This window comes from Salipiger sp., assembly GCF_048261495.1.
GTDB lineage: Bacteria > Pseudomonadota > Alphaproteobacteria > Rhodobacterales > Rhodobacteraceae > Salipiger.
This window is the reverse complement of the sequence record NZ_JBLXFX010000008.1, coordinates 222,571-263,261: the sequence shown is the minus strand read 5'-3', so window position 1 is coordinate 263,261 and position 40,691 is coordinate 222,571. Positions and strand designations below refer to the sequence as shown.

The window sequence follows — 40,691 nt, the reverse complement described above, 5'->3', positions numbered from 1 at the left end:
TCTCCTTCTCGTCGAAGATCAGCAGACTGCAAATCGTAGCTTATGTCAGTGTCCGAATTTCGGGGGGTAGCTCAACCTACGCGAAGCCGCCTGATCCTTAGACATGCCTGTGGCGCTCCGCGGTGCCACAGGCTCATTAGTTTCTGAAGCAATATGTGAGCGCCTTGCGGGGCTCGCGGGCTCCCCGCTTAGCGACATGGTGGACCCATCAACACTGATAAGGAGACCAGCCATGACCAAGACCACCTACGTCGCCACCGCCCCCGACGGCTCAGAGCACACCCGCAAGACGGAGCGGACCTACACCCACGCCGTCCTGCTAGAAGGCGAGGGGGGATGGGGAGTGGTCGGCTTCTGCGGCCGTCTTGACCTGGCCGAGAAGAAGCGCGGAGAGCACCCGGGATCGATCGTAGTCGAGTGCTGCGTCCTCGGTGACCGTTCGGCTGACATGCCCGAGGCAGAAGCCGCCGAGAAAACAGAACCGCCGGCACTGGAAGCCAACGGCAAGCGCGAGCGTGAGCAGACTGTGGACGATAAGATCGCAGCGGCCACGGTCCACGGCCCCGAGCCGAAGCAGACCATCGGATCGTTGGTGCAAGAGCTGCTGATGGACACCGACCTCGGCTACCTTGCCATCGTGGGTCGAGTCATGACTGAGTTCCCCGACGCCAAGACCTCCGTCCGCTCGGTTGCATCAGTCGCTGCGGTGCAGCGCAAAAAGGGCGTGGACGTCCCCATGCGGCGAAAGGCAAAGGCTCAGTAGCGACGATCCTCGCCTGAAACGCGGCTACCCGCTGCTGGTGCCGAAAGTGCCAAGCCAAAGCCATATATCCCTTGGTTGTGGCGTTGCTTACTAGCTTCGCCCACCATATATTGTGACCTCACCCCAAGTTCTGCACAGTCTGCGCCGCAGTGCATAGGAATTGAGTTCACGCATGACCCTGTCCAATCGTTCACTGCCGAAGCCGGAGACGTGGCAAGAATTTGAGCACCACGCTTGGCTGCTTTTCAAGTCTGAGCTTAACGACCCGGCAACAGAGAAGAATGGAAGGCAGGGCCAGGCCCAGCACGGCGTGGATGTCTACGGCAGACGGGACAGCAAGCATTGGGTGGGAGTCCAGTGCAAGCAAAAGATGGATGAGGCTGTCTCAGAGGCCGAATTGCGAGAAGAGGTCGAGAAGGCCAAATCATTCTCACCTAAAATCAGAGAGTACATTCTGGTCACGACTGCTCGTCGTGATGCAGGCATTCAAAAAGCGGCTCGGGAGATTACGGGCGAGCTCACAGGAACAGAGCACGAATTCTCGGTGTCTGTTTGGGGATGGGATCAGTTCCAAGAGCACGCTTCCATGCATTCCGATGTTTGGGAGAAGATTGATCCAACATGGGACCCGTACACAAAGCGCGGACTCGACCAAATCAGGGTAAGCATAGGTGAGCTAAAGGACACCGTTTCTGCGGCGTTGCCAGACGCCCGCAATGAACTTCGAACACCAAGCTTCGACGCTCAGAGCGAGAATGAGAGCTCTGCCCTGCACACAAAGATAACCGTCTATGTAGAGATGGTCGAGAACGGTAACGTAGAAACTGGCCGTCAACATCTTAGAGACTTGAAAGAGAAAGATTGGGATTCAGCCTCACCATCTGAAAAATACAGAATTCTGATTGGCCTTGCGTCATCCGCGCTGAAACTGGGGGACGATGGAGAAGCGCACTCACTCATTGAGCGTGCATGCGATATCTGTCCAGATCATAAGTCTGCAAAGAGAAATCTCGCGACGTCCAAACTTTTGCAGGGCGAGTACGAGCAAGCTCGGGCGTTGGCCGGAGAAGCTGTACAGGTTCGCCCAGATGACGAAATTGCCGCTGCTGTGCTGGTTCAAGCTCGAAGTTTCTTTCCGGATGATGATCTGCTCGACGGTCTTTCAGAAAGCGTTCGAGACAAGTCGGCTGTCAAAGCGGCCTTGTGCCAGGCTGCTCGAAATCGCGAGGACCCGGCTTGGCTTTCGATGGCTGTCGAAGCCTATCAATCCGACCAGTCCGACGATCAGATTCGGTTAAACTGGGCTGAAGCTGTTCTGGAACTCGAAATCCAGAACAACGCAAGGAGCGCCCAAGGTGGAAGCAGCGAGTTTCCTCGCTTTGAAGACCTGCAATCCGCCGCAGACGAGCTTTACCAAGCGTGTGTTTCTAGGCGATCCCGCTTCTCGTTGGCTACAATCCATAACGCAGGTTTGGCCCTTCGCCTCGTTGGTCGAAATGACGACGCTAAACAAGTGTTGGAGATGGGGTTCGCCCTTCAGACTCGGGAGCCCTCAATATCGCTTCAACTAGCCATAATCGCGCATGAGAATCGGGATTTCGCTAGGATTCTGGAGCTTCTTGAGGATGGGAGCGACCACCCCGAAATCATTTCGCTAAGAGCGGAAGCGATAGCTCATGTCAAGAGCCCGTCAGATGCGCTGGTTCTGTTGGAAGGAGTCGATTCATCAAGCTGGTCGCAAGAACACCGGCTGATGTTGCTCTCTTCCGAGTTGACTGCCCTGTCAAAGGAAGGGGATTGGGCTACGGCAACCGCAAAATGCCAGCGAGCCATTGAGGAGAACCCCGGTTCGCTTCGCTTCAAGATATTGCTTGCAAGGGTCCTACGGATTAGAGGAGACACCGACGCGGCAGCGTCTCAGCTTGACCAGATTGCAGAAGACTTTCCATCAGACTCGATGATGGCTGAGCGGGTCGAGATTGCCACAGAATACCGGCAACTTGGCGTGTACGACCCCATTGTCACCCTTCTGGAAGATCAAGTTTCAACACAGCACGACAGCGAAGCGCTTCGTTTGTTGTTCAGCGCCCTGGTTTCGGGCCAGAAGCACCGTGCTGCTCTCGCGCTGTTTGAGGCGTTGCCGCCGGAACTAATCAGTCATGAATGGTATCTCCGGGCACGATCGATCCTGGCGATCAACTCTGGCGCCGCTGATATAGAAAATCACCTCAACGCCTATTTGCGTGTCGAACCCAACGATCTTGAGATGCAAATATCGAGGCTAGGGCTTTGGCAATTACAGGGGCGTGAAAACGAGATAAGGCGCAAGCTTCGGAGCTTCGAGAGCAGCATTCCTGATGGCAGCCCGATAGAACGCATGCGTCTCTGTCACCTTGCGGTTCAATACGGCAACAAAAAGTGGGGAGTGGACACAGCGTACCAAGAGTTGATCGCAAATTGGGATGATCCAGCCATTCATCTGGCTTATCAGGGTCTAATTTTGATGTACGACGACTTGGGGGACGCAATCCCCAAGTCCACGACTATACAAGAAAACTGCGTCTTCGAGACACAATCGAAGGATGGCGTGAGACGCGCCCGCATCGAAGCGACCGCGGCTCACAACTTCGAAGCAGAGCGACACTCACCGTCGAGTGAGTTTGCAAAGGCCTGCCTTGGTAAAGCTGTTGGTGAGAAGTTCACGATCAGCACTCAATTTCAGAGCATGGAATTTGAAGTCTTGTGGATTAAGCCACGAGCACTTGACCTGCTCCACAAGTCAATGGAGGAGTTCAACAAGAGGTTCCCGATGAATTCGGGAATGCAACGCATGACGTTTGACTTCGAGGCTGAGAACCCTCTCGAAGACATGGGGCGCGTGACGAAAGCCGCGCACGAACGCGACCAGGCCGTCTTGGACAAGTACGCTGCGAATGCCTTGCCTTTTTGCTTTGTTGCCAACGCGCTAGGCAAGGACGTGATCGACGGTTGGGCTGGTCTTCCGGGAGTGAGCATCCAGCCCCGAGTATGTATCGGTAGCCGCGACGAGCGCGACAATGCAATCAAAGAAATCCAAGATAGAACCAAGAATGGTTGCGTGCTCGACCCGATTACCGCTGCTTTGATCTCGGACTTTCACCTGTGGGATACGATCTCTAGGGTTTGCGGCCAAGTGCACGTCACCCAGTCGACGCTGGAGGTTTTCGCAAAGCGCGAAATCGAGGCGAAGAATAACATAGACCGGCAAACCGGGATGACCTCATGGCGGGACGGGCGCCTCACATTCATTGAGATTTCGCCGGAGCAGAACAAGGCCGCGTACGAAGAAAAGAAACGTCAGCGAGAAGACGTGCTCGCTCACTGCAAGATAGCCACAGCAGTTCCGCAGACTGATCTGTCTGGCCAGAACCTCAAAATCGCTGAGATGCTAGGCACGGCTGCAAGAGACAGCGTTCTTGCCGCCGAAGGGAATGAATTGCTCTTGCTATCAGAAGATCAAGGGTTGAGGCAGTGGGCCGTCGGCGCACTTGAAATTGGGACGAGTTGGCTGCAACCGGTCTTGTTGTTGGCGAAGGACAGAGGCCTGATCTCGATTGAGGACTACACCAAGTTCATCGCTGATTGCCTGAACCGCGATTTCACCTACGTATCGATGGACTCGCAAACCTTGCTAACACAGGCAAAAACCGAAGGGTTTAACGGGCGTGGTACGGTCAAGCGGATGCTGGAGGTGGTTGGCGGGAAGAACGCTGATTTGGAAACCAACCTAGGCGTCGCTGCAACGTTCCTTGACCTTGTGTTCCACGAGACCAAGCAGGAGCATCTGCGAGACCGCTACGCAAGTATGGTCTTGGAGGCATTCTGTGCTCCGCGCCAGGACAAGGCTATCGAAGTGATAAAGGCACTTACTGCGCAGGTTTCCCTTCGCGTATTCAATTTGATTGAGCACGCATTCTGGTGGCTTGTCGGTCGAACCGTGGGAACGCCGAACTTCCGACAACAAGTTGAAGAAGCAAAGAAATCTCAACTTATCCGTCCGGTTGCTGTTCCTCCTGCCTTACGCTTTCGAGCAACAGAACGGGTAAGGCTCCTAGGCTCATGCTTCCCGAACTGAGGTGTAGGATTACGCAGCTGACCTGTTCGAACCCCGGAAGCGTTGATCCACGCAGTGTATGCTGTACTTATTCTGTGCTCAAAAAGAAAAGGACTTAGCGGATGAGCGCTAAGTCCCTGAAATCTTTGGCTCCGGCGGTAGGGATCGAACCTACGACCAATTGATTAACAGTCAACTGCTCTACCGCTGAGCTACGCCGGAACACGGGGGCCGTATAGCAACCTCGACTCGTGGCGTCCAGAGGCTTTTGTCATATTGATGTCGCTTTATGCATATTGCCGTTACGTCATTGAAAAGACGGCCGTTTCCGAAAGACGTGGGGTCGGGGTGACCTGGTCACGGGTGGTGAGGTCGATGAGGTGGGCGAGCACGTTGCGGGTTGCGGCGCCGAGCAGTGCGGGCGGGGTGTCGGTGTAGATTCGATGCGCGAGGCTGCGCGCGTCCGAGGGGCCGTCGGCGAGGGCGGCGAGGATGGCGGTTTCGCGGGCCTTCCGGTGGGCCAGCAGGTCCGCCACGCGCCGGCCCGGATCGGCGACGGGCGCGCCGTGCCCGGGGTGGAAGCACTGCCAGTCACGCCCGGAGAGACGGTCGAGCGAGGCCATGAAGGCGGTGAGGTCTCCGTCCGGGGGCGAAACCAGCGAACTCGCCCAGCCCATCACCAGGTCGCCGGAAAACAGCGTGTCGCCCCGCGCAAAGCACAGGTGGTTGCAGAAATGGCCGGGGGTGTGGAGGGCTTCGACGCTCCAGCCCCGGGCCTCGATCCGGTCGCCGTCGGCCAGGATCACGTCCGGGGCAAACCCGGCATCCACGCCTTCGCCGCCCCCCGCGAGGCCGGAGTCGGCCAGGGCCTGCATCACGGCGCTGCGCCCGGCGCGGGCGTCGCCGAAGGCGTGGACGGGCGCTCCGGTCGCCTCGGACAGCGGGCGGGCGAGGGGGGAATGGTCGAGATGGGCGTGGGTGACGAGGATATGCGTGATGCGCTGGCCGGGCGCCACGGCGCGCAGGATCGCGCCGAGATGGTCGGGCAGGGCGGGGCCGGGGTCGATCACGGCCAGTTCGGTGGTGCCGAGCAGGTAGGTGTTGGTGCCCCGGAAGGTCATCGGCGAGGGGTTGGGCGCGACGAGGCGGCGCAGATCGGGACCGAGGGATTCGGCCACGCCGGGCTCGGGGCGGAATTCGGGTTGCGGGTCCTGCATTCTGGGCCTTTCCTGTGCCGGGGCGCTTTCTGCGCCGTGGCAAGGGGTAGCGCATGTTCTTCCAGTGGCTCAAACGATATATGCCGCGCGGGCTTTACGGGCGGGCGGCGCTGATCCTGGTCCTGCCCGTGGTGACGCTGCAACTCGTGATCTCGGTGGTGTTTATCCAGCGCCATTTCGAGGATGTCAGCCAGCAGATGAGCCGCGAGGTCGCGCGCGAGGTGACGCTGGCGGTCCGCGACCCCTCGATCGCCGTGCCGCTGGGCTTTTCGCTGCGCCGGGTCGGGGAGGCGGAGCTTCCCGAGCGGGATGCGCGGCGCTGGTACGATTTCTCGGGGCTCGTGGTGATGGCGACGCTGACGCGCAACATCGCCGGGCTCGAGCGCATCCTGCTGCCCGACGACAGCCATGTGGTGCTTTACGTGCGCGGCGAGGATGCGCTGGCGGAGGTCGCGTTTTCCCGGCGTCGGGTGTCGGCGTCCAACCCGCACCAGCTTCTGGTGAACATGGTGTTCTTCGGGGCGCTTATGACGCTGATCTCGTTTCTCTACCTGCGCAACCAGCTGCGCCCGATCACGCGGCTCGCGGCGGCGGCGGAGGCCTTCGGGCGCGGGCGGCACGAGGCCTATTCGCCCTCGGGTGCGATCGAGGTGCGGGCGGCCGGTCATGCCTTTCTCGACATGCGCAACCGGATCGAACGCCAGATCGAACAGCGCACGATGATGCTGTCCGGGGTGAGCCATGATCTGCGCACGCCGCTGACCCGCCTGCGCCTCGGGCTGTCGATGCTCGAGGACGAGGACCGCGAGCCGCTCGAACGGGACGTGGAGGACATGCAGCGGCTGATCGACGCCTTTCTCGATTTCGCGCGCGGCAACAGCCAGGACGGGCAGGCCGAGCCGACCGACCCCGTCGCGCTGGTCGAGGCGGTGGTGGCGGATGCGCAGCGCGGCGGCAAGCCGGTGACGGTGGCCGAGCTTGACGGGGAGGGCGCGGTGACGCTGCGGCCGCGGGCGCTGCGCCGGGCGCTGGAGAACCTCGTCGGCAATGCCGTGCGCTACGGGACGCGCTGCGAGGTCTCGGTCGCGCTGACCGAGCGCAGCCTGCGCATCCGGGTGGAGGATGACGGGCCGGGGATACCGCCCGACCGGCGGGAAGAGGCGATGCGCCCCTTCGTGCGCCTCGATCCCGCGCGCAACCAGGATCGCGGGTCCGGCGTCGGGCTGGGGCTGGCGATCGCGGCGGATATCGCGCGGGCGCATGGTGGCGTGCTGCGTCTGGGAGAGAGCGCGCGGCTCGGCGGTCTGCGGGCGGACATCGTCATCGCGCGCTAGGCGGCGGGTGCCGCGACTTTGGATCAAATGCATCCGGAAGGTCGCGGTTTCGCCACGATCCGGCCCGGGTTCGGCACCGCCCGAAGGCCGAGACTGCGTGCATGGAGGCTGCTCCCGAACCCTCCCGTGCTCACGACACTGCGATACACCGGGGCTCAGGGTCCGGACCGTTTCTTCGCTGGCGACATCCCGCGCCGCGATGGTGACGGTCCGGACCTCTTGCCGTGCCTCTGCGGTTCCAGCGGCGTGCCCGCGCCGGTGCCGATGCCCTGTCACGGGCGGAATCGCCGCCCCCCTCGTCGGGAGGGCGGCCGCGCCCGTCAGCCTTCGAGCAGGATCTGCCCGCGCGCCTCGGTCAGCAATTCGGCGCGCCGCGCGCGGATCGACGCCTCGTCCGCCTTGCCCGCCAGATCGGCGGCGACCTTGCGGATCACGTCGTCATGGCCGGCTTCCTCGAAATCGGCCTTGACGACCTCGCGCGCGTAGGCCCCGGCATCTTCGCCGGTCTTGCCGAGAATCTCTGCCGCCCAGAGCCCGAGAAGCTTGTTGCAACGGGCCTCCGCGCGGAAGGCCATCTCCTCGTCATGGGCGAACTTGTTCTCGAAGGCGCTCTCGCGGTCGTCGAATGTGGTCATAGGTCGGATCCTCCCCGGATTCATGCTCTCGTCTTCAAGATATGGCGGCGGTGTCGCGACCTCGCAAGGCTTTGTGCGCCGGTGCCGCAACCCCGCGCGGCACCGCGCGCGCGGGCCGGTCCGCCGCGGTGCTTGCGGGCGCGCGGGGCTTTGGGTATGAGGGCGCAGGACGCGGAGGGATCTCTGCGGGCCATTGCGAAAGGATTCCCATGGCACGGCGCAAGAAGATCTATGAAGGCAAGGCCAAGATACTGTACGAAGGCCCGGAACCGGGGACCATCGTGCAATATTTCAAGGACGATGCCACCGCCTTCAATGCGCAGAAGAAGGACGTGATCGACGGCAAGGGGGTGCTGAACAACCGCCTGTCCGAGTTCTTCATGACCGGCCTCAACAACATCGGCGTGCCGACCCACTTCCTCAAGCGCCTGAACATGCGCGAGCAGCTGGTCCGCGCCTGCGAGATCATCCCGCTCGAGGTGATCGTGCGCAATTTCGCCGCCGGGTCGCTGTCCAAGCGCCTCGGGATCGAGGAGGGCACCGCCCTGCCGCGCCCGATCGTGGAATATTGCTACAAGGACGACAAGCTGGGCGATCCGCTGGTCACCGAGGAGCATATCGCCGCCTTCGGCTGGGCCAGCCAGCAGGACATGGACGATATTCTCAGCCTCGCGCTGCGGGTCAACGACTACCTGTCGGGGCTGATGTACGGCGTCGGAATCAAGCTGGTCGATTTCAAGATCGAGATCGGGCGCGTCTATGACGGCGATTACCAGCGCCTGATCGTCGCGGACGAGATTTCCCCCGATTCCATGCGGTTGTGGGATATCGAAACCGGCCAGAAGCTGGACAAGGACGTGTTCCGCCGCGATCTCGGCTCGCTCACCGATGCCTATACCGAAGTGGCACGTCGTCTCGGGGTCATGCCCAAGCAGGCGACGCACGTGTCCAAGCCGAAGCTGATCAACTGAGTCCGCCGCGCCCGTGGCGGGCGGGGTCATGCGTATTTTGAACAAGAAGAAGGACCGGGCGCCGGCCCGGGACGGAGGCGACGATGAAGGCACGGGTGCATGTGATGCTCAAGGACGGCGTTCTCGACCCCCAGGGCGAGGCGGTGCGCCACGCCCTGCACGGGCTCGGGTTCGACGGTGTCGGCGGGGTGCGGCAGGGCAAGGTCATCGAACTGGATCTTGCCGAGGGCACCGGCGAGGAGACCGTGCGCGACATGTGCGAGAAACTGCTCGCGAACACGGTCATCGAAAGCTACCGGATCGAACTGATCTGACGGCCGCGCGCCGGGCCCCGGAGGTGAGTCCGGGGCCGCGCGTCTGCGGCGATCCCGCCGCGATGCGGGGACTCCTTCAGCAATGATTCACTTCTTGCTCCTACAAGCGCGGTAATCCCGCTGCCACGGAGCCAGATGTGACATTCTTCAAGACTTCGCTCAAAGCCAGGCTTGCCCTCGGCATGTCCGTGCTGATCGTTCTCGTCGCCGCGGCGCTTGCCGCCGTCTTCGATTTCGAAAGCAAGCACAATTTCCAGGCGGCGGCGCTGGCACGACAGGACACCTCCCTGCGGATCCTGGTCGACAGGTTTTCCGATCGATTCCCCGAGATCCGGGTCGAGGGGGCCGAGGGAACCGACCCCGGCACCGTGACCTGGCCGGAGATTCCGGCGCTCGACGGTCACGAGCTGATCGATTCGGTGGGCCATCTCTCCGGCGAAACCGCGACGCTGTTCGGATGGGACGCGGCAGAGGGCGATTTCATGCGTCTCTCGACCAATATCGTGAAGGATGACGGCACCCGCGCCGTGGGGACCTGGCTCGGCAAGCAGAACCCGGTGCATGCGGCGATGATGCGGCTTGAGACCTTTCACGGCGAGGCCGTCATTCTCGGCAAGCCCTATTACACCGTCTACAAGCCGATTCTCGATGCCGACGGCGCGCCGGTGGGGATCTTCTACGTCGGCGTGGACCGGTCCGTCGTCGATGCGCAGGTGATGACACAGCGGATGATCCTCGCCGCGGTGGCCGCCATCGCGATCGCGGCGAGCATCGCGGTCCTTCTGCTTCTGCTGTCGCGCTGGCTGCGCCCGCTGTCCGACGTCACGGAGCGGCTTGAGACCATGGCGGAGGGCGAACTTGCGGGTCCCGTCCCCCATGCGGAGCGCAGGGACGAACTGGGCAAGACCGCGCGTATCGTCGATCAGTTCCGCGACCGCCTCAGCCAGGCCCGGAGCCAGGAGGAGGAGCTCGAAACCCGTCGCCGCCAGCAGGAGCGCGTGGTCGCGGCGCTGCGGGACGGGCTGGAACGGCTCGCGCGGCGGGATCTCGCGGCGCGCATCAACAACACCGACGTGGAGTTTCCGCCGGAATACGAAGAGCTGCGGCAGGACTTCAATGCCGGTGTCGAAAGTCTCTCCCGCGCCATGTCGGAGGTGGGTGAGGTGACGCTTGCGGTGCGCAACGCCGCGTCGGAGATCGGCACCACCTCGGACGACCTCGCGCGCCGGGTGGAGGAGCAGGCGGCGACGCTGGAGAAATCCGCCTCATCGCTCGGTACGCTCGCCACCACCGGCGCGGAGATCGCCGCGAATGCCGAAAAGGCCGACGACCTGGCGGGCACCAGTCGCAAGCTGTCGGCAGAGAGCGAGCAGGTCCTGCGCGAGGCGATCGAGGCCATCGCCCGGATCGAGGAGGCCTCCGGCAAGATCAACCAGATCATCTCGGCCATCGACGATATCGCCTTCCAGACAAACCTTCTGGCGCTGAACGCGGGGGTCGAGGCGGCGCGCGCGGGCGAGGCGGGCAAGGGGTTTGCCGTGGTCGCCTCCGAAGTGCGGACGCTGGCGCAGACCGCTGCCGAGGCGGCGCAGGAGATCAAGACCCTCATCCAGTCGAGCAACGACGAAGTGCGCGCGGGGTCCAACCTTGTTCAGCAGACCGGCTCGTCGCTGGGCGAACTTCTGGCACATGTGGAACGTCTGGGGACGCTGATTTCCGAAATCGCCGGGTCGGTGAGAAGCCAGACAAACGGTCTGAGCGAACTCAACGGGGGGATGCAGCGGCTCGAGGGGATGACCCAGCACAATGCCGCCGTGGTCGAGGAACTCAACGCGGCGGGGCAGAGCCTGAACGCCGAGGCGCACCGGCTTTCCGACACCGTCGCGGTCTTCGAGGGGATGGAGGACAAGCCGGCCTCGATCAAACCCCGGCAGGCGCCCGATGCCGCCAGTTGGGAGGTCGCACCGGCCGCCCCCGCTCCGAAGCCTGCCGCCACCGGCACCACGGACGATGTCGGCTGGGCGGATTTCTGACCTTCGGGACGGGGCGGACGGCCGGGGTTGATTTCCGCGCCGCTCTGACGTCCTCTCTGCGGCAGGACAGGGAGGCCACCACATGCGCGCTGCGATACTCAGGACATACAACGAAGATCTGTCGATCGAGGATGTGGCGATGCCCGCCTGCCCGGATGACGGGGTGGTTCTCAGGGTGCTGGCCTGCGGCGTCTGCCGGTCGGACTGGCACGGCTGGACCGGAGAGCATCCGCGCGTCAAGCCGGGACAGATTCAGGGCCACGAATATTGCGGCGAAGTCGTCGAGGCGGGGCCGAATTCGAAATGGAAGGTCGGCGACCTTCTGGTCGCGCCGTTCATCCTGGCCTGCGGAAGCTGCCCGGCCTGTCGGGAAGGCAACCAGACGATCTGCGTCGATCAGCGTCTCCCCGGCTTCATCGAACCGGGAGCCTTTGCCGAATACGTCGCGGTGCCGCGCGATTTCAACCTCGCCCGCCTGCCCGAAGGCATGTCGCCGACCCTGGCCGCCGGGCTGGGCTGCCGGGTGACCACGGCCTGGCACGCGCTGACCGGGCGCGCGCAACTGGCCGGCGGCGAATGGCTGGCGGTGCACGGCACCGGCGGCGTGGGCCTGTCGGCGGCGATCCTCGGGCGGGCGCTCGGGGCGCATGTGGTGGTGGTGGACGTGGTTCAGGAAAAGCTCGACCACGCACTGTCGCTCGGCATGGATGCCGCGGTCAATGCCTCCGAAGGCGACACCGCCGCCCGCATCAAGGAGATCACCGGCGGCGGCGCCCATGTCAGCGTCGAGGCGCTCGGCATTCCGGTGACGGTCAATGCCTCGATCCACTGCCTGCGACCGCTCGGCCGTCACGTTCAGGTCGGCATGCCCGTCGGCCACACCGCGAAACAGGAGATCGACCTCAACGCCGTCTACATGAGCAACCTCGCCATGTTCGGCACCCGCGGCATGCCCCCGCACCGCTATCCCTCGCTGCTCGGATTGATCACGCGCGGAAAGGTGGATATGTCCCCGCTCATCGCCCGCGAGATTCCCCTCAGCCAGGCCGGCGCGGAGCTTGCGGCGTTCAACGGCCCGACACCGCCCGGAGTCGCGGTCATCACCGATTTCACCCGCTAGGGAGTGCCGCCCATGAAAGCCGCCGTCATCGTCTTCCCGGGGTCGAACTGCGACCGCGACCTCAAGACCGCGTTCGAGGCCGCCGGCATCGATGTGACGATGGTCTGGCACAAGGACACCGCGCTGCCCTCGGGGATCGACCTCGTGGGCATCCCCGGCGGCTTCAGCTTCGGCGACTACCTGCGGTGCGGCGCCATCGCGGCCAATTCCCCGATCTGCCGCGAGATCGTCAGCCATGCGGAGCGCGGCGGGTTCGTGCTCGGGATCTGCAACGGCTTCCAGGTGCTGACCGAAACCGGCCTGCTGCCCGGTGCGCTGCTGCGCAACGCCGGGCTGAAATTCGTGTGCAGATCCGCGGGCCTTTCCGTGGTCGAAAGCCAGAGCGCCTTCACCCGCGGATATGACGCGGGCCAGGTGATCTCGATCCCGATCGCGCATCACGACGGCAATTACTTTGCCGACGAGGCGACGCTCGACACGCTCGAGGGCGAGGGCAGGGTGGCCTTCCGCTACACCGACAATCCCAACGGTGCCGCGCGCGACATCGCCGGGTTGTTGTCGGAAAACCGGCGGGTGCTGGGGATGATGCCGCACCCGGAGCGTGCCTGCGATCCCGCCCACGGCAACTCCGACGGTGCGCGTCTTTTCGCCCATCTGGCCGGTGCGCTGACCGACGCCTGACTTGAGCGCACCGGCCGCGCGGCGTACCCTGTGCGCCACATGATGGCCAAGGCTCCCTTCTCCCGAAAGCGCAAACGGCGCTCGGGCCCGCTCTCGTGGCGGGTGCGCCTGGCGCTCGGCCTGCTGATCCTGCTTGCGGTCAGCACGGTCTGGGTCACCAACGTGCTGCTGTCGGATCGCTTCACGCAGACCACGCGCAACCGGGCCGAACTGCGCCTGGCGCTCTATTCCGGCAACATCCTTTCCGAACTGCGCCGCAACGCCATCGTGCCACAGCTTCTGGCGCGGGACCCGGCGCTGATCGGGGCGCTCAACTCCGCCGACTTCAGCCAATCCTCGCAGCGGCTGATTTCCTACGTGGACGAGATCGGCGCCGCCTCGCTGGTGCTGCTGGACCGGGACGGGCGCACGGTCGCGGCCACGGATCGCAACCGCCTGGGGCAGAATCACCGCAACGAACCCTATTTCGTCGATGCGCTGCGCTCGAACACCACGGTGTTCACCAGCCAGGCGCGCGAGGTGGGTGGTTACAGTTTTACCTATTCCCGGCGGGTGGAAAGCCAGAATTCCGTCATGGGCGTGATCGTCGTCGAGGTCGACCTCGCCAAGTTCGAGCGGGCCTGGGCGGGAATCAGCGATGCGGTCGCGGTGCTGAACTCCGAAGGGACGATCGTTCTGGCAACGGAGCCGCGCTGGCGCGGGCAGACCATGGCCGAGGCCCTGACCCGCCAGACCGCCGAAAGCGCGATCGAACGCGCGATCAAGGCGACGGCGGACTGGACCGCCCTGCCGCCGGACGCCTACCTGCGCGGCGAGGCGGTGATGCGTATCGACGGGCGCATTCCGTTCCGCGGCTGGACCATGGCGACCTTCACCACCTACGCCAGCGTGCGGGAAAAGGTGAACGCGGTTCTGGCCCTGGAAATCATGGGATTCGCCATCCTCGCGGCGCTGGCCTTCTACGCGCTCAGCCGCAAGACCGCCGTCCGCATGGCGCTGTTCCAGCGCGAATCGGCGGAGTTGCGGGCGCTCAACATCCGCCTCCAGCGCGAGATCGCGGAACGGGAGAAGGTGCAGAAGGACCTCGCCAGCGCCGAGCAGACCTTGGAGCAAAGCTCGAAGCTCGCCGCGCTCGGGGAAATGTCGGCGGCGGTCAGCCACGAGTTGAACCAGCCGCTTGCGGCGATGAAGACCTACCTGGCCGGCGCGCGGCTGTTGTTGCGGCGCAATCGTCCGGAGGAGGCGATGACCGCCTTCCACCGGATCGACGACCTGATCGAACGCATGGGCGCGATCACGCGGCAGCTCAAGAGCTATGCCCGCAAGGGGCAGCAGGCGCTCAGCCCCGTCGACATGGGCGAGGCGCTGGCCTCGTCCCTGTCGATGATGGAACCGCAGCTCAAGGCCCGCCGGGTCCGCATCGCCAAGATCCTGCCGGATGCGCCGGTGCGGGTGATGGGCGACCGCATGCGGATCGAACAGGTGCTGGTGAACCTGCTGCGCAATGCGCTCGACGCGACCAAATCGGTGCCCGACCCGGAAATCGAGATCATTCTCGCGTCGGGCGAGACCGCGACCCTCACGGTGCGGGACAACGGCATGGGGATCGAGGATCTGGATGCCCTGTTCGAACCCTTCTACACGACGAAGCAACCGGGCGACGGCACCGGCCTCGGGCTGGCGATCTCGTCGGGGATTGTCACCGATCTCGGCGGGCGGCTGACGGCACGGAACGGAACCGAGGGGGGGGCTGTTTTCGAGATGCAGCTCCCTATCTTGAACGAGAGCACACAGGCGGCGGAATGAGCCGCGAACGACAGGACGGAAGAAAAGGCGGCAAGATATGACCAAGGCAATGAAGATCGCCATCGTCGACGACGAAAAGGACATGCGGCAATCGATCAGCCAGTGGCTGGCCTTGTCGGGCTACGACACCGAGACGTTTTCCAGCGCCGAAGAGGCGCTCGGATCGCTCGGGGTGGATTATCCGGGGATCGTGATTTCGGACATCCGGATGCCGGGGATGGACGGAATCCAGTTCCTGCGCAAGCTCATGGGCAATGATTCCGCCCTGCCGGTGATCATGATCACCGGGCATGGCGATGTGCCGATGGCGGTCGAGGCGATGCGCATCGGGGCCTTCGATTTCCTTGAAAAACCCTTCAATCCGGACCGGATGTCGGATCTTGCGAAGAAGGCGACGAATGCGCGGCGGCTGACGCTCGACAACCGGGCGTTGCGCCGTGAACTGTCGGACGGCGGCCAGCTCATGCGCAAGCTGATCGGGGCTTCGCCCGCGATGGAGCGGCTGCGCGAGGACGTGCTCGACCTGGGTCAGGCGGACGGTCACGTGCTGATCGACGGCGAGACCGGCACCGGCAAGACGCTGATCGCCCATGCGCTGCACGCGGTCGGTTCGCGCGCGGGCAAGCGTTTCGTGCTGATTTCCTGCGCGGCGATGGACGAGGACGCGCTGATGCGCCGTCTCTTCGGGCCGATGCAACCGGACGAATCGCGCCTGCCGGCAATCGAGGAGGCCCGCGGCGGGACGCTGGTGCTCGAGGATGTCGAATCGCTCTCCGATTCGGCGCAGGCGCGGCTGTTGTCGATCATCAACGACCAGGGCACGCCGCCGGAGACGCGGATCGTGGCCATCTGCAACCTCCAGGACGAGGGGCGCACCTGCGAAACCGCGCTGCGTCCGGATCTTTATTACCGTCTGGCCGCGCTCAAGATCACGGTGCCGCCGCTGCGCCAGCGCGGAGAGGATATCCTGACCCTGTTCACCCGGTTTTCCGAAGGGTTCTCGGACGAATACGGTTGCGAGACGCCGCAGGTCTCGGCTCAGGAGGCGGCACAGCTTCTGCAGGCACCCTGGCCGGGCAACGTCCGCCAGCTCATCAACCTCGCGGAGCGCGCGGTGCTGCAGTCGCGCCGGGGCACGGGGACGATCTCGTCCCTGCTGATGAACGACCACGAGGACATGCAATCGGTCATGACCACCGAGGGCAAGCCGCTCAAGGAATATGTCGAGGCGTTCGAGCGCATGCTGATCGACAACACGATGCGGCGCCACAAGGGGTCGATTTCGGCGGTGATGGACGAGCTTTGCCTGCCGCGCCGGACGCTGAACGAGAAAATGGCCAAATACGGCCTGCAACGCGCCGATTATCTCTGAAAACGGTGCGCGCGGACGCGCGCGCATGACTGTCTCCGCCGGCCTTTGGCCGGCGGCTCCACGCCCGTGTCGCGGTGACGACGGGACGTGAATGCGGCGCTCGTGGCGGGCGTCGTGCTGCGGTCAGTATCCGCGCCAGATCCAGCCACCGCCGAAGATCCGGCTGCTGTCGGGATCGTAGAAGACGCAGGCCTGTCCGGGCGAGACGCCTTCTTCGGGAGTCAGCAGTTCGACCTCCGCGCTGGTGTCGGAAATCGGGCGCAGGATCGCCTCGCGCGGGGGGCGGGTCGAGCGGACCTTGACGGAGACCTGCCATTCCGGCCGCGACATGAGCGGTGCATCCCCCAGCCAGTTGATCTCGCGCACGGGGATCTTGCGGGTGGCGAGCATGTCCTTCGGACCGACGACGACGCGGCTGTTGTCGACGTCGAGCTTCACCACGTAGAGCGGATCTTCGAGACCGCCGATCCCGAGACCGCGGCGCTGGCCGATGGTGTAGTGGATCACGCCCCTGTGGGTGCCGAGGACGCGGCCGTCGGCATGCACGATCTCGCCGGGTTCGGCGGCGCCGGGGCGCAGCTTTTCGATCACCGCGGCATAGTTGCCGTCGGGCACGAAACAGATGTCCTGGCTGTCCGGTTTGTCTGCGACGGAAAGCCCGTATTTTGCAGCCAATGCGCGGGTTTCCGCCTTGCTCTTCAAGTGACCGAGGGGAAAGCGCAGGTAGGCGAGCTGTTCCGGCGTGGTGGAGAAGAGAAAGTAGCTCTGATCGCGGTTCGCATCGGCGGCTGAGTGCAGTTCCGGCCCGACGGCGCCGGATTTGCGCCGGATGTAATGGCCGGTCGCCATGCAATCCGCGTCGAGGTCGCGCGCCGTCTGGAGGAGGTCCTTGAACTTCACCCGTTCGTTGCAGCGGATGCAGGGCACGGGGGTGGCGCCGCCGAGGTAGCTTTCGGCGAATTCCTCGATGACCGCATCCTTGAAGATGTTTTCGTAATCAAGAACATAGTGAGGGAAGTTCATCTGCTCCGCGACGCGGCGCGCATCGTGGATATCGACCCCGGCGCAGCACGCGCCCTTCTTGGCGAGCGCGGCTCCGTGATCGTAGAGCTGCAGCGTCACGCCGACCACGTCGTAGCCTTCCTCGGCCAGCATGGCGGCGACGACCGAGGAGTCGACACCGCCCGACATGGCGACGACCACCCGCGTTTCGGCAGGCGGTTTCGGAAAACCGAGCGAATTCATCTGAGGGACGTCGAGAGGCATGTGGAACTCCTGAGGGAATCCTGCGGGAATATAGGAAAATGCGAGGCACTCTCAAGACCCGGCTTTAGACGCCGTTAAAAGCCGGGCGGTCAAATGTCCTGCAATCGGAATGAACGGGACACGGGACATGTATCTCAAGAAAGTCGACGGGCCGCGTGCCGTGACGCTTCCGGACGGCAGCGTCATGACCCGCGCTGATCTGCCGCCGGTGGAAACGCGCCGATGGGTCGCCTCGCGCAAGGCCGCAGTGGTCAAGGCGGTGCGCTTCGGCCTGCTGAACGAGGCGCAGGCGATGGACCGGTACGGTCTCAGCGAAGAGGAATTGAACGAATGGATGCACGCCCTCGTCGCCCATGGCGAGGAAGGTCTCAAGGCGACCCTGGTGCAGCGTTTCCGGACCGACGGGATTTGAGAAGGGGTCGCAACCTCAAGTTGAAATTCGTTCCGCTTTGTCTACAGTAAAGAAGCGTTAACCTATTTCCGACAGGGTCAGGGTCAACGGGATAGAACAAGCGGAGAACGGCCAATGCGTATCCTTCTGGTGGAAGATGACCCGACCACGTCGAAGAGTATCGAACTGATGCTGACCCATGCCAACCTGAACGTCTATGCGACGGACCTCGGAGAGGAAGGCATCGATCTGGCCAAGCTTTACGACTACGACCTGATCCTGCTCGACCTCAACCTGCCGGACATGAACGGTCACGAGGTGCTGCGGCAATTGCGCATGGCGCGGATCAACACGCCGATCCTGATCCTGTCCGGGGCCGACGACACCGAGAACAAGATCAAGGGGTTCGGCTTCGGCGCGGACGATTACCTGACCAAACCGTTTCATCGCGACGAGCTGGTGGCGCGGATCCACGCGATCATCCGGCGCTCCAAGGGGCATTCCCAATCGGTCATCCGCACCGGCAAGATCTCGGTCAATCTCGACGCCAAGACGGTGGAGGTGACGGGAAAGCCCGTTCATCTGACCGGCAAGGAATATCAGATGCTGGAACTTCTGAGCCTGCGCAAGGGCACGACGCTGACCAAGGAGATGTTCCTCAACCACCTTTACGGCGGCATGGACGAGCCGGAACTGAAGATCATCGACGTCTTCATCTGCAAGCTGCGCAAGAAGCTGAGCGAGGCGACCGGGGACGAGAACTACATCGAAACGGTCTGGGGCCGCGGCTACGTGCTGCGCGATCCAGAACCGCGGACCGGTGCCATCCCGGCCATCGCCGCCACCGGCTGAGGCTGAGGCTGCGGTCTGGACGCCGCGGCGCCCGGGCCCTATCACTCTGTTTCAACGGCGGGAGCAGGGGGTGCGGCCATGGCGCACGGGAATTCGGACAGTCCGGTCGAGGATCTGACAGAGGAGGGCGCGCGCGGGGAACTGGCGCGCCTTGCCGGTCTTCTGGCCGAGGCGAACCGCGCCTACCACACGGAGGACGCTCCCGAACTCAGCGATGCGGCGTATGACGCGCTCAAGCGGCGCAACGCGGCGATCGAAGCCCGGTTTCCGGAGCTGAAGCGCGACGACAGCCCCAGCGAGCAGGTCGGCGCCGAACTCGCCGAAGGCTTTGCCAAGGTCGCCCACAGCCAGCGCATGCTGTCGCTGTCCAACGCCTTCGACGGCGACGAGGTGCGGGATTTCGACCGAAGCATACGCCGCTATCTCGGGCTGTCCGACGGGGCCCCGCTGGCTTTTACCGCGGAGCCCAAGATCGACGGTCTGTCGCTGTCGCTGCGCTACGAGGACGGCGCGCTTGTCCAGGCGGCGACGCGCGGCGACGGGGCGGTGGGCGAGAATGTCACGGCCAATGCCCGGACGGTCGACGACATTCCCGCCCGGATCGAGGGCGCGCCGGCGTTGCTCGAAATCCGCGGCGAGGTCTACATGAGCCACGCCGATTTCGCCGCGCTCAACGAACGGCAGATCGCCAAGGGGGCCAAGCCCTTTGCCAATCCGCGCAACGCCGCCGCCGGATCCCTGCGACAGCTCGATGCGGCGATCACGCGGGACCGGCCGCTGAAATTCTTCGCCTATGCCTGGGGTGCGTTGTCCGAACCGCTGGCCGACACCCAGAAGGGCGCCATCGACCGGATGGCCGCGCTGGGGTTCGCGACCAATCCGCTGACCGCCCTCTGCGACGGTCCGGACGAGATGCTGGCCCATTACGCCCGGATCGAGGAGGCGCGCGCCACGCTCGGCTATGACATCGACGGCGTGGTCTACAAGGTCGACGACCTCGCCCTTCAGGAGCGGCTGGGCTTCCGTTCCACCACGCCCCGCTGGGCCATCGCGCACAAGTTTCCCGCCGAACTGGCGTGGACGCGGCTTGAAAAGATCGACATCCAGGTGGGCCGCACCGGGGCGCTGTCGCCGGTGGCGCGGCTGACCCCGGTCACGGTGGGCGGCGTCGTGGTGTCGAACGCGACGCTGCACAACGAGGATTACATCGCGGGCCGCGATTCCTCGGGGGGCGAGATCCGGGGCGGCAAGGACATCCGCGAAGGCGATTGGGTGCAGGTCTACCGCGCGGGGGACGTGATTCCCAAGGTCGCGGACGTGGACCTTGCGAAACGTCCCGAGGATGCGCCGCGCTACGTCTTTCCCGTGGCCTGCCCGGAATGCGGCTCCGAAGCGATCCGCGAGGAAGGGGACGCGGTGCGCCGGTGCACGGGCGGGCTGATCTGCCCGGCGCAGGCCGTCGAGAAATTGAAACATTTCGTCTCCCGCGCCGCCTTCGACATCGAGGGGCTGGGCGCGAAGCAGGTCGAACAGTTCTACCGGGACGGATGGATCCGCGAACCGGCGGAGATCTTCAGCCTGCAGGAGCGCTACGGCAGCGGGCTCCAGCAGCTCAAAAACCGCGAAGGCTGGGGCGAAAAGAGCGCGAACAACCTCTTTGAAGCGATTGAGGAAAAAAGGAAAATCGGACTCGGTCGCCTGATCTTCGCGCTGGGTCTGCGGCATGTGGGAGAGGTGGTCTCGAACGATCTGGCGCGCCACTACCTGACCTGGGATGCGCTGGTGCAGGCGGTCGACACCGCCCGGCCCGCCGCGCATCGCCACCGCGAGGCGGATGCCGCCGTCGAGCGCGAACGCGCCACCGCCGCCCGCGAGGAACGGCGCGCGCGGATCAAGGAGACGCGCGACCTGGTCTGGGCGCAGGACCCGCCGGTGCCGGAAGAGGCCCGCGCCGCCTGGGAGGACCTGGTCGGCGTCGACGGCATCGGCACGACGGTGGCGGTCTCGCTGGTGACCTCCTTCGGGCAGGAGGCGGAGCGCGCCTCGGTCGACCGGCTCGTGGCCGGGCTCGACGTGCAGGCTGCGGAGCGCCCGGCGACGGCCGGCTCTCCGGTCGCGGGCAAGACCGTGGTCTTCACCGGCACGCTCGAACGGATGACCCGCGCCGAGGCCAAGGCGCGGGCCGAGGCGATGGGCGCCAAGGTCTCGGGCTCGGTGTCGAAGAAGACCGACATCGTGGTCGCGGGTCCCGGCGCGGGCAGCAAGGAGACCAAGGCGCGCGACCTCGGGGTCGAGGTCATGGACGAAGACGCCTGGCTGGCCCTGATCGGCGCATGAGCGGACGTCCGGAACCGCTCTGGCCGCTGTTCGCCGAGCTGAAGACGCTGGACGGCATCGGCCCCAAGGGCGCGGCGGCGCTCGACGGTGCCGACATCGCCGCGCCGCGCGATCTGCTCTACACCCTGCCGCATTCCGTCATCGACCGCCGTCCGCGCGACAGCATTCAGGGGGCGGACCTGCCCGGCGTCGTGACGGTGGAGGTGACCGTCGGGCGCCACCGCAAGGCCGCGCGCCGCGGCGGGCCCTACCGGATCCAGGTCGAGGATGCGCGCAGCGCCTTCCAGCTGGTGTTCTTCCACGGCCGCGAGGATTACCTGCTGCGCCAGTTGCCCGAAGGCGAACGCCGCCTCGTGTCCGGCCGTGTCGAGGTCTTCGACGGGCTGGCGCAGATGGTGCATCCCGATCACATCCTGATGCCGGAGGGGGCGGAGGCGCTGCCCTCCTTCGAACCGGTCTACCCGCTCGCGGGCGGGATCACCCAGAAGGTCATGGCCAGGGGCATCGCCTCGGCCCTGGCGAAATCGCCCGACCTGCCGGAATGGGCGGACGGTGCGCTGGTTGCGCGCGAGGGCTGGCCGGGCTGGCGCGCGGCGCTGCATCGCGCCCATGCGCCGGAGGGGCTGGACGACATGGCACCGTCGGCGGCCGCGCGGCAGCGGCTGGCCTATGACGAGCTTCTGGCGCACCAGTTGACGCTGGCGCTGGCGCGCAGTCACCGGCGTAGGGGCAAGGGCATCGTGACCGAGGGCAACGGCCTGCTGCGCGGCAAGGTGCTGGGCGCCTTGCCCTATCGCCCGACCGACGCACAGGCGCGGGCGATGCAGGAGATCGCCGACGACATGGCCGGCCCCGAACGGATGAACCGGCTGCTGCAGGGCGACGTGGGCGCGGGCAAGACGCTGGTTGCCTTCATGGCGCTGCTGATCGCGGTCGAGGCCGGCGGGCAGGGCGTGATGATGGCGCCGACGGAAATTCTCGCGCGGCAGCATCTCGAGGGGTTGCGGCCGCTCGCCGACAGCGCCGGGGTCGTGCTCGACATCCTGACCGGCCGCGACAAGGGGGCCGAACGGCGCGCCAAGCTGGAGGCGCTGGCGCGGGGCGATATCGGCATTCTCGTCGGCACCCACGCGGTGTTCCAGGCGGATGTGGCCTTTGCCGATCTGCGCCTCGCGGTGGTCGACGAACAGCACCGCTTCGGCGTCCGTCAGCGGCTGGAACTCGGGCGCAAGGGGCAGGGCGCGGATGTGCTGGTGATGACCGCCACGCCGATTCCGCGCTCGCTCGCGCTGGCGCAATACGGTGACATGGAAGTCTCGGTGCTCGACGAGAAACCGCCCGGGCGCAAACCGATCCGCACCGCGCTGACCTCGGTCGAGCGGATGGACGAGGTGGTCGACCATCTGCGCCGCGCCGTTGCCGAGGGGCGGCAGGCCTACTGGGTCTGCCCGCTGGTCGAGGAAAGCGAGTCGATCGACCTCACCGCCTCCGAGGAGCGGTTCAAGCGGTTGCGCGCGGCGCTCGGTGACGGCGTGGTGGGGCTGGTTCACGGCCAGATGCCGCCGGCGGAAAAGGACGCGGCGATGGCGCGCTTCGTCTCGGGCGAGACCAAGGTTCTGGTCGCCACCACGGTGATCGAGGTCGGTGTCAACGTGCCGAATGCCACGATCATGGTGATCGAGCGGGCCGAATGGTTCGGGCTTGCCCAGTTGCACCAGCTGCGCGGTCGCGTCGGGCGCGGCACGCAGGACAGCACCTGCCTGCTGCTCTACCAGCCGCCCCTGACCGAGGGCGGCTCGCGGCGGCTGACCACCCTGCGCGAGACCGAGGACGGTTTCCGCATCGCCGAGGTCGACCTCGAGATGCGCGGCGCGGGGGATCTGATCGGCACCGCCCAATCCGGGCTGCCGAAGTTCCGGGTTGCGGACCTGGAACATCAGGCGGGGCTGATGGCCACCGCCCAGACCGACGCGCGCAAGCTTCTGACCGATGATCCCGAGTTGAAATCGGATCGGGGAAAGGCAGCCCGGCTGTTGCTCTGGCTCATGCGGCAGGACGAGGCGATCCGTTTGATTTCCGTCGGTTAGCAAGACCGAGGTTGGCGGATCCGACGGGCGCGCAGTTCTTCCCGTTCCGGTATGTTCTCAAATGTTCTCAAAAAGTTCTTTACACAGGGTTAATGATGTGAGAACAAAGTGGCAACAAACGTCATTACAGGGATGAACGCCATGTTGAACACGATCCGCACCGCACTGACCCGCGCCGAAGCGCACCTGGTTCAGGACATGATCGGCGCCGTGTCGCTTTGCGTGATCCTGGTCGCCGGCCTGCATCTGCCGCTGCTCTGAGTTTCTGCCTGCGTTCCTTGTCCGGGTGTTTCAGCATCGCTGTCCCGATGCACCGCCCTTTCGGCTTCGCCTGTCCCCCGTCCGGAATTGCCTGATTCCGGACCTGGCCCGAACCCCGGACCCGAGACGCGCCACTCGCCGCCGCATTCCCCCCGGAATGCGGCGGTTTTTTTGTCCCGACGGTCACGCCGGGCGCTAACGGGCCATGTGGCGGGGATGGATCGGGAGGAGGACGCGCCGCATGGCTGCACCGCCGCGCGAGCGCGGGACTGCCGTGTCGAGGTCGGGGGGTGGTGTCAGGCGCTCTGTTGCTGCTGCGCCTGTTCCGCCGCCTCGGCCGAGGCTTCGAGCGCCAGCATGATCGAGGCGTGGCGGTTCTTGTAGGCCTGCGCGGGGCGCAGCACCTCGAGTTCCTGGAAGGGCGCGGGCGGGGTCGGGCCGTCGTGCTTCAGCATGGCGCGCAGGGCGTCGCGCGCCTCGGTGATCTGGTGCGGGGTGCAGCCGACGATGGCGCTGCCCACCACAGAGGCCGCCGCCTGTCCGAGCGCGCAGGCCTTCACGTCCTGCCCGAAGGCGGCGACGCGGCCGTCCTGCATCGTCAGGTCCACGGTGACGGTGGACCCGCAGAGCGGCGAGCGCTTCTTGACCGTGGCGCCCGGGGACTCGAGCCGTTCGGTGCCGGGAATGTCCGCCGCCAGCGCGAGGATGCGCGTCGAGTAGAGCTTGATGAGATCCGTTTCGGCGGTCATGGCTTTCCCTTTCCGGTTCTTGTTCCTAAATAGGGGCGGTTTCCGTCCATGCAAAAGGAAATTTGCCGCATGACTTTCGATCCTGCGACCTTGGTCTATGACGACAGGGGGCTGATCCCCTGCATCGCCCAGGAGGCGGCGACGGGCGAGGTGCTGATGATGGCCTGGATGAACGCCGAGAGCGTCGCGCGGACGCTGGAGACCGGTCGGGTCACCTACTGGTCGCGTTCGCGGGCGGCGTTCTGGGTGAAGGGCGAAAGCTCGGGACATGTGCAGGCGCTGATCGAGCTGCGGCTGGATTGCGACCGGGATTGCCTGCTGGCGCTGGTCGAGCAGCAGGGCCCGGCCTGCCACACCAACCGGCGGTCGTGTTTCTATACTGCGGTGCGGAACGGGGCCGAGGTGGAGATCATGGCGCCCGTGGAGGACTAGAGGGGCGCTGCCCCTCTGCGCCTGCGGCGCATTCACCCCGGGATATTTGGAAACCGAAGAAGCCCGGGATGGGCCGCGAGGCCGACCATGGCGCGGATGTCGCCGGGCGTGGCGCCATCGGCGCGGTAGGTGGCGATGGCGCGGGCGTCGTCGCGTTTGGCGAGCCGTTTTCCGGCCTCGTCCCGGATCAGCCGGTGGTGGTGGTAGGTGGGCGTCGGCAGGTCGAGCAGGCATTGCAGCAGCACATGGATCGGCGTGGCGGAGAAGAGGTCGCACCCGCGTGGCACGAGGGTGATGCGCTGTGCGGCATCGTCGAGCACGACCGAGAGATGGTAGGAGCCGGTGAAATCGCGCCGGGAGAGGACGACATCGCCGATCTCTGCCTGGAAGGTGTCGGGGGAGGTGGTGCGCGCGCCGGTGAGGCCTTCGGGGCTCTCGCCGGTCTCGATGAAGGTCACCGCGCCGGTCAGCGCCAGCGCGCGGCGCATGTTCAGGCGCAGGGCGGCGCCCTGCGGACGGGGTTTGGCGCCGTATCCGGCGGGCAGGCAATCGCGGCAGGTGCCGGGGTAGGCGAGGCCGTCGGGCCCGATCGGCGGCGCGCCTTCCTGAGGTGCCGAGGCGGCGGCGGCGATGTCGCGCCGGGTGCAGGTGCAGGGATAGATCAGTTCGCGCCGCCAGAGCGTGTCGAGCGCCCGCTCATAGGCACCGATGCGGTCGGACTGGCGCAGGGGCGGTTCGTCCGGAGTTGCGCCGAGCCAGTCCAGATCGTCGAGGATCTGCCGTTCCCACTCGGGGCGGGAGCGGGTGGTATCGATATCTTCGATCCGCAGAAGGAAGCGCCCGCCCGCCGCGCGGGCCATGTCATGAGCCAGCAGCGCCGAATATGCGTGACCCAGGTGCAGCGGCCCGGTGGGAGAGGGCGCGAAGCGGGTGCGCATGTTCACTCGTCGCGGTAGCTGCGTTCGATGCGCCTTGTGCGCCGTTCCTCGCCGCCCTGGTAGATGAGGACCCAGGCCAGCAGGATGAACATCGGGTGGGTGAGGCCGCCGGAGAAGATGATCGCCGGAATCCAGATCAGCAGCACGATGATCGACAGGAAGGGCCGGCCGGTGAACAGGATCGAGAGCGGTGGCAGGAAAAGGGCGAGGACGTAGTTCATGCCGGTTGCGCCTCCTGCGCGGCGATCCATGTGGACCAGTCTTCCTTTGCGCGGTCGGTATAGGCCTTGTAGCGCGCGACGCGGCCGCGGCGGCCGCCCTTGAGCCCGTCGACCGGGCGGAACAGGCCGAAGTTCACGTTCATCGGCTGGAAGGTCTTCGCCTCGGCCCCGCCGGTGATGTGGTGGATGAGCGCGCCGTGCGCCGTGTCCTGCGGCACCTCGGGGATCGGGTGGCCGAGGATCTCGGCGGCGGCCATGCGCCCGGCGGCCAGCCCCATCGCGGCGCTTTCCACGTAGCCCTCGACCCCGGTGATCTGCCCGGCAAAGCGGATATGCGGTTTGGATCGCAGCCGCATCTGGCGGTCGAGCAGCGTGGGCGAGTTGAGGAAGGTGTTGCGATGGATCCCGCCGAGACGCGCGAACGACGCCTCTTGCAGACCGGGAATCATCCGGAAAACAGAGGTTTGTGCGCCATACTTCATCTTGGTCTGGAAGCCGACGATGTTGTAGAGCGTTCCCAGCGCATTGTCGCGGCGCAGTTGCACGACGGCATGGGCCTTGATGTCGGGCTGGTGCGGGTTGGTGAGGCCGACGGGCTTCATCGGACCGTGGCGCAGCGTCTCGCGGCCGCGTTCGGCCATCACCTCGATCGGCAGGCAGCCGTCGAAATAGCCGGCGGTCTCGCCTTCGTGGAACTCGGTCTTGTCGGCGGCGAGCAGGGCGTCGATGAAGGCCTCGTACTGATCGCGGTCCATCGGGCAGTTGATGTAGGCCTTCTGCTCCTCCTCTGTCTCGCCCTTGTCGTAGCGCGACTGCAGCCAGGCCTGCGACATGTCGATGCTGTCGGCATGCACGATGGGAGCGATGGCATCGAAGAAGGCCAGCGCCTCGGCGCCGGTCTCGCGGGCGATGGCGCGGCCCAGGGCGTCCGAGGTCAGCGGGCCGGTGGCGATGATCCAGTGGCCGCTGTCGGGCAGGGCGGTGATCTCCTCGCCGGAGACCGAGATCAGCGGATGCGCGCGCACCGCCTCCGTCACGGCGGCGGAAAACGCCTCGCGGTCCACGGCCAGCGCGCCGCCGGCGGGAAGGCGGTGGCGGTGCGCGGTCTGCATCAGAAGGCCGCCGGCGGCGAGCATCTCCCAGTGGAGCAGGCCGACGGCGTTCTGCTCGTGATCGTCCGAGCGGAAGGAATTGGAACACACCATCTCGGCAAGATTGCCGGTCTGATGGGCGAAGGTGCCGACTTCGGGCCGCATTTCGTGGATCACCACGGGAACGCCCGCCCGGGCGGCCTGCCAGGCGGCCTCGGACCCGGCCATGCCGCCGCCGACGATGTGCAATGTCTGTGTCATGCGGGGCAGATAGGGCATCCGGGGCCGCCTGTTAAGGGGGCTTGCACAGGATCTGTGCGTCAGGTGCCCCTGTTGCCCGCCGCCGCGACCGCCTAGATCTGCCGCAAGCACAAGGGAGCACGCCATGGAAATCGGCCTTTACACCTTCGGCGACGTCGGGCGCGATCCGGTGACCGGGACGGTCGTCGACGCGCGGACGCGCCTCGGGAACCTCATGGAAGAGATCCGCCTGGCCGACGAGGTCGGGCTGGACATCTTCGGACTGGGTGAACACCACCGCCCGAACTACGCCATCTCCTCGCCCTCGACGGTCCTCGCCGCCGCGGCGCGCGAGACCAGGACCATCCGCCTCGGCTCGGCCGTCTCGGTGCTCAGTTCGGACGATCCGATCCGGGTCTATCAGCAATATGCCACGGTGGATGCGCTGTCGAACGGGCGGGCAGAGCTGATGGTCGGGCGCGGCAGCTTCATCGAAAGCTTCCCGCTCTTCGGGTACGACCTGAACGATTACAACGAGTTGTTCGAAGAAAAGCTGGCCATGCTGCTGGCGATAGACGAAGAGGAACGGCTGACCTGGCCGGGCACGACCCATACCCCGGCGGTCGAGGGCCTCGGGGTCTATCCGCGCCCGGTCTCCGGCCACCTGCCGATCTGGATTGCCGCGGGCGGTACGCCGCAGAGCATGGTGCGGGCGGGCGGGCTCGGTCTGCCGCTGGCGCTGGCCATCATCGGCGGAGAGCCGCGCCGCTTCGCGCCGCTGGCCGACCTCTACCGCCGCGCGGCGGAGCAGGCCGGTCATGCCGACAAGGCGCGGGTGTCGCTCAACGTGCACGGCTTCGTGGCCGAGGATTCCCGCAAGGCCGCCGACCTCTTCTTCCCGGCGCAGAAGGCCGTCATGGACCAGATCGGGCGCGAACGCGGCTGGCCGCCGCAGACCCGCGCCCAGTTCGATGCGGGCATGGGGCCGGAAGGCGCGATGTTCGTCGGCTCACCGGCCGAGATCACCGACAAGATCCTCGGTCTGAAGGAGGATCTCGGCTTCGACCGCGTCACGATCCAGATGGCGATCGGCATCATCGACCACCGCGAGATGCTGAAGGCGATCGAGGTGCTCGGCACCCGGGTCGCGCCGGAACTGCGCAAGGCGGGCTGACTCCCGGCCTCTTCTGGCCGGAAATATCCCGGGGTCCGGGGCAGCGCCCCGGTCCTGCCCCCGCCGCCGCGGCGGCCCTCAGTTCATCGCGCCACCCTCGGGAAGCGCCTTCACATAGGCCGCGACGGCGGCGCGGTCCTCTTCGGAGAGGGCCGAGAAATTCTCCACGACCTCGGCCATGTGCCCGCCGACGCTGTCGAAATCCGGGGTGAAGCCGGTCTCGAGGTAATAGGCCACGTCCGTGGCGCTCCAGGACAGCTTGTCCGGCGTCAGGCCGGGAATGGTGCCCGTGCCGTTGGGGTTCGGCGCGCCGCTGAGCCAGGCCGCGCGCTTCAGACCGCCGAGCGCGTCGCGAGGGGTGTGGCATTCGCCGCAATGGGCCAGCGCTTCGACAAGATAGCGCCCCCGGGTCAGCTCCTGCCCGAGATCGTTGCCCGCCATCACCCAGGACTCGTCGAAATACAACAACTTCCAGCCGCCGAGCGCGCGCCGGATGTTGAACGGAAAGCCCACATCGTGCGGCTCGCTCGGCTCGGACGAGGGCGGCAGCGTGCGCATGTAGGCCCAGAGATCCACCAGATCGCGGTCGCCCATCCGGGCGTAGGCCGTGTAGGGGAAGGCGGGATAGAGGTGCTCGCCCCCGGGCGAGACGCCGCGCATCACCGCGTTGGCGAATTGCTCCTCGCTCCAGACGCCGATCCCGTGGTCCGGGTCGGGCGAGATATTGGGGGACAGGAAGGTGCCGAAATCGGAGACGAACCGCTGACCGCCCGCAAGGATCAGCTTGTCCTCGCCCTCGGCCCCCGGCGCATGATGGCACGAGGCGCAGCCGGCGGCGGTGAACACCACCTGACCGCGTTCGGCATCGCCCTCGACCCCGGCGAAACTGCCCTCCGGCAGGGGATCGGGGGCGGTCAGAACCCATCCGGCCCCGGCGGCGACAAGCCCCGCCAGGACCACCGTTCCAAACAGCTTGCGCATTCCGGTCAGTTGTTGGAGGCGCGGTAGGTGTCGTGGCAGCCCTTGCAGGCCCCGCCGAGCTTGCCCATCGCGGGGCCGATGGCCTCCGCGCCCTCCGCGGCGGCGGTCTGCATCGCCACGGCGGCGGTTCCCAGCGCCTCCCACTTGGAGGCGAAATCGTCCCAGTCGTTCCAGATTTCGGCCTTGGCCGCGGTATCGGGCATGTCGCCTTCGCCCGAGCCTTCGGGGAACAGCGGCCCGAGGTGGATCATCGACGCGGCCACGATGGAATCGGCCGCGATCCCGGCGGCTTCGGCATCGTAATCGACCTCGCCCTTGGCCATGCCGCCGAGGGTCCCGAGATTGATGGCCAGGACCCGCATGACGCCTTCGCGCGCTTCGATGTGACCCTTGAAATCCTGGGCCAGCGCGGCCCCCGCGGTCAGCGTGGAGATGGCGGCAAAGGCCGCGACGTAGCGTTTCATTCCTGTTGGCTCCCTGTTGGCTGAGGTGACACAAGCCTAGTATGTCTCGAAAAAACGACAAATATATTCCTCATTGCTGCAAACCGGGTGACGATTCATGCACAGGGCGAACTGGGACGATCTGAAGTTCGTGCTTGCCGTAGCGGAACACGGCTCCGTCAACGCGGCGGCAAAGGCGCTTTCGGTCAACCATGCAACGGTTCTGCGCCGGGTCTGCGCCTTCGAAACCGCCTCGGGCGGGGCGGTGTTCGAGCGCACGGCGCAGGGCTACCGGCTGCGCGAGGATCGCGCAGATGTGATCGAGGCGGCGCGCGAAGCGGCCACCGCGATGCGCGCGGTGGAGCGTATCCTCTCCGGGCAGGGCGACGAGGCGCTGCGCGATCTGCGCGTCACCTCGGTGGACTCGCTCTGCGTCAGCCTGCTGGCGGATGTGCTGCCGGGGGTCGAGGCGCGCATCGCCCCGGACCGGCTGCGGCTGATCTGCTCGAACGCGCATCTCGACATGGCGCGGCTTCAGGCCGACGTGACGATCCGCCCGGCGCCGGTCCTGCCCGAGGACATGGCGGGCGAGAGCCCGTTCCGCCTGTGGTTCGCCGTCTATGCCGCGCCGGGGGCGCCCGATCGCTGGCTGGCGCTCGACGGTGCGCTGGCGCGCTCCGCTCCGGCGCGCTGGATGACCGAGACGCTGCCACCCGGGCGCATCGGTTCCGGCGCCGACAGCTTCGTCGTGCTGCGCGAGATGGCCCGGCGCGGCATGGGGCGGGTGGTGTTGCCCTGCATCCTCGGCGACGGGGTCGGGGGGCTCGACCGCCTCGACGGGCTGCTGCCCGCGATGAACGTGCCGGTCTGGGTCGCCTGCCACCGCGATCTGGCCGACCGCCCCCGCATCGCGCGCCTGATGGAGGCGCTGAGCGGCGCCCTGCGCGCCGCCAGCGCCGCGGCGCCCGTCAGGGGCTGACCCGGGAGGGCACGCGCAGGCGCTCGACACTCAGCGCGTCGGGCCATCCGATCCAGCGTTCCACCGCGTAGAGGCCGAGGCACAGCGCCAGCACCGCCAGCACCAGCGCGACCCGGCGCGGCGACGGCGGGTGGCGGACCCACCTTGCCATGCGGACCAGCCAGAGCGGGTTCATGCGCCCTCGGGAAAGCGCACCTTGCCGATGAATGGCAGGTTGCGGTTGCGCTGGCCGTAGTCGATGCCGTAGCCGACCACGAATTCGTCGGGGATCTCGAAGCCGGTCCAGTCGGCCTTGAGCGCCACCTCGCGCCGCACCGGCTTGTCGAGCAGGGCGATGGTGCGCAGCTTGCGCGGGGCGCGGGAATTCAGCAGCCGCAGCACGTGGCTGAGGGTGAAGCCGGTGTCGACGATATCCTCGACCACCAGCACGTCGCGCCCCTCGATGGGAGAGCGCAGATCCTTGAGAATGCGCACCTCGCGGCTGGATTCCATGCCGTCGCCGTAGGAGGAGGCTTCGAGGAAATCGACCTCGACCGGCAGGTCCAGTTCGCGCACGAGGTCGGCGATGAACACGAAACTGCCGCGCAGCAGGCCGACCACCACCAGCTTGTCGGTGCCGCCGAATTCGCTGCCGATCTCGCGCGCCAAAGCCTCGATCCGCGCAGCGATGGCCTTGGCCGAGATCAACTCGTCGACCACATAAGGCGTGTCCGCCATGGTGCTGCCCCCTTGAAACCCGAGGCCAAGCATACGTATTGGGGGGCAAGTGTCACGCGGGAAAAGGGGCGCCATGCCGACGCATTCCGAAACAAGAAGGCTGCCCTACACGGCAGAGCAGATGTACGGGCTGGTGGCGGATGTCGCGCGGTATCCCGAGTTCCTGCCGTGGACCGCCGCCGCGCGCATCCGGTCCCGCGAGGATCGCGGCGATCACGAGGAAATGCTCGCCGACCTGGTGATTTCGTTCAAGGTGTTCCGCGAACGGTTCGGTTCGCGCGTGGTGCTCTGGCCGGGCGAGCGCAAGATCGACACCGAGTATCTCGACGGGCCGTTCAAGCACATGATCTCGAAATGGCATTTCGAGGACGCGCCCGAGGGCGGGGTCGACGTGCATTTCTTCGTGGATTTCGAATTCCGCAACCGCCTGCTGCAAAGCGCGGCGGGAATGTTCTTCTACGAGGCGATGCAGCGAATCGTTCGGGCCTTCGAGCGGCGCGCGGCGGAATTGTACGGCTGAACCTGTGCGCGGGCGTCAGCCGCCGAGCGCGTCCAGCAGCAGTTCCAGCGCGTGGCGGGTGGCGGCGGCGCGCACTTCGGCGCGTCCGATGGCGCCGTATTCCACCGTCTCGACAAGGGTTTCCCCGGCGGTGGCAAGGCCGAAGCAGACGCGGCCCTCGGGTTTGAACTCCGAGCCGCCGGGACCGGCAATGCCCGAGATCGACACGGCAAGATCGGCGCTGGCGGCGGCGCGGGCGCCTTCGGCCATCTCGCGGGCCACCTGTTCGGACACCGCGCCGTGCGCTTCGAGGGTTTCGCTATGGACTCCGAGCAGTTCCTGCTTGGCCGCGTTGGAATAGGTGACCAGCCCGCGGTGAAAGATGTCCGACGACCCGGCAATGTCGGTGATCGCGGCGGCCACCATGCCTCCGGTACAGCTTTCGGCGGTGGTGACGGTCAGCCCGGCGGCGCGGGCACGGTCGAGGATGGCGCGGGCCAGGATATCGCTCACATCAGCACTCCATGGGCGAGGGCGGCAAGGGCTATGGAGACGATAGCAGAAAACACCCCGGCGATCACGTCGTCCAGCATCACCCCGAGCGCATCCCCGCGCGCATCCGCCCGGCCCACGAGCCAGGGCTTCCAGATGTCGAACAGCCGGAAGAACACGAAGGCCGAGATCCAGCCGGGCCACAACCGCCAGATGTCGACGGACATCATCATCGCGCCGTAACCTACCGGAAACAGGGCGATCCACTGGCCTACGACCTCGTCGATCACGATCCAGGACGGGTCTTCGGGCCCGTCCTTGGTCAGCGCTCTGGTGGCGGCATATCCGATGGCGAAGGCGGCGAGGGTCGCGGCGAGCAACAGCCAGAATCCGCCGATCAGCAGCAGCGCATAGGCCACCGGCAGCGCGGCGAGCGAGCCCCAGGTGCCGGGCGCCGGTTTCAGCAGGCCGACGTAGAAGAAGGTCGCGACGGCTTTCATGATTTCACCAGGGTTGCTGTGGCAATGGCGGCGATGCCTTCCTCGCGGCCGGCAAAGCCCAGCCGTTCCGAGGTGGTCGCCTTGATCGAGATCCGGCCGCTTTCCAGCCCGGTGATGCGGGACATTTCCCGTGTCATTTCATCGGCGTGCGGGGTGATCTTCGGACGCTCGCAGATCAGCGTCAGGTCGATGTTGGAGATCGCGAACCCCCGCGCCGCGGCCAGGTCCACCGCATGCCGCAGGAAGATTTCCGAGGCCGCGCCCTTCCACTGCGCGTCGCTCGGCGGAAAGTGGCGGCCTATGTCGCCCTCGGCCATGGCGCCGTAAAGCGCATCGGTGACCGCGTGCATCCCCACGTCGGCGTCGGAATGGCCCTGAAGCCCGCGCCCGTGCGGCACCTTCACGCCGCAGAGCACGACATGGTCGCCGGGGCCGAAGCGGTGTACGTCGAAACCGTTGCCGAGGCGAATGTCCATGCGGGTCTCCAGTAAGGCTGCGGCGCGGGCGAAATCGTCCGGCCCGGTGATCTTGAGATTGCGTTCCTCGCCGGGAACGATGGCAACCTCGAGGCCGGCTGCCCGCGCGACCTCTACATCGTCCGCCGCGCCGCCGGGATGGGACGCATGGGCGCAGTGGATGGCGTCGAAGCGGAACCCCTGCGGGGTCTGGGCGCGGAACAGCCCGCTGCGGTCGCGGGTGCCGGTCACCAGCCCCCCGGTCCCGGACCAGAGCGCATCGGTCACCGCCAGCGCGGGGGCCGCGCCGGGGCGGCTGTAGAGCGCAGAGAGCACCGCGTCGATCAGCGCGCGGCTGATGCAGGGGCGGGCGACGTCGTGGATCAGCACCCGTTCGGGCGGCGCGGCGGCCAGAATCCCGAGCCCCGCGCGCACCGATCCGGCGCGATCGGCGGCCCCCTCGACCAGCGTCACGTCGAGCCCGCGCGCCGCCGCCTCGGCAAAGGCGCGGTCATCGGGGTGGATCACCATGACGAGACGGTCGAGATGGGCCAGGGCCTCCAGCGTCCAGCGCGCCACCGGCTTGCCCGCAACCTCGCGCCATTGCTTGGGAATTCCGCCACCGGCCCGGCTGCCCCGGCCCGCTGCGACGATCAGGGCGGCTGTGCTCATGCGGTTCTGTCCTCCGGTCGCCTCTCTACAGGGTGCTGCCCGCCTGCGCAACGTGGCGCGGCAGTTCGATTAAAAATTGGGCAAACTGTCGCGTATCGTTCATCCAAGGAGTCCAAAGCATTGAACCGTGCCGGTGGGCAGGTTACGTCCCAAGCATCTGCACAAGGAATAGGCGCTTGAACTTCCCCCTGGGCGACAGGCTCGTGACTCCACCCGTTCTGCTTGCTCCGCTTGCGGGGATCACCGATCTGCCGTTCCGCAGCCTGGTGTCCCGGTTCGGCGCGGGCCTCGTGGTATCCGAGATGATCGCCTCGGGCGAATTCCTGACCGACCGGCCCGGAACCCGCGAAAAGGCCGAACTGGGCGCGGGGATCGAGAACACCTCGGTCCAGCTTGCCGGTCGCGCGCCGGGGCCGATGGCCGAAGCGGCCCGCATGGTCGCCGACATGGGCGCCCGGGTCATCGACATCAACATGGGCTGCCCCGCCAAGAAGGTGACGGGCGGCTATTCCGGCTCGGCGCTGCTGCAGGATCTCGACCATGCGCTGACGCTGATCGAGGCGGTGACCGGCGCGGTCGACCTGCCGGTGACGCTGAAGACGCGGCTCGGCTGGGACGACACCCATGTCGCACCCGACCTTGCCCGGCGTGCCGAGGGGGCGGGGGTGCGGATGGTGGTGATCCACGGCCGCACGCGCTGTCAGTTCTACAAGGGCCGCGCCGACTGGGCGGCGATCCGTGCGGTGAAGGAGACGGTGAGCATCCCCGTCATCGCCAACGGCGACATCACCGATGCCGCCACCGCGCGCGCGGCGCTCGATGCTTCGGGCGCAGATGGCGTGATGGTGGGGCGCGGCGCGCAGGGCGCCCCCTGGGCGCTGGCGGAAATCGCGGCGGCGCTCTACGGCACGCCGCAACCGCAGATCCCCGAGGGGGCCGCGCTGACCGACATGGTCGCGCAGCATTACGAGGCGATGATCGCCTTCTACGGCGCCGAGCTGGGGCTGCGCTGCGCGCGCAAGCACCTGGGCTGGTACATGGACCGCGCCGGCACCGCCGCCGATCTGCGCCGCCGCGTGCTGACCGCGCGCACGCCGGCCGAGGTCCTGTCCCTGCTGGCCCCGGCCCTGGAGGCGCCGCTGGCGGAGGCCGCATGACCTTCGACCAGAACAGCAACTCGGAACTCCAGATGCAGCTCTGGTCCTCGCTTCCGGTCCCGGCGATCCTGCTCGATGCCGAAGAACGCATCGCCGACATGAACCCCGCCGCCGAAGGCTTCATGAACAATTCCGCCAAGTGGCTCGTCGGCCAGCCGATCTGGGACCGGCTGGCGGTCGATGCCCCGCTGGAAGAGGCGCTGGCCCGGGCGCGCAAGAACGGCACGCCGCTGTTCGTCAACGATGTCGACGTCGGAACGGGCGCGCGCGCGCCGCTGGTCTGCAACCTTCAGCTTGCGCCGGTGCAGGGTCATCCCGGCTGGTTCATCATGCTGATCTCGCCGCGCGAGCTGGCCGGGCGCATGACCCAGAGCCATTCGGTGAAATCCGCCGTCAAATCCGCCATCGGCATGGCCGAGATGCTGGCGCACGAGATCAAGAACCCGCTGGCCGGGATTGCCGGTGCGGCGCAACTGCTGTCGATGAGCCTGACCAAGGACGACCTGGAGCTTACCGACCTCATCGTCGCCGAAACCCGCCGCATCGTGAAGCTGCTGGAGCAGGTGGAACAGTTCGGCAACCTCTCCGCGCCCGAGAAGAAGGCCGTCAACATCCACGACGTGCTCGACCGCGCGCGCCGCTCCACCCAGCTCGGCGTCGGGGCGCACATGAAGTTCATCGAGGATTACGACCCGTCGCTGCCGGCGGTCTACGGCGACCCGGACCAGTTGCTCCAGGTGATCCTGAACCTGCTCAAGAACTCCTCCGAGGCCGCCGACCCCAAGACCGGCGGCACGATCCGGCTGCATTCCTTCTTCGAACACAGCTTCCGGATGCGACGCCAGGACGGCTCGACCCAGAAACTGCCGCTGCAGGTCGAGGTCATCGACGACGGCCCCGGCCTGCCCGAGGAGATCAAGGGCGACATCTTCGATCCCTTCGTGTCGGGCAAGGAAAACGGCACGGGGCTCGGCCTCGCGCTCGTTTCCAAGATCATCTCCGACCATGACGGCTGGATTTCGGTGGAATCCGTTCCCGGCCGCACGGTCTTCCGCATTTCGCTTCCGCGCGCCCCGCGCGAGACAGAGGAGAAAAGATAAATGGACGGCACGGTTCTGGTTGCAGACGACGACCGCACGATCCGCACGGTTCTGACCCAGGCGCTGACGCGCGCCGGGTGCAAGGTCCATGCCACCAGCTCGCTCACCACGCTGATGCGCTGGGTGGGCGAGGGCAAGGGCGACGTGGTGATCTCGGACGTGGTCATGCCCGACGGCAACGGGCTGGAAATGCTGCCGAAGATCCACCAGGACCGGCCCGATCTGCCGGTCATCGTGATCTCGGCCCAGAACACCATCATGACGGCGATCCAGGCGGCCGAGGCCGAGGCCTACGACTACCTGCCCAAGCCCTTCGATCTGCCCGACCTGATGAAGCGCACCGCCAAGGCGCTGGACAACCGCAACGGCTCGGCCCGGCGCGACGACGTGAGCACGATCGGCGCCGACGGACCGGACGAACTGCCGCTGGTCGGCAAGACCCCGGCGATGCAGGCGCTCTACCGGCTGGTGGCCAAGGTGATGAACACCGATCTTCCGGTGCTCATCTCCGGCGAAAGCGGGACGGGCAAGTCCCTGATCGCGCGGGCGATTCACGATTTCTCGGACCGTCGCACGCTGCCCTTCATCACCGTGACCGGCGGCGATCTTTCCGACCTCGAAGGCCCGGCGCGGGTGCTTGCGCGGGTCAAGGGCGGCACGCTGCTGATCGACGAGATCACCGACATTCCCGACGAGATCCAGGCGCGCATCGTGCGCATGATGGACATTCCCGGCGAACACGTGCCGCGCTTCATGGCGACCTCGCAGGGCGACCTCGCGCAGGCGATGGAGGACGGGCGCGTGCGCCAGGATCTATACTACCGCCTGTCCGGCGCCACCATCTCGGTGCCGAGCCTGCGCGAGCGGGTCGAGGACATCGCGCTGCTGACCGAGCACTTCCTGAACCGCGCCGAGCGCGAGGGCGCGCAGAAACGCTGGCTGTCGCGGGATGCCTCCGAGCTGTTCCGCGCCTACAGTTGGCCCGGCAACGTGCGCCAGCTCGAAAACGCCGTGCGCCGGCTCAGCCTGACCTCGCGCGCCGAGGAGATCAGCCGCTCCGAGGTCGAGGCCGTGCTGGGCAACCAGCCCGACACCGGCCCGATCCTGCGCGGCGGCGAGGCCGAAAAGCTGGGCACCTCGGTGTCGCGTCACCTGCGCCGCTACTTCGACCTGCACGGCAACATGTTGCCGCCGCCGGGGCTTTACACCCGCATTCTCAAGGAGGTCGAAGGCCCTCTCATCGAGATCGCGCTGGAAGCAACGGGCGGTAACCAGGCGAAATGCGCCGATCTTCTTGGAATCAACCGCAATACTTTGCGCAAGAAGATCACCGACCTAGATATTCGCGTGACACGGCGCCGCAAACTGATGTAAAAGGGTCACATAGATGTGGCCGCGCTGCTTCGGTAGTGAAGAAGCCACAGGATATGGCGGTCCGCTGCGTCGAGCAGCACATCTTTGCGAGGTATATCTGTGGCCACCCGGGCACGGAGCATGAGTTGGTTGCGCCTGACGCGACTGCGTCGGCAACGGCGCGTGCAGAACGCGGCAACGCTGGGACTGGTCCTGCTCGGACCGATCCTCGCGGTGGCGACATTCCTGGTCCTGGGGCCGCTGGACGGCGGGCGGGGTCAACAGCTCAGTCTGCGGCTGGTGCTGCTTGCGGACCTTGTCTACGTGCTGCTGATTGCGGCGCTGGTGCTCGGGCGGGTGGCGCGGATGATCGCGGACCGGCGGGCGCAATCCGCGGGATCGCGGCTGCACCTGCGCCTGACCGGCGTGTTTGCGCTGATGGCGCTGCTGCCCACGATCACCGTCGCGGTCTTTGCCGTGCTCACCATCAACATCGGGCTCGAGACCTGGTTCTCCCAGCGGGTGCAGAACGTGGTCGGGGCCTCGCTTGCCGCGGCCGAAGCCTACGAGGACGAGCAGCGCAAGGGCCTGACCGAGGACGTGGAGGCGCTGGGGCGCTTCATCGACGCGGCGCGGCGGGCGAATTTCGCGCTGGACGACGGTGACATCCGGCAGGTCCTGGCGCAGGGGCAGGGGCAGATCCAGCGCGGTCTGCGCGAAGCCTATGTCATCGACGGCGCCGGGGAGATCCGCGCCCGGGGCGAACGCTCCTACCTCTTCGACTACGAAAAGCCGCTGGTGAGCGATTTCGGCGCGGCGGATACCGACGGCGTTGCGATGATCCCGGATTGGGACAACCACGAATTGCGCGCGCTGCTGCCTCTCTCGGCCTTTGCCGACCGTTATCTCTATGTCAGCCGCACGGTCGACGGGCGCCTGCTGTCGCTGCTCGACGAGACCCAGGAAACAGCGCGCTTCTACCAGCAGCAGGAAAGCGAGCGCGGGCGGCGGCTGTTCGATTTCGCGCTGCTCTATCTCGGCTTCGCGGTGCTGCTGATCCTCGCGGCGATCTGGCTCGGCCTCTGGTTCGCCGAGCGGCTGTCGCGCCCGGTGGGGCGCCTCACGGGGGCGGCGCAGCGGGTCGGGGGCGGCGATCTCGACGTGCAGGTGATCGAGGACGAGGGCGACGACGAAATCTCGATGCTCGGCCGCTACTTCAACCAGATGACGCGGCAGCTCAAGGCGCAGCGCGAGACCCTGCTGGAAAACACCCGGCAGATCGAACGCCGCCAGCGGCTGTTCGATTCCGTGCTGTCTTCGGTCACCTCCGGGGTGGTCGGGCTGGACGATGCGGGCAAGGTGACCTTCGTCAACCGCTCGGCGGAGCGTCTGCTCGGCTGGCACGAGACCCGGGAATCGGTGCCGATCACCGTGGCGGTGCCGGAATTCGGCGCGATCTTCGACCGGCTGCGCGATGCCGGGCTGGAAACGGCGCAGGAAGAGGTCAAGGTCTCGCGCGAGGGGCGGCTGGAGCACCTGCTGGCGCGGATGTCGGTGCGGCGGCGCGGCGACGGCTCGCTCGAGGGCTACGTGGTGGCCTTCGACGACGTGACCGACCTGGTCAGCGCGCAGCGCATGGCCGCCTGGGGCGACGTGGCGCGGCGCATCGCGCACGAGATCAAGAACCCGCTCACCCCGATCCAGCTGTCGGCCGAGCGCATCCGGCGCAAGTTCGGCCGCCAGCTCGAGGGCGAGGACGCGGAAAAGCTCGACCAGATGACCGAGGTCATCATCCGTCAGACCGGCGATCTGCGCCGCATCGTCGACGAGTTCTCGAAGTTCGCCCGCATGCCCGAGCCCGAGCGCAAGCCCGAGGACGTGGTCGCGCTGCTGCGCGGGGCGGTGATCCTGCAGGAAACCGGCCAACCCGGCGTGACCTTCACCGCCGATCTGCCGGAGGCGCCGATGCCCGCCGAGCTGGACGCGACGATGATCGGACAGGCCTTGACGAACCTCATCAAGAACGCCGGAGAAGCGATTGAATCTCTTCAGGAAAAGGGTGCGCCCGAAGGGCATTCCCCGGAAATCCGCGTGCGCCTTTGCGAAGAGGACGGGCGCGCGCTCATCACCATTTCGGACAACGGCATCGGCCTGCCGGAAGACCGCGCGCGGTTGTTCGAACCCTATGTGACGACGCGGGACAAGGGCACCGGCCTGGGCCTGCCGATCGTCAAGAAGATCATCGAGGAACACGGCGGGAGCCTGGTTCTCGAAGACGCGGCGCTGTTCGGCGGCGCGTCCCACCCCGGCGCGATGGCGGTGATCCGCCTTCCGCTCGGGCATTCGCCGGCCCGGACGGCGACACAGCACCGCATGATAACAGAGTTAGAGGGGCAGCAGACATGAGCGACATCCTGATCGTCGATGACGAGCGCGACATCCGTGAACTGATCGGAGATATCCTCGAAGACGAAGGCTACACGACGCGGCTGGCGGGCAATTCCACCGATGCGATGACCGAGATCAACGCGGAGCCGCCGGGGCTGCTGATCCTGGATATCTGGCTGAAGGACAGCAAGATGGACGGCATCGACATCCTGAAGTCGGTCAAGCGCGACAACCCGGACATTCCGATCATCATCATCTCCGGGCACGGCAACATCGAGATCGCCGTGGCGGCGATCAAGCAGGGCGCCTACGACTTCATCGAAAAGCCCTTCAACATCGACCAGTTGCTGGTGGTGATCCGGCGCGCGATGGAAACCTCGCGCCTGCGCCGCGAGAACAACAAGCTGAAGCGCCGCGAGGTCGAGGTCAGCCAGATGGTCGGCGAGAGCGCCTCGTTCCGCACGCTGGTGGGGCAACTCGACAAGGTGACGAAATCCAACGGCCGGGTGATGCTGACCGGTCCCGCCGGGTCGGGCAAGGAGGTGGCCGCGCGCTACATCCACGCCCATTCCGGCCG

General features: G+C 66.1%; 37 protein-coding genes and 1 tRNA gene (1 of these 38 running past the window's edge). 23 read left to right on the top strand and 15 right to left on the bottom strand.

Annotated elements, in window-relative coordinates:
* Positions 1 to 232 precede the first annotated feature (232 nt).
* Both ACN0RJ_RS17355 and ACN0RJ_RS17350 read left to right on the top strand, forming a co-directional pair.
* On the top strand, positions 233 to 763 hold the full coding sequence (locus ACN0RJ_RS17355) for a hypothetical protein (RefSeq protein ID WP_417725036.1): 531 nt from the start codon (positions 233 to 235) through the stop codon (positions 761 to 763).
* A gap of 172 nt (positions 764 to 935) precedes the next feature.
* A complete protein-coding gene (locus ACN0RJ_RS17350; protein WP_417725035.1) occupies positions 936 to 4,877 on the top strand; it encodes a PIN domain-containing protein in 3,942 nt (1,313 codons plus the stop codon).
* 126 nt (positions 4,878 to 5,003) lie between these two features.
* On the opposite strand, the gene ACN0RJ_RS17345 is transcribed toward ACN0RJ_RS17350, so the two are convergent.
* Positions 5,004 to 5,078, bottom strand: a tRNA-Asn gene (locus ACN0RJ_RS17345).
* Positions 5,079 to 5,158: 80 nt separating this feature from the next.
* Complete coding sequence (locus ACN0RJ_RS17340) at positions 5,159 to 6,073, bottom strand: MBL fold metallo-hydrolase (RefSeq protein WP_417725034.1); 915 nt, start codon at positions 6,071 to 6,073, stop codon at positions 5,159 to 5,161.
* Positions 6,074 to 6,126: 53 nt separating this feature from the next.
* Here ACN0RJ_RS17340 and ACN0RJ_RS17335 point away from each other — a divergent pair, with 53 nt between their 5' ends.
* Complete coding sequence (locus tag ACN0RJ_RS17335) at positions 6,127 to 7,407, top strand: ATP-binding protein (RefSeq protein WP_417725033.1); 1,281 nt, start codon at positions 6,127 to 6,129, stop codon at positions 7,405 to 7,407.
* Between the two features lie 320 nt (positions 7,408 to 7,727).
* On the opposite strand, the gene ACN0RJ_RS17330 is transcribed toward ACN0RJ_RS17335, so the two are convergent.
* Complete coding sequence (locus ACN0RJ_RS17330; protein WP_417721404.1) at positions 7,728 to 8,042, bottom strand: DUF1476 domain-containing protein; 315 nt, start codon at positions 8,040 to 8,042, stop codon at positions 7,728 to 7,730.
* Between the two features lie 209 nt (positions 8,043 to 8,251).
* On the opposite strand from ACN0RJ_RS17330, the gene purC reads away from it, so the two are divergent.
* From purC to ACN0RJ_RS17295, 7 genes are all read left to right on the top strand, one after another.
* Positions 8,252 to 9,013 (top strand): phosphoribosylaminoimidazolesuccinocarboxamide synthase, encoded by a 762-nt coding sequence (gene purC, locus ACN0RJ_RS17325; protein WP_417721403.1) that lies wholly within the window; start codon positions 8,252 to 8,254, stop codon positions 9,011 to 9,013.
* 83 nt (positions 9,014 to 9,096) lie between these two features.
* Positions 9,097 to 9,327: a phosphoribosylformylglycinamidine synthase subunit PurS gene (purS, locus tag ACN0RJ_RS17320; RefSeq protein WP_417721402.1), complete on the top strand. Its 231-nt coding sequence runs from the start codon at positions 9,097 to 9,099 to the stop codon at positions 9,325 to 9,327.
* 137 nt (positions 9,328 to 9,464) lie between these two features.
* Positions 9,465 to 11,360: a methyl-accepting chemotaxis protein gene (locus ACN0RJ_RS17315; RefSeq protein WP_417725032.1), complete on the top strand. Its 1,896-nt coding sequence runs from the start codon at positions 9,465 to 9,467 to the stop codon at positions 11,358 to 11,360.
* Between the two features lie 82 nt (positions 11,361 to 11,442).
* The gene (locus tag ACN0RJ_RS17310; protein ID WP_417725031.1) at positions 11,443 to 12,480 is read left to right on the top strand and encodes a zinc-binding dehydrogenase; all 1,038 of its coding nucleotides are present in this window, start codon (positions 11,443 to 11,445) and stop codon (positions 12,478 to 12,480) included.
* 12 nt (positions 12,481 to 12,492) lie between these two features.
* Complete coding sequence (purQ, locus tag ACN0RJ_RS17305; RefSeq protein ID WP_417725030.1) at positions 12,493 to 13,161, top strand: phosphoribosylformylglycinamidine synthase subunit PurQ; 669 nt, start codon at positions 12,493 to 12,495, stop codon at positions 13,159 to 13,161.
* A 42-nt stretch (positions 13,162 to 13,203) separates the two neighbouring features.
* Entirely contained in the window at positions 13,204 to 14,967 is a 1,764-nt protein-coding gene (locus tag ACN0RJ_RS17300; RefSeq protein WP_417721412.1) for a sensor histidine kinase, read from the top strand.
* A 37-nt stretch (positions 14,968 to 15,004) separates the two neighbouring features.
* Entirely contained in the window at positions 15,005 to 16,339 is a 1,335-nt protein-coding gene (locus ACN0RJ_RS17295; RefSeq protein ID WP_417721398.1) for a sigma-54-dependent transcriptional regulator, read from the top strand.
* A 123-nt stretch (positions 16,340 to 16,462) separates the two neighbouring features.
* On the opposite strand, the gene mnmA is transcribed toward ACN0RJ_RS17295, so the two are convergent.
* Positions 16,463 to 17,605, bottom strand: a complete 1,143-nt coding sequence (gene mnmA / locus ACN0RJ_RS17290) for a tRNA 2-thiouridine(34) synthase MnmA (RefSeq protein WP_417725029.1) — start codon at positions 17,603 to 17,605, stop codon at positions 16,463 to 16,465.
* A 127-nt stretch (positions 17,606 to 17,732) separates the two neighbouring features.
* Between mnmA and ACN0RJ_RS17285 the strand changes: the two genes are divergently transcribed.
* The 4 genes from ACN0RJ_RS17285 (at position 17,733) to recG (ending at position 23,272) form a co-directional block, all read left to right on the top strand.
* Positions 17,733 to 18,017, top strand: coding sequence for a DUF1153 domain-containing protein (locus tag ACN0RJ_RS17285; RefSeq protein WP_417721396.1), 285 nt, complete (start codon positions 17,733 to 17,735; stop codon positions 18,015 to 18,017).
* Positions 18,018 to 18,131: 114 nt separating this feature from the next.
* Positions 18,132 to 18,848: a response regulator transcription factor CtrA gene (gene ctrA, locus ACN0RJ_RS17280; RefSeq protein WP_417721395.1), complete on the top strand. Its 717-nt coding sequence runs from the start codon at positions 18,132 to 18,134 to the stop codon at positions 18,846 to 18,848.
* Between the two features lie 78 nt (positions 18,849 to 18,926).
* Positions 18,927 to 21,185, top strand: coding sequence for an NAD-dependent DNA ligase LigA (gene ligA, locus ACN0RJ_RS17275; protein WP_417725028.1), 2,259 nt, complete (start codon positions 18,927 to 18,929; stop codon positions 21,183 to 21,185).
* Entirely contained in the window at positions 21,182 to 23,272 is a 2,091-nt protein-coding gene (gene recG, locus ACN0RJ_RS17270; RefSeq protein ID WP_417725027.1) for an ATP-dependent DNA helicase RecG, read from the top strand. The genes ligA and recG overlap by 4 nt, the downstream gene beginning before the upstream one ends.
* Before the next feature lie 557 nt (positions 23,273 to 23,829).
* Here the strand turns inward: recG and ACN0RJ_RS17265 are convergent.
* Positions 23,830 to 24,282: an iron-sulfur cluster assembly scaffold protein gene (locus ACN0RJ_RS17265; protein ID WP_417721392.1), complete on the bottom strand. Its 453-nt coding sequence runs from the start codon at positions 24,280 to 24,282 to the stop codon at positions 23,830 to 23,832.
* Between the two features lie 69 nt (positions 24,283 to 24,351).
* Here ACN0RJ_RS17265 and hisI point away from each other — a divergent pair, with 69 nt between their 5' ends.
* Positions 24,352 to 24,714 (top strand): phosphoribosyl-AMP cyclohydrolase, encoded by a 363-nt coding sequence (gene hisI, locus ACN0RJ_RS17260; protein ID WP_417721391.1) that lies wholly within the window; start codon positions 24,352 to 24,354, stop codon positions 24,712 to 24,714.
* A gap of 32 nt (positions 24,715 to 24,746) precedes the next feature.
* Here hisI and gluQRS read toward each other — a convergent pair whose 3' ends face one another.
* Genes gluQRS through trmFO form a run of 3 tightly spaced genes read right to left on the bottom strand, consistent with a single transcriptional unit; the run spans position 24,747 to position 27,225 of the window.
* Positions 24,747 to 25,652, bottom strand: a complete 906-nt coding sequence (gluQRS, locus tag ACN0RJ_RS17255) for a tRNA glutamyl-Q(34) synthetase GluQRS (protein ID WP_417725026.1) — start codon at positions 25,650 to 25,652, stop codon at positions 24,747 to 24,749.
* Between the two features lie 2 nt (positions 25,653 to 25,654).
* Complete coding sequence (locus tag ACN0RJ_RS17250) at positions 25,655 to 25,873, bottom strand: hypothetical protein (protein ID WP_417721389.1); 219 nt, start codon at positions 25,871 to 25,873, stop codon at positions 25,655 to 25,657.
* Positions 25,870 to 27,225, bottom strand: coding sequence for a methylenetetrahydrofolate--tRNA-(uracil(54)-C(5))-methyltransferase (FADH(2)-oxidizing) TrmFO (gene trmFO / locus ACN0RJ_RS17245; RefSeq protein ID WP_417725025.1), 1,356 nt, complete (start codon positions 27,223 to 27,225; stop codon positions 25,870 to 25,872). Before trmFO ends, ACN0RJ_RS17250 begins: the two co-directional genes overlap by 4 nt.
* A 124-nt stretch (positions 27,226 to 27,349) precedes the next feature.
* Between trmFO and ACN0RJ_RS17240 the strand changes: the two genes are divergently transcribed.
* Positions 27,350 to 28,378 (top strand): LLM class flavin-dependent oxidoreductase, encoded by a 1,029-nt coding sequence (locus ACN0RJ_RS17240; RefSeq protein WP_417725024.1) that lies wholly within the window; start codon positions 27,350 to 27,352, stop codon positions 28,376 to 28,378.
* Between the two features lie 78 nt (positions 28,379 to 28,456).
* Here the strand turns inward: ACN0RJ_RS17240 and ACN0RJ_RS17235 are convergent, their stop codons facing one another.
* Both ACN0RJ_RS17235 and ACN0RJ_RS17230 read right to left on the bottom strand, forming a co-directional pair.
* Positions 28,457 to 29,359: a c-type cytochrome gene (locus ACN0RJ_RS17235; RefSeq protein ID WP_417725023.1), complete on the bottom strand. Its 903-nt coding sequence runs from the start codon at positions 29,357 to 29,359 to the stop codon at positions 28,457 to 28,459.
* A 5-nt stretch (positions 29,360 to 29,364) separates the two neighbouring features.
* Entirely contained in the window at positions 29,365 to 29,823 is a 459-nt protein-coding gene (locus tag ACN0RJ_RS17230; protein WP_417721385.1) for a c-type cytochrome, read from the bottom strand.
* 97 nt (positions 29,824 to 29,920) lie between these two features.
* On the opposite strand from ACN0RJ_RS17230, the gene ACN0RJ_RS17225 reads away from it, so the two are divergent.
* The gene (locus ACN0RJ_RS17225; protein WP_417721384.1) at positions 29,921 to 30,781 is read left to right on the top strand and encodes a LysR family transcriptional regulator; all 861 of its coding nucleotides are present in this window, start codon (positions 29,921 to 29,923) and stop codon (positions 30,779 to 30,781) included.
* Here the strand turns inward: ACN0RJ_RS17225 and ACN0RJ_RS17220 are convergent.
* Together ACN0RJ_RS17220 and hpt are read right to left on the bottom strand one after the other, a co-directional pair.
* Entirely contained in the window at positions 30,771 to 30,956 is a 186-nt protein-coding gene (locus ACN0RJ_RS17220) for a hypothetical protein (protein WP_417721383.1), read from the bottom strand. The two genes, ACN0RJ_RS17225 and ACN0RJ_RS17220, sit on opposite strands and share 11 nt — an antisense overlap.
* A complete protein-coding gene (gene hpt / locus ACN0RJ_RS17215) occupies positions 30,953 to 31,498 on the bottom strand; it encodes a hypoxanthine phosphoribosyltransferase (RefSeq protein ID WP_417721382.1) in 546 nt (181 codons plus the stop codon). The genes ACN0RJ_RS17220 and hpt overlap by 4 nt, the downstream gene beginning before the upstream one ends.
* A 73-nt stretch (positions 31,499 to 31,571) precedes the next feature.
* Here hpt and ACN0RJ_RS17210 point away from each other — a divergent pair, with 73 nt between their 5' ends.
* Positions 31,572 to 32,018, top strand: coding sequence for a type II toxin-antitoxin system RatA family toxin (locus ACN0RJ_RS17210; RefSeq protein ID WP_417721381.1), 447 nt, complete (start codon positions 31,572 to 31,574; stop codon positions 32,016 to 32,018).
* Positions 32,019 to 32,033: 15 nt separating this feature from the next.
* Here ACN0RJ_RS17210 and ACN0RJ_RS17205 read toward each other — a convergent pair whose 3' ends face one another.
* From ACN0RJ_RS17205 to ACN0RJ_RS17195, 3 genes are read right to left on the bottom strand one after another with little or no spacing between them, the layout of a single operon-like run.
* Complete coding sequence (locus tag ACN0RJ_RS17205; RefSeq protein ID WP_417721411.1) at positions 32,034 to 32,501, bottom strand: CinA family protein; 468 nt, start codon at positions 32,499 to 32,501, stop codon at positions 32,034 to 32,036.
* Between the two features lie 5 nt (positions 32,502 to 32,506).
* Positions 32,507 to 32,989: a phosphatidylglycerophosphatase A gene (locus ACN0RJ_RS17200; RefSeq protein WP_417725022.1), complete on the bottom strand. Its 483-nt coding sequence runs from the start codon at positions 32,987 to 32,989 to the stop codon at positions 32,507 to 32,509.
* Positions 32,986 to 34,116 (bottom strand): bifunctional 2-C-methyl-D-erythritol 4-phosphate cytidylyltransferase/2-C-methyl-D-erythritol 2,4-cyclodiphosphate synthase, encoded by a 1,131-nt coding sequence (locus tag ACN0RJ_RS17195; RefSeq protein WP_417725021.1) that lies wholly within the window; start codon positions 34,114 to 34,116, stop codon positions 32,986 to 32,988. The genes ACN0RJ_RS17200 and ACN0RJ_RS17195 overlap by 4 nt, the downstream gene beginning before the upstream one ends.
* Positions 34,117 to 34,292: 176 nt before the next feature.
* Between ACN0RJ_RS17195 and dusB the strand changes: the two genes are divergently transcribed.
* The 5 genes from dusB to ACN0RJ_RS17170 form a co-directional block, all read left to right on the top strand.
* The gene (gene dusB, locus ACN0RJ_RS17190) at positions 34,293 to 35,273 is read left to right on the top strand and encodes a tRNA dihydrouridine synthase DusB (RefSeq protein ID WP_417725020.1); all 981 of its coding nucleotides are present in this window, start codon (positions 34,293 to 34,295) and stop codon (positions 35,271 to 35,273) included.
* A complete protein-coding gene (locus ACN0RJ_RS17185) occupies positions 35,270 to 36,373 on the top strand; it encodes a two-component system sensor histidine kinase NtrB (protein WP_417721377.1) in 1,104 nt (367 codons plus the stop codon). Before dusB ends, ACN0RJ_RS17185 begins: the two co-directional genes overlap by 4 nt.
* Positions 36,374 to 37,747, top strand: a complete 1,374-nt coding sequence (locus tag ACN0RJ_RS17180) for a response regulator (RefSeq protein WP_417725019.1) — start codon at positions 36,374 to 36,376, stop codon at positions 37,745 to 37,747. It abuts the gene before it with no gap.
* A 120-nt stretch (positions 37,748 to 37,867) separates the two neighbouring features.
* Entirely contained in the window at positions 37,868 to 40,132 is a 2,265-nt protein-coding gene (locus tag ACN0RJ_RS17175; RefSeq protein WP_417725018.1) for an ATP-binding protein, read from the top strand.
* Positions 40,129 to 40,691, top strand: the 5' portion of a protein-coding gene (locus tag ACN0RJ_RS17170) for a sigma-54-dependent transcriptional regulator (protein ID WP_417721374.1). It continues 868 nt past the right edge of the window; the window shows 563 of its 1,431 coding nt (coding positions 1-563); the start codon lies at positions 40,129 to 40,131; the stop codon falls past the right edge of the window. Before ACN0RJ_RS17175 ends, ACN0RJ_RS17170 begins: the two co-directional genes overlap by 4 nt.

Excerpts from the sequence above, each read along its gene's own strand:
- ACN0RJ_RS17355 (WP_417725036.1), top strand. The coding sequence starts at position 233 with ATGACCAAGACCACCTACGTCGCCACCGCCCCCGACGGCTCAGAGCAC.
- ACN0RJ_RS17350 (WP_417725035.1), top strand. The coding sequence starts at position 936 with ATGACCCTGTCCAATCGTTCACTGCCGAAGCCGGAGACGTGGCAAGAA.
- ACN0RJ_RS17340 (WP_417725034.1), bottom strand. The coding sequence starts at position 6,073 with ATGCAGGACCCGCAACCCGAATTCCGCCCCGAGCCCGGCGTGGCCGAA.
- ACN0RJ_RS17335 (WP_417725033.1), top strand. The coding sequence starts at position 6,127 with ATGTTCTTCCAGTGGCTCAAACGATATATGCCGCGCGGGCTTTACGGG.
- ACN0RJ_RS17330 (WP_417721404.1), bottom strand. The coding sequence starts at position 8,042 with ATGACCACATTCGACGACCGCGAGAGCGCCTTCGAGAACAAGTTCGCC.
- purC (WP_417721403.1), top strand. The coding sequence starts at position 8,252 with ATGGCACGGCGCAAGAAGATCTATGAAGGCAAGGCCAAGATACTGTAC.
- purS (WP_417721402.1), top strand. The coding sequence starts at position 9,097 with ATGAAGGCACGGGTGCATGTGATGCTCAAGGACGGCGTTCTCGACCCC.
- ACN0RJ_RS17310 (WP_417725031.1), top strand. The coding sequence starts at position 11,443 with ATGCGCGCTGCGATACTCAGGACATACAACGAAGATCTGTCGATCGAG.
- purQ (WP_417725030.1), top strand. The coding sequence starts at position 12,493 with ATGAAAGCCGCCGTCATCGTCTTCCCGGGGTCGAACTGCGACCGCGAC.
- ACN0RJ_RS17300 (WP_417721412.1), top strand. The coding sequence starts at position 13,204 with ATGGCCAAGGCTCCCTTCTCCCGAAAGCGCAAACGGCGCTCGGGCCCG.
- ACN0RJ_RS17295 (WP_417721398.1), top strand. The coding sequence starts at position 15,005 with ATGACCAAGGCAATGAAGATCGCCATCGTCGACGACGAAAAGGACATG.
- mnmA (WP_417725029.1), bottom strand. The coding sequence starts at position 17,605 with ATGCCTCTCGACGTCCCTCAGATGAATTCGCTCGGTTTTCCGAAACCG.
- ACN0RJ_RS17285 (WP_417721396.1), top strand. The coding sequence starts at position 17,733 with ATGTATCTCAAGAAAGTCGACGGGCCGCGTGCCGTGACGCTTCCGGAC.
- ctrA (WP_417721395.1), top strand. The coding sequence starts at position 18,132 with ATGCGTATCCTTCTGGTGGAAGATGACCCGACCACGTCGAAGAGTATC.
- ligA (WP_417725028.1), top strand. The coding sequence starts at position 18,927 with ATGGCGCACGGGAATTCGGACAGTCCGGTCGAGGATCTGACAGAGGAG.
- recG (WP_417725027.1), top strand. The coding sequence starts at position 21,182 with ATGAGCGGACGTCCGGAACCGCTCTGGCCGCTGTTCGCCGAGCTGAAG.
- ACN0RJ_RS17265 (WP_417721392.1), bottom strand. The coding sequence starts at position 24,282 with ATGACCGCCGAAACGGATCTCATCAAGCTCTACTCGACGCGCATCCTC.
- hisI (WP_417721391.1), top strand. The coding sequence starts at position 24,352 with ATGACTTTCGATCCTGCGACCTTGGTCTATGACGACAGGGGGCTGATC.
- gluQRS (WP_417725026.1), bottom strand. The coding sequence starts at position 25,652 with ATGCGCACCCGCTTCGCGCCCTCTCCCACCGGGCCGCTGCACCTGGGT.
- ACN0RJ_RS17250 (WP_417721389.1), bottom strand. The coding sequence starts at position 25,873 with ATGAACTACGTCCTCGCCCTTTTCCTGCCACCGCTCTCGATCCTGTTC.
- trmFO (WP_417725025.1), bottom strand. The coding sequence starts at position 27,225 with ATGACACAGACATTGCACATCGTCGGCGGCGGCATGGCCGGGTCCGAG.
- ACN0RJ_RS17240 (WP_417725024.1), top strand. The coding sequence starts at position 27,350 with ATGGAAATCGGCCTTTACACCTTCGGCGACGTCGGGCGCGATCCGGTG.
- ACN0RJ_RS17235 (WP_417725023.1), bottom strand. The coding sequence starts at position 29,359 with ATGCGCAAGCTGTTTGGAACGGTGGTCCTGGCGGGGCTTGTCGCCGCC.
- ACN0RJ_RS17230 (WP_417721385.1), bottom strand. The coding sequence starts at position 29,823 with ATGAAACGCTACGTCGCGGCCTTTGCCGCCATCTCCACGCTGACCGCG.
- ACN0RJ_RS17225 (WP_417721384.1), top strand. The coding sequence starts at position 29,921 with ATGCACAGGGCGAACTGGGACGATCTGAAGTTCGTGCTTGCCGTAGCG.
- ACN0RJ_RS17220 (WP_417721383.1), bottom strand. The coding sequence starts at position 30,956 with ATGAACCCGCTCTGGCTGGTCCGCATGGCAAGGTGGGTCCGCCACCCG.
- hpt (WP_417721382.1), bottom strand. The coding sequence starts at position 31,498 with ATGGCGGACACGCCTTATGTGGTCGACGAGTTGATCTCGGCCAAGGCC.
- ACN0RJ_RS17210 (WP_417721381.1), top strand. The coding sequence starts at position 31,572 with ATGCCGACGCATTCCGAAACAAGAAGGCTGCCCTACACGGCAGAGCAG.
- ACN0RJ_RS17200 (WP_417725022.1), bottom strand. The coding sequence starts at position 32,989 with ATGAAAGCCGTCGCGACCTTCTTCTACGTCGGCCTGCTGAAACCGGCG.
- ACN0RJ_RS17195 (WP_417725021.1), bottom strand. The coding sequence starts at position 34,116 with ATGAGCACAGCCGCCCTGATCGTCGCAGCGGGCCGGGGCAGCCGGGCC.
- ACN0RJ_RS17185 (WP_417721377.1), top strand. The coding sequence starts at position 35,270 with ATGACCTTCGACCAGAACAGCAACTCGGAACTCCAGATGCAGCTCTGG.
- ACN0RJ_RS17180 (WP_417725019.1), top strand. The coding sequence starts at position 36,374 with ATGGACGGCACGGTTCTGGTTGCAGACGACGACCGCACGATCCGCACG.
- ACN0RJ_RS17175 (WP_417725018.1), top strand. The coding sequence starts at position 37,868 with ATGAGTTGGTTGCGCCTGACGCGACTGCGTCGGCAACGGCGCGTGCAG.